Source organism: Streptomyces sp. NPDC050703, assembly GCF_040654435.1.
Classification (GTDB): Bacteria; Actinomycetota; Actinomycetes; order Streptomycetales; family Streptomycetaceae; genus Streptomyces.
Genome location: NZ_JBFAHX010000055.1, coordinates 1 through 41,955, shown reverse-complemented (window position 1 = coordinate 41,955; position 41,955 = coordinate 1). Strand labels below are relative to the sequence as shown.

Annotated in this window: 32 protein-coding genes; 23 read left to right on the top strand and 9 right to left on the bottom strand. The window is 72.2% G+C overall.

The genetic code is table 11. The annotated features are described in order from the left end of the window. The first annotated feature begins 143 nt into the window (after positions 1-143). From AB0I16_RS32115 to AB0I16_RS32070, 10 genes are all read left to right on the top strand, one after another. Positions 144-989 carry an RNA polymerase sigma factor SigF gene (locus AB0I16_RS32115; protein WP_363253175.1) on the top strand — a complete coding sequence of 282 codons (846 nt, stop codon included), beginning with the start codon at positions 144-146 and terminating at the stop codon, positions 987-989. Between the two features lie 377 nt (positions 990-1,366). Beyond that, positions 1,367-1,807, top strand: a complete 441-nt coding sequence (locus tag AB0I16_RS32110) for an OsmC family protein (protein WP_363253174.1) — start codon at positions 1,367-1,369, stop codon at positions 1,805-1,807. 297 nt (positions 1,808-2,104) lie between these two features. Further along, on the top strand, positions 2,105-2,344 hold the full coding sequence (locus AB0I16_RS32105; RefSeq protein ID WP_363253173.1) for a phosphopantetheine-binding protein: 240 nt from the start codon (positions 2,105-2,107) through the stop codon (positions 2,342-2,344). After that, positions 2,341-3,189, top strand: coding sequence for a siderophore-interacting protein (locus AB0I16_RS32100; RefSeq protein ID WP_363253172.1), 849 nt, complete (start codon positions 2,341-2,343; stop codon positions 3,187-3,189). Before AB0I16_RS32105 ends, AB0I16_RS32100 begins: the two co-directional genes overlap by 4 nt. A gap of 151 nt (positions 3,190-3,340) precedes the next feature. Next, the gene (locus AB0I16_RS32095) at positions 3,341-4,360 is read left to right on the top strand and encodes an ABC transporter substrate-binding protein (protein ID WP_363253171.1); all 1,020 of its coding nucleotides are present in this window, start codon (positions 3,341-3,343) and stop codon (positions 4,358-4,360) included. Further along, complete coding sequence (locus AB0I16_RS32090) at positions 4,357-5,379, top strand: iron chelate uptake ABC transporter family permease subunit (protein ID WP_363253170.1); 1,023 nt, start codon at positions 4,357-4,359, stop codon at positions 5,377-5,379. The genes AB0I16_RS32095 and AB0I16_RS32090 overlap by 4 nt, the downstream gene beginning before the upstream one ends. A gap of 80 nt (positions 5,380-5,459) precedes the next feature. Beyond that, positions 5,460-6,389: an iron chelate uptake ABC transporter family permease subunit gene (locus AB0I16_RS32085; protein ID WP_363253179.1), complete on the top strand. Its 930-nt coding sequence runs from the start codon at positions 5,460-5,462 to the stop codon at positions 6,387-6,389. Beyond that, a complete protein-coding gene (locus AB0I16_RS32080; protein WP_363253169.1) occupies positions 6,386-7,171 on the top strand; it encodes an ABC transporter ATP-binding protein in 786 nt (261 codons plus the stop codon). Before AB0I16_RS32085 ends, AB0I16_RS32080 begins: the two co-directional genes overlap by 4 nt. A gap of 1 nt (position 7,172) precedes the next feature. After that, positions 7,173-17,219: an amino acid adenylation domain-containing protein gene (locus tag AB0I16_RS32075; protein ID WP_363253168.1), complete on the top strand. Its 10,047-nt coding sequence runs from the start codon at positions 7,173-7,175 to the stop codon at positions 17,217-17,219. Further along, on the top strand, positions 17,216-18,634 hold the full coding sequence (locus AB0I16_RS32070) for an MDR family MFS transporter (RefSeq protein WP_363253167.1): 1,419 nt from the start codon (positions 17,216-17,218) through the stop codon (positions 18,632-18,634). Before AB0I16_RS32075 ends, AB0I16_RS32070 begins: the two co-directional genes overlap by 4 nt. 144 nt (positions 18,635-18,778) lie before the next feature. On the opposite strand, the gene AB0I16_RS32065 is transcribed toward AB0I16_RS32070, so the two are convergent. After that, a complete protein-coding gene (locus AB0I16_RS32065; RefSeq protein WP_363253166.1) occupies positions 18,779-19,657 on the bottom strand; it encodes a hypothetical protein in 879 nt (292 codons plus the stop codon). A gap of 90 nt (positions 19,658-19,747) precedes the next feature. Then, complete coding sequence (locus AB0I16_RS32060) at positions 19,748-20,242, bottom strand: hypothetical protein (RefSeq protein WP_363253165.1); 495 nt, start codon at positions 20,240-20,242, stop codon at positions 19,748-19,750. Between the two features lie 282 nt (positions 20,243-20,524). Between AB0I16_RS32060 and AB0I16_RS32055 the strand changes: the two genes are divergently transcribed. After that, complete coding sequence (locus tag AB0I16_RS32055) at positions 20,525-21,619, top strand: hypothetical protein (protein ID WP_363253178.1); 1,095 nt, start codon at positions 20,525-20,527, stop codon at positions 21,617-21,619. Positions 21,620-21,725: 106 nt separating this feature from the next. Here AB0I16_RS32055 and AB0I16_RS32050 read toward each other — a convergent pair whose 3' ends face one another. Continuing rightward, positions 21,726-22,190, bottom strand: a complete 465-nt coding sequence (locus AB0I16_RS32050) for an ATP-binding protein (RefSeq protein ID WP_363253164.1) — start codon at positions 22,188-22,190, stop codon at positions 21,726-21,728. A 102-nt stretch (positions 22,191-22,292) separates the two neighbouring features. Here AB0I16_RS32050 and AB0I16_RS32045 point away from each other — a divergent pair, with 102 nt between their 5' ends. Then, the gene (locus AB0I16_RS32045) at positions 22,293-22,961 is read left to right on the top strand and encodes a maleylpyruvate isomerase N-terminal domain-containing protein (RefSeq protein ID WP_363253163.1); all 669 of its coding nucleotides are present in this window, start codon (positions 22,293-22,295) and stop codon (positions 22,959-22,961) included. A 23-nt stretch (positions 22,962-22,984) separates the two neighbouring features. Here AB0I16_RS32045 and AB0I16_RS32040 read toward each other — a convergent pair whose 3' ends face one another. Then, on the bottom strand, positions 22,985-23,647 hold the full coding sequence (locus tag AB0I16_RS32040; RefSeq protein ID WP_363253162.1) for a TetR/AcrR family transcriptional regulator: 663 nt from the start codon (positions 23,645-23,647) through the stop codon (positions 22,985-22,987). Positions 23,648-23,944: 297 nt separating this feature from the next. Here AB0I16_RS32040 and AB0I16_RS32035 point away from each other — a divergent pair, with 297 nt between their 5' ends. Next, a complete protein-coding gene (locus AB0I16_RS32035; protein WP_363253177.1) occupies positions 23,945-25,009 on the top strand; it encodes a serine hydrolase domain-containing protein in 1,065 nt (354 codons plus the stop codon). Here the strand turns inward: AB0I16_RS32035 and AB0I16_RS32030 are convergent. The 4 genes from AB0I16_RS32030 to AB0I16_RS32015 form a co-directional block, all read right to left on the bottom strand. Next, positions 25,006-25,401 (bottom strand): response regulator transcription factor, encoded by a 396-nt coding sequence (locus AB0I16_RS32030; protein ID WP_363253161.1) that lies wholly within the window; start codon positions 25,399-25,401, stop codon positions 25,006-25,008. The two genes, AB0I16_RS32035 and AB0I16_RS32030, sit on opposite strands and share 4 nt — an antisense overlap. Then, positions 25,398-26,546, bottom strand: a complete 1,149-nt coding sequence (locus AB0I16_RS32025) for a PAS domain-containing protein (RefSeq protein WP_363253160.1) — start codon at positions 26,544-26,546, stop codon at positions 25,398-25,400. Before AB0I16_RS32025 ends, AB0I16_RS32030 begins: the two co-directional genes overlap by 4 nt. A gap of 47 nt (positions 26,547-26,593) precedes the next feature. After that, positions 26,594-27,205, bottom strand: coding sequence for a response regulator transcription factor (locus AB0I16_RS32020; protein WP_363253159.1), 612 nt, complete (start codon positions 27,203-27,205; stop codon positions 26,594-26,596). Between the two features lie 77 nt (positions 27,206-27,282). Further along, positions 27,283-27,732 (bottom strand): STAS domain-containing protein, encoded by a 450-nt coding sequence (locus AB0I16_RS32015; RefSeq protein WP_363253158.1) that lies wholly within the window; start codon positions 27,730-27,732, stop codon positions 27,283-27,285. A gap of 454 nt (positions 27,733-28,186) precedes the next feature. Between AB0I16_RS32015 and AB0I16_RS32010 the strand changes: the two genes are divergently transcribed. The 10 genes from AB0I16_RS32010 to AB0I16_RS31965 all read left to right on the top strand — a co-directional run bounded on the left by AB0I16_RS32010 (position 28,187) and on the right by AB0I16_RS31965 (position 40,086). Then, positions 28,187-29,062 (top strand): MEDS domain-containing protein, encoded by an 876-nt coding sequence (locus AB0I16_RS32010; RefSeq protein ID WP_363253176.1) that lies wholly within the window; start codon positions 28,187-28,189, stop codon positions 29,060-29,062. Beyond that, positions 29,059-30,015, top strand: coding sequence for an anti-sigma factor RsbA family regulatory protein (locus AB0I16_RS32005; protein ID WP_363253157.1), 957 nt, complete (start codon positions 29,059-29,061; stop codon positions 30,013-30,015). The genes AB0I16_RS32010 and AB0I16_RS32005 overlap by 4 nt, the downstream gene beginning before the upstream one ends. 861 nt (positions 30,016-30,876) lie before the next feature. After that, positions 30,877-32,460 carry an MBL fold metallo-hydrolase gene (locus AB0I16_RS32000; RefSeq protein WP_363253156.1) on the top strand — a complete coding sequence of 528 codons (1,584 nt, stop codon included), beginning with the start codon at positions 30,877-30,879 and terminating at the stop codon, positions 32,458-32,460. Then, a complete protein-coding gene (locus tag AB0I16_RS31995) occupies positions 32,448-33,770 on the top strand; it encodes a PLP-dependent aminotransferase family protein (protein ID WP_363253155.1) in 1,323 nt (440 codons plus the stop codon). Before AB0I16_RS32000 ends, AB0I16_RS31995 begins: the two co-directional genes overlap by 13 nt. A gap of 238 nt (positions 33,771-34,008) precedes the next feature. Further along, entirely contained in the window at positions 34,009-35,073 is a 1,065-nt protein-coding gene (dpgA, locus tag AB0I16_RS31990; protein ID WP_363253154.1) for a 3,5-dihydroxyphenylacetyl-CoA synthase DpgA, read from the top strand. A 23-nt stretch (positions 35,074-35,096) separates the two neighbouring features. Then, positions 35,097-35,795: an enoyl-CoA-hydratase DpgB gene (gene dpgB / locus AB0I16_RS31985; protein WP_363253153.1), complete on the top strand. Its 699-nt coding sequence runs from the start codon at positions 35,097-35,099 to the stop codon at positions 35,793-35,795. Beyond that, a complete protein-coding gene (gene dpgC, locus AB0I16_RS31980; RefSeq protein WP_363253152.1) occupies positions 35,792-37,159 on the top strand; it encodes a (3,5-dihydroxyphenyl)acetyl-CoA 1,2-dioxygenase DpgC in 1,368 nt (455 codons plus the stop codon). The genes dpgB and dpgC overlap by 4 nt, the downstream gene beginning before the upstream one ends. A 226-nt stretch (positions 37,160-37,385) precedes the next feature. After that, positions 37,386-38,186: an alpha/beta fold hydrolase gene (locus AB0I16_RS31975; RefSeq protein ID WP_363253151.1), complete on the top strand. Its 801-nt coding sequence runs from the start codon at positions 37,386-37,388 to the stop codon at positions 38,184-38,186. A gap of 105 nt (positions 38,187-38,291) precedes the next feature. Then, the gene (locus AB0I16_RS31970) at positions 38,292-39,185 is read left to right on the top strand and encodes a hypothetical protein (protein WP_363253150.1); all 894 of its coding nucleotides are present in this window, start codon (positions 38,292-38,294) and stop codon (positions 39,183-39,185) included. A gap of 526 nt (positions 39,186-39,711) precedes the next feature. Then, on the top strand, positions 39,712-40,086 hold the full coding sequence (locus AB0I16_RS31965) for a hypothetical protein (RefSeq protein WP_363253149.1): 375 nt from the start codon (positions 39,712-39,714) through the stop codon (positions 40,084-40,086). A gap of 23 nt (positions 40,087-40,109) precedes the next feature. Here AB0I16_RS31965 and AB0I16_RS31960 read toward each other — a convergent pair whose 3' ends face one another. After that, positions 40,110-40,937 (bottom strand): transcriptional regulator, encoded by an 828-nt coding sequence (locus AB0I16_RS31960; protein ID WP_363253148.1) that lies wholly within the window; start codon positions 40,935-40,937, stop codon positions 40,110-40,112. Between the last annotated feature and the right edge of the window lie 1,018 nt (positions 40,938-41,955).

Genomic DNA, 41,955 nt, shown 5'->3' with positions numbered 1-41,955 from the left:
ACTTCGATCCTCTTCTTGTAGGGGTCCGGGCGTTCGGAGCGCCCGGCTGCCGCGCGGGCGAAATGCCCGTTCTATCCTGGGAGTGGTTTTCGGCCGCCGCGCCGGCGTGGGGCGGGGCCGCCGCGTCCGCCGGGAGCGCGGCCGTGGAGCCGACGCGGGGCGGGCCCGGTGAGCTGCCCCGGATCGACGCGGCGGGCCAGGTCGCCCCGAAGGACGCGCGGGAGCTGTCGAAGCTGTTCTTCGAACGGCTCGGGGACCTGCCGGAGGGCTCGCCGGAGTACCGGTACGCGCGCGACACGCTGATCGAGATGAACCTCTCGCTCGTGCACTACGTCGCCGGCCGGTTCCGCAACCGCGGCAACGGTCACCTGGAGGACATCGTGCAGGTCGGCACGGTCGGGCTGATCAAGGCCATCGACCGGTACGACGTGGACCGCGGCTCCGAGTTCGTCTCGTTCGCCGTCCCCTGCATCCTCGGGGAGATCAAGCGCTACTTCCGGGACACCAGCTGGGCCGTGCACGTACCGCGCAGGCTGCAGGAGCTCCGCTCCGAGCTGGCCGCGGCCCAGGAGCGGCTCTCCTCCACCCTCGGCCGCGAGCCCACAGTCAGGGAGCTGGCCGCCGAGCTGGCGGTGACCGAGGAGCAGGCGCTTGAGGGCATCATGGCCGCCAACGGCTACGCCGCCGGGTCCCTGGACGCCCCCCAGGGCCTGACCGAGGAGGGCGAGACGTACCGGGGCGGGCGCTCGCTCGCCGACGTCGTGGGCGACACCGACCCCGCCATCGACGTCTTCGAGCACCTGCACGCCCTGGCACCGCTCCTGGCCGGCCTGGGGGAGCGGGAGCGCCGCATCATCGAGATGCGCTTCGGCCAGGAGATGACCCAGTCGGAGATAGGCGACGCGCTCGGCATCTCGCAGATGCACGTCTCGCGGCTGCTCTCGCGCACGCTGGCCCGGCTGCGCGAGGGCCTGCTGGCCCGCGACTGACGCCGGACCGGCCCGTGGGCGGCCCCGGGCCGCCCAGTTCCGGTCTGGCTGGGAGCGGGGTGTTCACGCCACCCGGCGGTATTTGTATGGGCCGGACGCGCGCCCCGCGGGCCGCCCCAACGCGTCCGGGGCACCCCTTCCGTCACTTCTCGCCACTGCTTGAACACGCAAGGTTACCGAAAGTCGCGGGTGCGGGATGAGATCCGTGCGTGTTCTCGGCAGAATCGACCCCGCGGCCGCCGCTCGCTCCCGGTGACGGCCGCTGGGGGAAGGGGCGCACAACGGGGAGTCCGCGTGTGTGGGGCACGCGGGCTCCCCGGCCGCCCGCTCGGACCGGCCTGCGCGATGCGGGGCCCCGTCGTGGTTACGGTTCCGGCATGGCCGACTACCGCATCGAAACCGTACGCAACGCCGAGCGTGACTGGACCGCCCGCAACGACCGCGGCGCCGAGGTCCGCGTCGCCGCCGCCGACGATCCCGGGGCCCAGCCCTCCTTCACCCCCGTCGAACTGCTCCTCGCCGCGCTCGGCGGCTGCGGCGGGCTCGTCGTGGACCGCACCGCCCGCGCCGTCGACCACGACGGTCTGCGCATCGTCGTCGAGTCGGTGTCCCGGCCGGAGGACGACGGGCGGGTGGGCGCGGTCCGCGTCTCCTACGAACTCGACCTGCCCGAGGGGGACACGGCTGCCGCCGAAGCGCTCGAACGTGCCATCCGGCTGACCCACGAGAAGTACTGCACGGTCAGCCGCACCGTCGAACACGGCGCCCGCGTCGAGGCCGTTGGGCCCGACGGAACCATGTTGTTCATGGGCGGATGACTCACAGGGAGAAAGGGTGACGCGGAGGGCGCCGCGTGATCGGTTGCGTGCGCTCCGCGTATTTAGTTAGGTTAGCCTTGCCTAGCTAAAGGGGAGCGGACGCGGCCCGTGATGCGGGAAATGCGCTGTTCGTCGCCGCGTGCGACGAGGGCACCCGCACGTCGCACGCGTCCGAACTCCCCGCGCGACGCCATGAGCAGACGTGCGAGCCCGTCGCACCGCGCCGTGGCGCCGCGACCACCACCCCTCGCCGCCGGGTCACTCCGCCGGCGGCGCCGAACCCCCGCAGGAGCACCGATGAACCAGACCCTGTCGCCCGAGCGGATACGCGCCGACGTCGCGGGGCTCCTCGACTGCGACCCCGCCGAACTCGGGCCCGACGACAACCTGCTCGACCACGGTCTGGACTCGGTGCGCATCATGATGCTGATCGAGCGCTGGCGCGCGGCGGGCGCGGCCGCCGTGGAGTTCCCCGACCTCGCCGAACGCCCCGAACTGGCCCACTGGACCGCGCTCCTGACGGGCCGTGAGGCATGACGCGCGAGGACCACAGGCACCGCCACCTGGAGCGGATCGCCGAGGTCCGCGCGGGCCGGCACGCCGAGAAGGTGGGCTACCCGATCCACGTACGCGAGACCGAGGTCGTGCGCACCGCCATGGTCGGCTCCGGCCTGCTGCGCGTGACCCTCGGCGGCCCCGGCGCCGAGGGCTTCGAGGCCCACGCCCCCGACGAGCACGTCAAACTGATCTTCCCCGAGCCCGACGGCTCCCTGCGCCTGCCCGAGCGGATCGGGACGATGCTGCGCTGGCCGCGGCCCTCGCCCGCCTCGCGGGAGTACACCGTCCGCCGCTACGACCCGGCCGCCGCGGAGATCGACATCGACATCGCCCCGCACGACGGCGGCCTCGCCTCCGACTGGGCGTCCGCGGCCCGGCCCGGCGACGTCATCCACCTCGCCGGTCCGCCCGGCGGCCTCATCGTCCCGCACACCTACGACCGCTACCTGCTCGCGGGCGACATCACGGCCCTGCCCGCCATCGCGCGATGGCTGGAGGAACTGCCCCGCACGGCCAAGGGCTGGGCGTTCGTCGAAGTCGCCGACGCCGCGCAGGAGATCGGACTCTCCGCACCCGACGGCTTCACGGTGCGCTGGCTGCACCGCGGCGAGGGAGCCCCCGGCACCGGCGACGCCCTCGCACGGGCCGTGACCGCGGTGAGCGTGCCCGAGGGCGAGCGGCTGTACGTCTGGGCCGCCGGGGAGGCCGGGCAGGTCAGGCCCCTGCGCCGCTGGGTCCGCGACGAACTGCGCCTGGACAGGGCGGACGTCGACATCACCGGCTACTGGAAGCGCGGCGTCGCCGACTTCGACGACGACCACTGACCCGCTTCCCCCTCCCGCCCTCCCGGACCGACGCCCGCTCACCGCTCTTCCCTGCCCGATCCCCCCCCGATCTCCCCCCCCGATCCGCCCGACCCACTGGACCCACAGGCCGGTCCGCCCGTCCGGCCCGCCCGAAATCAAGGAGTCACCCATGTCCCCACGCAGCATGCCCCTCCGCATCCGCAGATCCTCGGTCCTGGCGGGCGCCGTGACGCTCGCCCTGGTCGTCACCGGCTGCGGCTCGTCGTCCGACGGCGGCTCGGACAAGGCCGGGGACGCCGAGACCCGCACCTTCGCCGCCGACAACGGCAAGATCAAGATCCCGGCGAACCCCGAGCGCGTGGTCGCCACCGGCTACGCCGTGCCCGTCATGATCGAGGCGGGCGCGCCGCTCGTCGGCGTCTCCTCGTGGAAGCGCGGCGAGCCGATGATGAGCAAGAAGGACCTGGCCACCTACAAGAAGCTCGCCAAGGTGGCGGGCGAGCAGGCCGCCGAGACCAACTACGAGGCCATCGCCGAGGCCGAGCCCGACCTCATCGTCATCGGCGTGCCGGCCCCGGTCCTCGGCGACATCGACATGAAGCGGCTGAAGTCCATCGCGCCCGTCGTCGCCATCGGCCCGACCGTGCCGTCCGCCTGGCGCGAGCAGTCCCGCAAGCAGGCCGACGCCGCGGGCGCGCTCAAGAAGTTCGACGCCACGCAGAAGGCGTACGAGGACAAGGCCGCGGGCCTGGCGAAGAAGTACGGGAACGTGCTGCCCGACCTGAAGCTCGGTCACATCGGCGCGTACGGAGAGGTCGCCAAGGGCACCTTCCAGCGGGAGTTCGGCGGCTCGTGGGGCACCAACATCGCCGAGGACGTCGGCGCGAAGTACTACGGCAAGGTCAAGAAGCCGGGACCCGGTTCGCGCGCGGTCAGTGAGTACCCCTCCCTGGAGGAGCTGCCCGACGGGCTCGCCGAGGCCGACGCCATCACGTACTCGGTCGACGCCGACGGCAGCGTCCCCGAGTCGGTGAAGTACGTCATGGACTCCAAGCTGTGGAAGAACCTCCCGGCCGTCAAGGCCAAGAAGACCTTCCCGATCCGCTACACCGAGGCCGCGACCTACGGGCAGGCCATGCAGACCCTGGACGCGATCGACGAGTCGTTCGCGCCGCTGCTGAAGTCGTGACCACCGCGGGCCGCACGACGGGAGCGGCGAAGACACAGCGGGGCATGCCCCAGGCAGGGCTGCTCATCGGCGGACTCGTGCTGCTCGCGGCGGTCGCCGTGATCAGCATCGGCGTCGGCGCCCGCTCCATCCCGCCCGCCGACGTCGTGCGCGCCCTGCTGGACCACCGGGGCACCGACGACCACGTCATCGTGCGTGACGTCCGGGCGCCCCGCGCGCTGCTCGCCGTCGCCGTGGGCGCCGCCCTCGCGGTGGCGGGCGCGCTGATCCAGACGCTGGCCCGCAACCCGCTGGCCGAGCCCGGCATCCTCGGCGTCACCGCCGGCGCCGGGTTCGCCATCACCCTCGGCTCCGGGCTCGGCTTCGCGGCCGGGCAGGCGGGCCAGTTGGGCTGCGCGGTCATCGGCTCGGTCCTCGCGGCGGTGCTCGTCGCCGCCGTCGGGCGCCGCTCGCCGCTGCGCCTCGTCCTGACCGGCGTGGCCCTGACCGCCGTCCTCACCGGCGTCGCGCTGGGCATGCGGCTGATGCTCCCCGACGTCTTCGACGTCTACCGGTTCTGGTCGGTCGGCTCGCTCGCCGCCCGCGAACAGGCGCCTCTCGCCTGGCCGTTGACCGCCATCGCGGTGTGCCTGGCGGGCGCCCTCGCGCTGAGCAGGGCGCTCAACGCCCTGACCATGGGCGAGAGCGTGGCGCGCACCCTGGGCGCCGACGTGAACCGCGTACGCGCCCTCACTCTCGTCCTCATCACCGTGCTCAGCGGCGCGGCGACGGCGGTGGCGGGGCCCATCCTGTTCGTCGGCCTCATCGTGCCGCACCTCGTCCGCAGGATCGCCGCTGGCTCGGTGCCCCGGCTGGTCCTCCACTCGATGGTCCTCGGCCCGATCCTGCTGCTCGTCGCCGACATCGGCTCCCGGGTGCTGCTGCCCACCGGCGAGGTCCCGGTGGCCATCGTGACCGCGTTCCTCGGCGGACCCATGCTCATCTGGGCCGTCCGCCGCTTCGGGGAGGGATCTCTGTGACCGCGCTCGTACCGCTGGCGCGCGGCCGGATCAGGGTCGAACGCCGCACCGTCGTACTCGGCGCCGTGCTCGTCGCCCTGATGCTGGGCCTCGGCCTGCTCGGGCTCTGCTACGGCGCCTCCTGGTCGAGCCCCGGCGAGGTGTTCGCCGCGCTGAGCGGCGCCGACCCCTCCGTGGTCATCCGGGACTGGCGCCTCCCGCGCGTCCTCGCCGCGCTGGTCTTCGGCGCCGCGCTCGGCGTCGCGGGGGCCATCTTCCAGAACCTGACCCGCAACCCGATGGGCAGCCCCGACGTCATCGGCCTCGACGCGGGCGCCTACTCCGGCGCCCTGGTCGCCCTCACCGTCCTGTCGGGCACCTCCGCCCAACTGGCCGTCGGCTCGGTGGCGGGCGGTCTCGTCGTGGCCGCCACGATCTACCTGCTCTCGTTCGACAAGGGCTTCTCCGGGCTCCGCCTGGTGGTGATCGGCATCGCCGTCAACGCGATGGTGACCGCCGTCAACTCCTGGATCGTGCTCCGCGCCGAACTGGAGGTGGCGATCGCCGCCGTCGGCTGGAGCGCGGGCTCGCTCAACGGTGTCGGCTGGGACGACCTCGGCATCCCGTTCGCCGTGATCGGCGTGCTCCTCGTCGTGCTGGCCACCCGGGCGCACGCCATGCACCAGGCGTCGCTCGGTGACGCGGTCGCCTCGTCCACCGGGGTCCGCCTCGACCGGCTGCGGCTCCTCATGGTCCTCGTCGGCGTCGGCTGCACGGCCACGGTGACCGCCGTGACCGGACCCATCGTGTTCGTCGCCCTCGCCGCCCCGCAGATCGGCCGCAGGCTCGCGGGCGCCGCCGGCGTACCGCTGCTGCCCGCCGCGCTGACCGGCGCCGTGCTGCTCCAAGGAGCCGACCTGATCGCCCAGATGCTCCTCGCGCCCGTCGCCCTCCCCGTCGGCGTGGTGAGCACCGCGATCGGCGGCTGTTACCTGATCTGGCTGCTGACCAAGGAGGTGAGGCGCGCGTGAGCGCACGCCTGACCGCGCGGGACATCACCCTGCGCTACGGAGACCGGGTGGTCTCCACACGGCTGAGCCTGGATGTGCCCGACGGCGCGTTCACCGCCATCGTGGGGCCCAACGCGTGTGGCAAGTCCACCCTGTTGCGCGCGCTCGTGCGGCTGCTGCGCCCCACGTCGGGGCAGGTGCGGCTCGACGGCCGCGAGGTCGGCGGCTACCCCGCCAAGACCCTGGCCAAGCAGCTCGGTTTCCTGCCGCAGGACCCGCTGGCCCCCGACGACATCAAGGTCCGCCAACTGGTGGGCCGCGGACGCTTCCCCCACCAGTCGATGCTGGCCCTGTGGTCGCCGGCCGACGAGGACGCCGTCACCGGCGCTATGGCGGCCGCCGGCGTCGCCGACCTGGGCGACCGGCCCGTCCAGGAACTGTCCGGCGGTCAGCGCCAGCGGGTGTGGATGGCGATGGTCCTCGCCCAGGAGACCCCGTACCTGCTCCTGGACGAGCCGACGTCGTTCCTGGACATCACCCACCAGTACCAACTGCTCGGCCTGCTCGCCAAGTTGCGCGACGAGGGCCGCACGGTCATCGCCGTACTGCACGACATCAACCAGGCGTGCCGCTTCGCCGACCACCTGGTGGCCATGAAGGACGGCCGGATCGTCGCCGAGGGCGACCCCACCGCCGTGGTGGACGCCGCCCTGATCAAGGACGTGTTCGACCTGCCGAGCATCGTCGTCCCCGACCCGGTGACGGACACGCCGATGGTCGTCCCCACCCTGCAAGGAGAGTGACTTGAGCACCACAGGCGTGTCCTCGGACCGACTGCTCGCCCTGACCAGCGCCCAGCAGGGCATCTGGAACGCCCAACGCCTCGAACCGGACTCGCCGTACTACGTGGTCGGCGACGTCGTCGAGATATCCGGCGGCGAGAGCGGCACGGACGGCGGCGGCAGCGGAGACGGCGCGCCGGTCGACGTCGACGCGCTGGTGGAGGCCGTGCGGGCCACCACCGAAGAGGCCGAGACCCTGCGCCTGCGGGTGTACGACACGCCGGAAGGACCGCGACAGCGGGTCGCTGACGAGCCGGTCGAGCCGCCCCGGGTCGTCGACCTCAGCGGAGAGGCGGCCCCCCGCGCCGCCGCGCACGCGTTCGTCGCCGCCGAGCGGGCGCGGGCGGGCGAGGCGTGCCGGGGGATGGTGGACCGACCGCTGTACGCGCGGACCGTCGTCAAGCTCTCCGACCGCGAGGTCTGGTACACCCAGCTCGGCCACCACCTGGTCTTCGACGGCTACACCGCCGCGATGCTCGCCCGCCGCACCGCCGCCCGCTACACGGCCCTCGTACGCGGCACCGAGCCCCGGCCAGCGGCCTTCGGGGACTTCGCCGCCCTCGTCGCCGCCGACCAGGAGTACCGCGCGAGCGACCGCTTCGCCGAGGACCGCGCCTACTGGGTCGAGCGGTTCACCCCGCTCCCCGACGTCGGCGGCACCGACACGGCCGCGGGCCCGCCCGACCGCACCCTGACCGCCCACACCGTGCTGCCGCCCGAGGAGACGGCGCGGCTGCGCGCGTTCGCCGACCGCGCGGGCATCACCTGGGGCGAGGCGCTGATCGCCGGATACGCCGCGTTCCTGCACCGCGTGCTCGGCGGCACCGACGTCGTCTTCGCGCTGCCGCTGATGTGCCGTACGGGCTCCACCGAACTGCGCACCCCCGCCATGGCCGTCAACGTGCTGCCCCTGCGGGTGACCGTGAGCCCGGACGACGGCCTCGCCGAGGTGGGCCGGCGCGTCGCCGACGCCATGCGCGAGATGCGCGACCACCAGCGCTACCGGGGCGAGGACCTGCCGCGCGACCTCGGCGTGCCCGGCGCGGGCGCGCTGCTGCACGGCCGCGGCATCAACCTCAAGGCGTTCGACCTCACCCTCGACTTCGCGGGCGCCACCGGCGTCATGCGCAACGTCGCGGGCGGCCCGCCGGAGGACATGGGCCTGAGCGTCCTGCCGACCCGCGACGGCGGCCTCCTGTTCGGCTTCGAGGTCGACGCGCGCACCAGCGACCAGACCGCCGTCGACGCCAAGGCGGCCGGCCTGCGCGCCCTGCTCGCCGGGCTCACCGACGGCCTGCCGGTGGGGCGGATCGCCCTGACCGACGACGCGGACGGGCTCCTCGCCGACTGGACGCCACCCGCCCTGCCCGGCGCCCCGGTGCCCGTGCCGACCGCCCTCGACGCGATGGCCGCCGCGGACCCCGGCCACACCGCCCTCGTCTTCGGCGAGGAGCGGTACACCGCCGGGGAGCTGGCGAGCCGCGTACACCGCCTCGCCCGCGCACTGCGGGCCCGCGGAATCGGGCCCGACGACGTGGTGGCCCTCGCGCTGCCCCGCTCCGCCGACGCCGTCGTCGCCCTCCTCGCCGTCATGGACGCGGGCGCCGCGTTCCTGCCGCTGGACGCCGCCCACCCCGCCGCGCGGCTGCGCGAGCTGATCGCCGACACCCGCCCCGCGCTCGTCCTCACCGACGGCACGGACGACGGACTCCCGTGGGCCACCCTGTTCGACGAGGCCGCGGCGCTGTCCGGCGCGCCCCTCACGGCCGCCGACCTCGCCGCGCCCCGCCACCCCGACCACCTCGCCTACGTGATCCACACCTCCGGCTCGACCGGCCGCCCCAAGGGCGTGCTCGGCCGGGTCGGCGGCCTCGCCGCGCTCCTGCACCACCAGCGCTCCACGGTCGTCGCCGAGACCGAGCGGGCGGCGGGCAGGCGCCTGCGGGCCTCGCACACCTACTCCTTCGCCTTCGACTCCGCCTTCGAGCACCTCATCTGGCTGCTCTGCGGCCACGAACTCCACGTGTACGACGCCGAGACCACCCGCGACGCCGACGACCTGCTCGCCGCGTACGCCCGCGACGGCATCGACATCATCGACACCACCCCGTCGATGGCCGCCCCCCTGCTCGACAACGGCCTCCTCGACCTCGGGCCCCGGCTCCTCGTCCTCGGCGGCGAGGCCACCCCGCCCGCCCTGTGGCGCCGCATCACCGAGGCGGGCCTCCACGCACGCAACATGTACGGGCCCACCGAGGCCACCGTGACCAGCACCGTCGCGCGCGTCGACGGCGAGGAGCCGGCCATCGGCCACCCCCTCGCGGGCACCCGCGCCTACCTCCTGGACAACGCCCTCCAGCCGGTCCCGCACGGCACCGCGGGCGAGCTGTACCTCGCGGGACCGCACCTGGCCCGCGGCTACCTCGGCAGGCCGGGGGCGAGCGCCGAACGCTTCGTCGCCGACCCGTTCGGCGCGCCGGGCGCCCGCATGTACCGCACCGGTGACCTCGGCCGCTGGGTGCAGGGACGCGGCCTCCAGTACCTGGGCCGCGGCGACGGCCAGGTCAAGATCCGCGGCCACCGCGTGGAGACCGGCGAGGTCGAGGCCGCGCTCGGCGCGGTGCCCGGCGTCACGTCGGCGGCCGCGGCCGTGCGCGCCGACCGGCTCGTCGGCTACGTCGTCTCCGCCTCGGTCACCGCCGAAGCGGTGCGCGCCCGGCTCGCCGAACGGCTGCCGGAGCACATGGTCCCCGCGGCCGTGGTGGTCCTCGACGAACTCCCCGTCACGACCAACGGCAAGCTCGACCGCGCCGCCCTGCCCGCACCCGCGTCGTCCGGCGGCGGCCGCGAACCGGGCACCGACAACGAGCGGCTGCTCTGCGCGGTCCTCGCCGAGGTCTTCGAGACCGACCGGGTCGGCGTGGACGACGACTTCTTCGCCCTGGGCGGCGACAGCATCACCGCCATCACCATCAGCAGCCGGCTGCGGGCCAACGGCATCGAGCTGCGGCCGAGGGACCTCCTCGCCCGCCGCAGCTTCGCCGCCCTGGCCGCCTCCGCGAAGCCGGTGGAGGACGGCCCGCGGCAGGTGGACGACGCGACCGGGCCCGTGCCCGCCCCGCCGGTCGTGCGCGGCCTGCTCGACCCCCACCCGGACGTCGACACCGTCGCCGGATACGCCCAGTGGACCGCCCTGCGCGTCGACGGGCTCGCCGTGTCCGACCTCGCGGCGGGCGTGCGCACCGTGCTCGACCACCACGACGCCCTGCGCCTCCGTGTCGCCGACGGCCTTGAGGTGCTGCCGCGCGGCACCGTACCGGCCGACGTGCGCGAGGTCCGCGCCGCGGACGTGGCACCGCTCGCCCGCGGCCTCGCCGGTGAACTCGACCCGCGCACGGGCGACCTGCTGCGCGTGGCCCTGGTCCGCACCGGCGACGGCGGACCCGACCGCCTGGTCGTCGTCGTGCACCACCTCGCCATGGACGGCGTGTCCTGGCGCGTCCTCCTGCCCGACCTGCACACCGCCTGCACGGGCGGCACCCTCGACCCGGCCGGCGCCTCCTGGCGGCGCCACGCCGGGCTCCTCGACGAACAGGGCCGCACCGGCGCACGCCAGGGCGAACTCGACCACTGGCGCACCGCCCTCGCCTCGGCGACCCGTATCGGCGCGCGACGGCTCGACCCGCAGCGCGACACCGTCGCCACGGCCCACCGCTCGGTCACCGTCGCCTCGCCCGAGGCCACCGAAGCGGTGCTGACGACCCTGCCCGCCGCCTACCGCGCCGGCGTCGACGAAGTGCTCCTCGCCGCGCTCGTCCTGGCCCTGCGGGAACACGGCGCCGGCGGTGACGCGCTGACCGTCACCCTGGAGGGGCACGGCCGCGAACACCTCGACCTGGCCCGCACCGTCGGCTGGTTCACCAGCGAGTACCCGGTGCGCGTCCCCGCCACCGGCGACGTCGGCCGGGTGCTGCGCGCGGCCAAGGAGGCCCGGCGCGCCGTCCCCGACGGCGGCATCGGCTACGGAGTGCTGCGCTGCCTCGACCCGGCGGTCGACGAGGAGTTCAGGAACGTACCGGCGCCGGACGTGCTCCTGAACTACCTCGGCCGGTTCGCCCCGCTCGCCGCGGCCGGCTGGCGGCTGCCGGAGCGGGACGCCTTCGCGGTGACCGAACCGGACGCCAAGGCCCTGGAGCAGGTCCTCGCCCTCAACTGCTTCGTCCACGAGGAGGGCGCGCCCCGCCTCGCCGTCGAGTGGACGGCCGCGACCGAGGTCCTCGGCGCCGACGCCGTCGAGGCGTTGCAGGCCGCCTGGGCCGGGGCGTTGGAGGCGCTGGCCGAGCACGCGAGGCACACCGCGGGCGGGCTCACCCCGTCGGACCTGCCGCTGGTCGGCCTCGACCAGGCCGCCATCGACGTACTCGAACGCACCGAAGGCGCCGGCCGCGTCACCGACGTCCTGCCCGCCACACCCCTCCAGGTCGGGCTCTCCTTCCACACCCTGGTCCGCGACGACGCCGACACCGACGTCTACGTCGTCCAGGCCGTGACGACCCTCGTCGGCGAACTCGTGCCCGAGCGGATGGCCGAGGCCGCGCGGGAACTCCTGCGCCGCCACCCCGCGCTGCGCGTGTACCTGGCGCAGGCCGGGGACGACGTGGTGCAGGTGGTCCCCGCCGACGTCGCCCTGGACTTCCGGTGCGACGACCGCTTCGAGGACGCTGTCCGCGCCGAGCTGGCGCGCCCCTTCGACCCGGCACGGCCCCCGCTGATCCGCTTCCTCCTCTCCCGCGTCGGCCCCGCCGAGCACAAGCTGGTCATCACCAACCACCACGCCCTGCTCGACGGCTGGTCGATGCCGCTGGTCGGCCGCACCCTGCTCGCGATCTACGCCGAACTGAGCGGCGGCCCCGCGGCCCCCGTCGCCCCGCCGCTCTCCGAGTACTTCCGCTGGCTCGCGGGCCGCGACCGCGAGGCGTCGCTCGACGCGTGGCGGACCGCCCTGTCCGGCGTCGGCGAGGCGACGCGCCTCGCGCCCGCGAGCACGGGGACCGGCGTCGAGCGGCCGGGCCGCGTCGGCGTCGGGCTCGGGCGGGAGTTCAGCGACCGGCTGCGCTCGTTCGCCCGGGACCGGGGCGTCACCCTGACCACGGTGCTCCAGACGGCCTGGGGCCTGCTGCTCGGCAGGCTCACCGGCAGCCGTGACGTCGTGTTCGGCTGCCCCGTGTCCGGGCGGCCCGCCGAGGTCGACGGGGTCGAGTCGATGATCGGCCAGCTCGGCACCACCATCCCGGTGCGCGTGCGGCACACCCCGGACCGCACCGCCGCCGACCTCCTCGCCGACGTGCACGCCGAGAGCGTGGCGCTCGCCGACCACCACCACATCGGCCTGCCCGAGATCCAGCGGGCCACCGGCATCGGCGAACTCTTCGACACCATGCTGGTGATGGAGAACTTCCCGCTGTCCAGCAGGAAGCGCACCCCGCTCGCCCCCGGCCTCGACCTCGCGGGGATCGACATCACCGACGCCACGCACTACGCGCTGACCGTCATCGTCATCCCCGACGACGAGATCACCATCGGCCTCGGTTACCAGCCGCGCGCCTTCACCGGATCGACCGTCGAGGACTACGGCCGCTGGCTGGTCAACCTCCTCCGGGAGATCGTCGACGACCCGGCGCGGCCCGCGCTCCGGCTGCCCGTGCTCGACGCCGCCGAGCGGGAGCGGGCGCTGCGCACCGGCACCGAGAACGTCGCCGCCGAGGAACGCGGCCACTGGCTGGCGGAGTTCGCCGCCTGGGTGCGCCGCAAGCCCGACGCCGAGGCCCTGGTCTGCCGCGACCGCTCCCTCACCTACGCGGAACTCGACCGGGAGGCCAACCGGCTCGCCCACGCGCTGATCCGGCGAGGCGTACGGCCGCAGGACCCGGTCGCGGTGCTGCTCGGGCGCGACATCGAGATGACCGTGGCCCTGTTCGCCGTGGCCAAGGCGGGCGCGGTGTACGTGCCGATGGACGCGGGCTATCCGCGCGAACGCCTCGCGTACATGCTCGACGACATCGCCCCCGCCGCCGCCGTGACGACCGGCGCCGACGTCCCCTCCGCCCGCGGCATCCCCGTACTGCGGCTCGACGACCCGGCCACCCTGGCGTCCGTGCCCGACACCGACCCCGCGGAGGCGCGCGCCGGGCTCACCGACGACGCGCTCGCGTACGTCATCTACACCTCCGGCACCACCGGGCGCCCGAAGGGCGTCGGGGTGACCCACCGCGGTGTGCCGGACCTCATCGCGCTCCAGGAGGAGGTCGTCGGGGTCACCGAGCACGACCGGTACCTGCACTTCGCCTCGACCAGCTTCGACGTGGCGTTCTGGCAGACCATGGTGCCGCTCCTGTCCGGCGGCACCTCCGTGATCGCCCCCGAGGAAGTGCGCGTCCCCGGCGACGAGCTGCTCGACTACATCGTCGAACACCGCGTCACCGGCGTGAACCTGCTGCCGTCGTTCCTGGCCGCCATGCCCGACGACCGCACCGTCGACCCCGACGTGTTCTTCGTCGTCGGCGCCGAGCGGCTCGACCCCGAACTGGCGCGCCGCTGGGGAACCGGCCGCAAGGCGCTCTTCAACGCCTACGGACCCACCGAAGTCACCATCAACGCCGTGACCTGGCACTACGACCCGGAGGACCCCGGACCGCTGCCGATCGGCCGCCCCGACCCCAACGTCCGCGCCTACGTGCTCGACGGCGGCCTCCAGCCCGTCGGCACCGGCGTCACGGGCGAGCTGTACCTCGGCGGCCCCAGCGTGGCCCGCGGCTACCTCGGCCGCCCGGGACTGACCGCGTCGGCGTTCGTCGCCGACCCCTACGGCACACCGGGGGAGCGGATGTACCGCACCGGCGACCTCGTGCGCCGGCGCCCCGACGGACAGCTCGTCTTCCTCGGCCGCGTGGACCACCAGGTCAAGATCCGCGGCTTCCGCGTGGAGCTGGGCGAGATCGAGTCCACGCTGACCCGCCACCCCGGCGTCCGCGCCGGCGCGGTGATCGTCAGGGACGACCGGCTCATCGGGTACGTCATCCCGACCGACGGCGCCGACCTGGACACCGACCAGGTGCGCGGGTACCTGGCGGACGAGCTGCCGGACCACATGGTGCCGACCGTGCTCGTGCCCATCGACCGGCTGCCGCTGACCCCCGGCGGCAAGCTCGACCAGAGCGCGCTGCCCGCCCCGGAGACCGCCGCCACCGCGCGGCGCGAACCGGCCACCGAGCCCGAGGCCGTGCTGCTCGGCGTCTTCCGCGACGTCCTCGGCACCGATGACATCGGCCCCGACGACGCCTTCTTCGCCATCGGCGGCGACAGCATCGTGTCGCTGCAAGTGGTCTCGCGGGCCCGCCGCCAGGGGCTCGGCCTGACCGCGCGGGACGTCTTCGAGGGCGAGACGGTCGCGGGCATCGCCGCCCGCGCCCGCACCCTGGACGGCGGCGCGGCACCCGCGACCGGCGACGCGCCGCTCACCCCGGTCATGCGCGACCTGCTCCACCGCGCGGGCACCGCCGCCGACGGCTTCTGCCAGTGGGTGGAGGTCTGCGTCCCCGCCGGCGGCGACGAGGCGTCCTGGCGGGCCGTGCTCGACGCGGTCCTCGCCCGGCACGACGTGCTGCGGGCCCACCTGGCGGGCGACGCGCTGCGCGTACCGCCGGTCGGCGCCGTGACCGCCGCCGACGTCCTGACCCGCGTACCGGCCACGGACGACCCGCGCCCCCAGATCGACGCCCAGGTGGCCGCCTTCCAGGCGGAGCTGGACCCGCGCACCGGGCCTCTCGTGCGCGCCCTGTGGGTGGACGCGGGACCGGAACGGCTCGGCAGGCTCGTCCTGATCGCCCACCACCTGGTGGTCGACGGCGTCTCCTGGCGCGTCCTGCTCGACGACGTGCGGCACGCGCACTCCGGCGGCACGCTGACCCGGCACGGCCAGTCGTTCGTCGGCTGGGCGCGCTCCCTGCGCGACAGCGACCGGAGAGCCGAACTGCCGCATTGGCGGCGGATGACCGCCACCTCCGCGCTCACCGAGGCCCTCGACCCGGCACGCGACACCGTGGCCACCGCCGCCCACCACGAGGTCTGGTTCGACGCCGAAGCGACCCGCGCGCTGATCACGACCCTGCCCGCCGCCCACCGCACCACCCCGGACGCCGTGCTGCTCACCGCCCTCGCCCGCGCGGTACGCGACTGGCGCGGCACCCCGGAGCTCCTGGTCGCCCTGGAGAGCCACGGCAGGCCGCCGCAGGTCGACCTCTCCCAGACGGTCGGCTGGTTCACCGCGGTCCACCCCGTACGGCTCGACGCGGGCGACGGCATCCAGGCGGTCAGGGAGCGGCTGCGGGCCCAGGGCGACGGACTCGGCCACGGCATCCTCGCCTCGGCGGGCCTGCTCGGCGCCGACCGCCCCGAGGTCGCCTGGAACTACCTCGGGCAGTTCCCCGGCGCCCCCGCGCACGAGACGGCGTGGCAGGCACCGCCGGACGCCGACCAGCTCGGCTCCGGCGGCACCGACGCGCTGCCGCTGCCGCACGCCCTGATGGTCAACGCCCTGGTGCGCGACGACGCGCTCGGCATCCGGATCACCTGGCCGTCCGCGCTGTTCACCACCGCCGAGATCGAGGACCTGGCGGAGCATCTGCGCGCCGCCGCCCGGGATGTCGCCGCCGCCCCGGAGATCAAGGGGCTCGGCGGGCGCCGCGCGGTCGCCGAGGTCCAGCCGCTCACCCCGCTCCAGGAAGTGATGCTGCGGCACTCGCGCGCCGAGCGACCCGACCCGTACACCGTCCAGTCGGCGTTCACCCTGGAGGGAGACCTCGACGTCGACGCCCTGCACGCCGCGGGCGCCGACCTCCTGGCCAGGCACCCGAACCTGGGCGCCGTCTTCCCCGCGGACCTCGCGGTGATCCCGGAATCCCCGCGTCCCGACTGCCGGGTCTCCGACGGGCCCGCGGACGAGGCACTGGCCGCCGATCTCGCCGAGCCGTTCGACCTCGCCGAGGGGCCGCTCGTCCGCCTGACCGTCATCCGGCGCGGACCCGGCCTCGCCGACCTCGTCCTGACCACCCATCACGTCCTGTCCGACGGCTGGTCGGCCCCGCGCATCCTCACCGAACTGTTCGCGCTCTACACCGCGCGCGTCCGGGGCGAGGAGCCGGCCCTGCCCGCACCCGTGCCCTTCGCCGACTACCTGCGGCGGCGGTCCGAGCACGCACCGGACCCCGACGTGTGGGTCGCCGAACTCGACGGCCTGCCCGAGGGCGACTACCTCACCCGCGGCCAGGACGCCGCCGACCTCGGACCCGCCTGGCAGGAACCCACCCTCATCGCGTTCGACGCGGCCCTGGTGAAGGAGCTCTCCGACCTCGCGGCGCACCACGGCCTGACCAGGAACACGCTGGTCCAGGGCGCCTGGTCGCTGCTCCTCGCGCGGCGCTCCGGCCGGAGGGACGTCTGCTTCGGCGCCATGGTCGCCTGCCGGCCCGCGGAGGTGGCGGGCGTCGAGGAGATCATCGGTCTGCTGGCCAACACCGTGCCCGTACGAGCACGGCTCGGCGGCACGCTCGCGGAGACGCTCGCCGACCTCCAGGCCCGCGGGCAGGCACTGGTCGAGCACCACCACGTCGCCCTGACCGACCTGGAGCGGCTGACCGGCCGCCGCACGCTCTTCGACAGCCTCGTGGTCTTCGAGAACTACCCCGTCGACCCCGACAAGCTCCGCGAACCCGCCCCCGGGCTCACGGTCGTCGGCACCCGCTTCCGCGAATCCACCCACCACCCCGTGACCCTGACGGTCATGCCGGAGGGCGACGGCTGGACGGGCGTGCTCGCCCACCGCGCGGGAGTGGACGCCGACGGACTGGCCGACGAACTGCTCGGGCTGCTCCGCGGTCTGGCCGGCCACATGGACGCGGACGTGTCCGAGCTTCTGGACGCGGACGTGTCCGACCTTGTGGAGTACTCGTGAGCGACAAGACCGCCCACGACAGGGCGGAGGCGCCGCCCGCGCGGGTCGACGCCGGGCTGCTGCGGATCGCGTTCATCCTGGTGCTCGGCACCTTCATGGCCACGATCGACGCCACGATCGTCAGCGTCGGCATCGACACCCTGGCCACGGAGTTCGACGCCTCGCTCACCGAGATCCAGTGGGTGTCCACCGCCTACCTGCTGGCCGTCGTGGGCGCCGTGCCCGCGTCCGGCTGGCTGGCCGGGCGGTTCGGCGGCCGGCGGACCTGGCTCGCCGCCATCGGTGTGTTCCTGCTGGGCTCGTTGCTGTGTGCGCTGGCCTGGTCGGCGCCGAGCCTGATCGTGTTCCGGGTGGTCCAGGGCCTCGGCGGCGGACTGCTCCCCGCGACCGGGCAGGCGCTGCTCGCCCGGGTCGCGGGGCCCGGCCGCACCGGCAGGGTGATCAGTGTCGTGGCGGTCGTCCCGCTCCTGTCACCGGTACTCGGCCCCCTGGCCGGCGGTTCACTCCTCGGCGTGGCGCCCTGGCCCTGGCTGTTCCTGGTCAACCTGCCGGTCGGCGCGGCCGCGATCCTGCTGGCCCGCCGCCATGTGCCGGACGTACCGCCGGCCGCCGAGCGCACCGCGTTCGACCTGCGCGGGGCGGCGCTGCTCTCGCCCGGCCTCGCCGTCCTGGTCTACGGGCTCACCGAGGTCTCCCACGGCGGCGCGCCGCCGGCCGCGGCGGGCATCGCGGCGGGCGTGGCGATGCTGGCCGGGTTCACCGTCCACGGGCTGCGTACACGCGGCACCCCGCTGGTCGACCCCCGGCTCTTCGCCCGGCCGCCCTTCGGCGCCGCCGCGCTCGCGCTGCTCGTCCTCGGCGCGTCGGTGTTCGGCACGATGTTCCTGCTCCCGCTGTACTTCCAGACGGGCCGCGGCCTTTCGCCCTTCGAGGCCGGGCTGCTCCTGGCCCCGCAGGGGCTGGGCGCGGCGGCCGGTTCGGTCCTGGTGAACCGTACGATCGACAAGGTCGCCCCGCGCACCCTGGTCCTCACGGGCATCGGCCTGATCCTCCTGGGCACGCTGCCGTTCACCCAGCTCGGCCACGAGCCCCCGGACACGGTGGTCGCGGTGGCGCTCGCGGTACGCGGCGTCGGCATGGCCATGATCGGCGCGCCGGTGATGAACATCGTCTACAGCCGCATCGAGCCCGCCCGACTCCCGCGCGCCGCCGGCGCGCTCAACCTCCTCAACACGGTGGGCGGTTCGCTCGGCACGGCGCTGCTGGCCGTGGTCCTGCAGAGCCGCCTCACCGCCCACGGCCAGGACCTCCCGCAGGCGTTCGCCGACACCTTCTGGTGGGTGCTCGGCCTCTGCCTGCTCGCGGCGGCGGGCGCGACGCGACTGCCGCGGACGAGCGCGAAGGGGGCACCCTGAGGGCAGCACGCCCGCCACCGGGGCCCTGCTGGTGGGGCCTCCGCCCCGACACGCGGTCGGCCCTCGGGGCACGGCCCCACCCGCACGCGCGACCGGCGCACCGACGTGCCAGGAGGGAAGCCGCGAGCGCGCGCGGCAGCCGGATCAGCGGGCCCGGGACGGCCCTGGCGCCACCGAGGCGGTGACGACCACCGGAGCCGTGCGCCCCGTCTCGCGCAGGGCCTCGGCGGTCGACTCCACCAGCCACACCGCCACGTCCGGCGACCACTCCCGCGTGACGCAGCCGAACCGGATCACTTCGCGCATCCCCTCGGTGTGCACCGTCCGGCCCAGATCGAGGTCCAGCCCGGCGAGTCCGCCCTCCGCGGTCGGCGCGGAGACGTCCACCACCCCGGCGGCCCTCTCCCGCACCGCCGCGCACACGGCCGCCGCGTCCCGCTCGCCCACTCCGCCTTCCCCGGGCCGGCAGGAGACGGTCACCACCACCTCGTACCGGGCATCCGGATCGGCCAGGCCGAACCACGGCGCCAACTCGATCTGGTGGAAGGCCGTGTCCCGCTCGGTCGCGTGCAACGGCAGCAGGGCGTGCAGCCCCGTGAACGTCACCGTCCCCACACGGGCCAGCGTCTCGGACAGGACCAGGGCGATCGGCCGTACGGGAATCCCCGGGCGCGGCGGGTCGGTGCGCACGCCCGCCCCCAGCCACGCCAACTGGCGCACCTCGCCGTCCTGCGTCCAGTCACCGCCGACCTCTTCGTGGGCCCATGCCGTGGGCTCGTGTCCGGCCGTGACCTCGCCGTCCTCGTGCAGCAGGCCGCTGACGGTGCGCCAGCCGTAGGAACCGGCCCGGTCGACGGCGAGAAAGAGGAGGTCTTCCTCGACCGAGCCCTCGCCGTCACCGGAGTTCAGGACGGAATCCCCGGCGGGGCCCTCGGTGTCGTCCTCCCGCGTCACCACCCGGTCGAACCACGGCGACAACTGGAGGGTTCCATGCAGGCCGACGACGACGGTGGGGGGAAACACGGAAAGGCACTCCCGGGAAGAAAAGCAGGCGGTGCCGGAAGAGTACTCGTCCGGCACCGCCTCAGCCGTCGGGCGCGGCCACGCGATCGGTCAGAGACCGCAGCCCAGCCTCTGCGTCGCGGTGATCTTCTTCGAGCTGTCGTCCGGGTAGCCGATCAGGTCGACGTCGATGACGCTGCGGAAATCGTGCTGGCCCACGTTGTACGTGCACTTGTACGCCGCCGCCGTGCGCTTGCCGCTGCCGCCACCCTGGTAGACGTTCTTCGCCGCCTTGGTCAGGGTCTTCCACTCACCCCCGCGCTTGACCTGGAGCCACACGGTGACCTTGGCCTTGACGCCCCGGGCCGGGCCGCTCAGGTTCTTCCACCAGCCGTGGGCGTTGATGTGTCCCCGCACCGTGTGCGAGAAGTGCACGTTGTCGCCCATGGTCCGGAACGCCCCGATGCCGGACGAGCGGCCGGCCTGCTCGGCGGCGACACTTCGGCTCTGCGACGTGTCGGAGTCGGCGGCCTGCGCCGGTGCGGCGACACCGGCGGCGAGCAGAGTGGCCAGGGCGGCGGAAGCCGCCCCCATACGCATACGCACGTGAAATTCCCCCAAGAATCGGTCGGTCGCGGCACGTTGGCCGCGACGGTCGTACGTGCCGCAGTCTAAACACCTGGTCCGATGCCCTTCGCGGCGGTGCCCCGACCTGTTCATGCGATTATGCGGGCGGCTCCCGATCGCCCGACGCACGGTCGACCGACCGAACGACCGACTGACCTGCCCACCGGACGAACGGCCGAGCCGTCGGGCCATCGGTGATCGGGCAACGGGCGAGAACGGGAGTGCGGTGTGAGCGGAGCCGGAGGGCAGGACGGGTCGTCCGTGTCCGACGAGGAGTGGGAGCGGTTCCTCCGTGAGTCGATGGCGGGCGCGGACGGGGCCCCCGAAGAGCCCTCGGCGCGCGCCCGCGAGGTCCAGCGGCGGCTGCGGAACAGCCAGGAACGGCCCGAGGGCCGGCGCACGTACGCACCGGCCCGGCCCCGGCGCAGGACGGGCCGGTACGTGGCCGGCCTGGTGGTGGCCGTGGCCCTGCTGGTCGTGGGGATCTTCCCGCAGCAGGTCCTCGGCCTGTTCGGCGGCGAGGACAGCGGGCAGGACGGGGCGCCGCCGCCGGCCGCCGAGTCCGAGCGCCCGCGGGAAGCGCCCGGCTCCGAGCCGGGGCTGCGCCCCACCCTCGCGGAACCCTTCCGGGGTTCGCCCGCCGCACGCTGGGCCGACGGAGCGGCGGGCATCACCGTGCCCCCGGCCAAGGCGACGGGGTGGATGGACGCCGCCCAGGTCAAGAGGGCCTTGCGGCAGAGCCGGGACTTCATGGCGGACGCGGGGCTCGATCCCCGCGTGCTGCGCGGCGAGCGGCCCACGGAGGCGATCGCACTGCTGAACCCGCACCAGAAGGACGTCCAGAGGTATCTCCGCACCGCGCTGTCCTCGAAGGCGCCCACACCCGGGACCGACCCGCTGCTGTTGTTCAGCCGCTTCCGGCCGGAGCAGGCGCGGTTGGCCGGTGACGTGGTCAGGACGCGCGGCCGTCTCACGTACCGGGAGGGGAGGCGCGGGGCGTTGGAGGTGACCGCGGACGTCACCTTCGTGTACCCGGTCACGGCGCCTGGCGACAGCGGCCGGGACGCCGAGGTCGTCCGTACGATCGTGCGGCGCGAGGTGGTGATGAGCTGGGACGACCCGGACAAGGTCATCACCGAACCCGGCACCATGTCCCTCGTCTCGTACACGCTCGACATGACCAACGGCGGCTGCTCCGGCCCGACCGGCTACTTCGTGCCGCCCTTCGACCGGGCCGACGAGCGGCCCACCGACGAGGCGCGCACGCTCGACCCGTACGACCGCAGCAAGCCGATCGACACGGACGACGGCACGACGGCCGCGGGCGAGGACTGCGCGACGGCCACCCGTTCGTGACCCTTGCGGCCGGAGCGCCGCCGACGCGCCCCGACGCGCCGCCGACGAGCCCGCGACGCGCCGCCGGCGAAATGCGGCAGTGCGCACACGACCGCCCAGGGACCGCCTAGGGGCAGAACCTCTGGGCGGGAATGCCGTTCAGGGCGAGCCGGGCGGTGATGCGCTTGCCGACCAGCTCGCGCCGGACGGTGAAATGCCGGGCGATCCGCGTGACGATCTCCAGGCCGTGCTGTCCGACGCGCCCGGGATCGCTGTGGTGGGCCGTGGGGAGGGTGGGGTCGCTGTCCCATACGGAGATCTCCACCATGTGCCGGGTGATGCAGAGGTTCATCAGCATCGGCCCGGGAGCGTACTTGTACGCGTTGGTGACCAGTTCACTGACGACCAGCAGCGTGAGGTCCTTCACCTGGGCCGAGACGATGACGTCGTAGGTGCCGCGAGCCGCGTCGAGGAAGGCGGCCGCGAGGCGGCGGGCCTCGGCGATACAGCCCGCGCTGCCGTGCAGGGCATGACTGGCCCGCGCCAGAACCGTGTGGTCGGCGGCACCGTCGCCCTCGCTCCCCACTCCCATACGCACCCCTCGCCTTCCCCGTGCCGGTGGGATGTGCGTGTACCCGGCAACCTCCCATGCATGTGCGGCGAGGCCGCCGACCCGGCTTTGTAAGCTCCTGGCATGCCTCAGTCCACAGAACCGCGGATGCCGGTGTCGGGTGAACACGTACGCCGGGCCGTCGCCCACTGCCTCGATGCCCTCCGGGACATCCCCGCCGCTCAATGGGACGGCCGGGCCGCGGATTTGGAGTGGACGCGCTGGGAGACCCTCGACCACCTCGCGGACGATCTGCTCACCTACGCGCTGCGGTTCGGGCTCGCGCACCCCATGGGTGCGCCCCGCGTCCCGCTGCGTGTGTCCCGCGATCGGCCCGACGGCCCGGCCAACGTCGTCTTCGGAGACCGTGCGGCAGGACCTGAGGGGCTGCTGACCGTCGTGGAGGCCTGCGGCGGACTGCTCGCGACCGCCGTCGACACCGCGGACCCGGACACCCTGGCCCCGCACGTCTTCGGAGCCTCCGACCCGGAGGGCTTCGCGGCCATGGGCGTGGTCGAGACGCTGGTCCATACCCACGACATCGCCCAGGGCGCGACCCCGCAGGGCGCGGACCGTGCCCCGGAGCCGCCGCGGGACCTGTGCGAGCGGGCCCTCGCGCGCTTGTTCCCCGACGTGACCGTCATCGGCACCCCGTGGTCGACGCTGCTGTGGGCCACCGGACGCATCGGGACGCCCGATCGCCCACGCCGGACCGACTGGCGCTGGCAGGGCGCGCCGCAGAGCCGTGGCTGACCCCGGGACCCCATGACGGGGCGTCACCTGCCGGGACGGGCCGCGGCCTCGACGTAGGCGAGCTGGGCGGCGAGGATCTCCTCGAACGCGGCCTCGCGGTCCACCCCTAGGGGGCGTACGTCGCGGGCGAAGTGGGCCAGGGCGGGGAAGCGCTCGGGGTCGGCCCCCAGCACCGCCACGCGGAACAGCTCCATGCCCTGTTCGTGCTCCGCGGGGGAGGCGCCGCTCGCCCCGGCCTCGGCGGAGATCAACGCGGCGATGAGGACCGCGAGCCGGTGGTAGCACGCGGGGATCTCCTCGTCGGGCAGCCCCGACGCCCGCAGGGCCTGCAACACCTCCTCCATGACCAGCCGGGAGCCGGTGCCGCTCGACGCGTAGCGTCCCCAGACCGCGGCCAGCTGCGGCTGTCGCCCGAAGGCCGCCCTCGCGTGCCGGGCCAGGGACGCGAGGCGCTGCTTCCAGTCGCCCTCGGGGCGGTAGTCCTCCATCGCGGCCAGGAGAATCCGGTCGGCCACCGCGCGGAGCAGTTCGGTCTTGCTGCGGAAGTGACGGTAGAGGCTGGAGGAATCGGTTCCGAGGGTCGCGGCCAGCTTGCGCACGCTGAACGAATCCGCGTCGCTCGTGCGCAGCAGCTCCGCCGCCGCATCCAGGATCTCTTCGGTCGTCCAGCGCCTTCGGCCTGCCATTTCGCTCCTCTCGGCTACTGCCATCCTAGCTGTGCACTCGGTGTTGCACGCACCGCGTGCATAATGGGGGCAGTACAGCTCGTTCTGGAAGCAAGCGAGAGGACGCATGACGTGACGACGGGGAAGATCGAGAAGCACGACAAGCACCACCCGAAAGCAGAGAAGAACGAGGAGCGCGCGGGGAACGCGAGCAGAGAGGAGCCCGGCAAGGCCCAGGCCCCGGTCTCATCGGGCGGGTCGGGGCCCGGCCTCGGGCAGGAACTGGACGCCGCCATCGAACGCGTCCACCGCGCGGGGATGCCCGGCCTGTTCGCCGAGGTGCGGGACGGCGACCGGGTCTGGCGCGGCGCCGCCGGATGCGCCGACGTCGACACCGGACGCCCCGTCACCGCCGACATGCGGCACCGCGTCGGCTCCCTCACCAAGACCTTCACCGCCGCGGCGGTCCTGCGGCAGGTCGAGAGCGGTCAGATCGGTCTGGACGCCCCGGTCGGCCGGTACCTTCCGAAGCTCGTCCCCGGGGAACGCGGTGACGCGATCACGGTCCGGATGCTGCTCAACCACACCAGCGGCCTCGCCGAGTACCTCCCTTACGCCTACCCCTCCCTCAAGGCGTTCCCCGTCCTCGCCGACACCGGGCCCCAGAGCTTCGACGACCACCGGCACACGCGGTTCGACCCCGTGGAGCTGATCGAGATGGGCGTCACCGCGCCGGCCGTCGGAGCCCCGGGCGGCACTCCGGGGGTGTACTCCAACACCAACTACCTGCTCCTCGTCCAACTCCTGGAGCAGGTGACCGGCACCACGGCCGAGGACCGCATCACCCGCGACGTCATCGAGCGCGCCGGGCTGCGCGACACCGAACTGCCCACGGGCTCGCACGTGGACGGACCGCACTCGCGGCTCTACGAGTCCTGGTTCGGCATGATCGACCCGCCGCGCGACTACAGCGTCTACGACATGTCATGGGTGGGACCGTCGGCCTCGCTGATATCGACCGTCGCGGACCTCAACCGCTTCTACCGCCTGCTGCTGGCCGGAGAGATCGTCAGCCCGTCATCGCTGGCGCAGATGCAACGCACCGTCCCCGTCGTCTCCCAGGAGGGAAGGCTCATCGAGTACGGCCTCGGCCTGCACCCGATGGAGGGCTCCGACCATCCGGGGCAGGGCACCTTCTGGGGTCACGGTGGCACGGTCTGGGGAGGCGGAGCCCTGGCCATGACCCGCGCCGACGGCAAGCGGCAGATGTCCCTCGCGGTGAACATGCAGAGGTGGAACAGGCTCGACCCCTCCGGCAGACCGCAGCCCCACCCCATCGACGAGGCACTCGCGACGCTGTGCCGCGTGGCGATGTACGGCTAGACCGCCCCTCGGCGCAGCGCCGCGAGGAGCTCCCGGTTGCTCGTGCCCTTCAGCACGTACTCGGCGGCGCCGGCACTCTTCATCTGCTCGACGGAGGCCTTGTCGTCGTACGCGGAGAACGCCACGATCCGGGTGGCCGGCGAGCGCCGTGCGATGCCCCTGGCGACGACGTGGCCGCCGCCGGGGAAGCGGACATCCAGTACCGCGACGTCCGGTCGGTGACGCCGTGCGAGTTCGCACGCCTGCTCGCCGTCGCACGCGGTGCCGACCAGCTCCAGGTCGGGCTGCGCCCGTACGACGTCGCTCAGGCTTTCCAGGAGCATCGCGTTGTCGTCGCAGAGGAGCACGCTGAGCCGGGGGACGGGGGAGCCGTCCGCGGATGCCGCGGTCACAGCACACCGCCCCTCGGCCCCGGCTCCGCCCCGGGCTCCTGTGCCGGTTCCTGTTCCTGTTCCTGTTCCTGTTCCAGCTCAGGTTCCTGTCCCGGCTTCGGCTCCTGAACCGAGGGCGGGAGCGGCAGCGGATTCGGCACCCAGAACTCGACCGTCGTGCCCGTCCCTGGCCGACTGTGCACGGACCACCATCCTCCCGCCGTCTCCGCTCGCTCCCGCATCTCGACGATCCCGAAATGCTCGCGCGCCCCGTCGTGGGACGCCGGCGCACCGGTCCCGTCGTCGATGACACGCGTCACGATGCCGTCGTCGGCCGACGAGACCCGGACGTCGACCCTGCTCGCCCGCGCGTGCTTGTGCACGTTCAGCAGTGCTTCCTGGACGATGCGGAAGATGGTGATGGCCGTCTCCGGCGTGGGCTCGCGGTCCAGCCGGTGCTCGAACGAGTAGGGCATCCCCCACGAGGAGCCCACGACGTCGTGCAAGTGACGGGAGAGCCCTTCGACCAGACCGTGCCTGTCGATACCGGGCGGATGCAGCCGGAAGGTCAGACTGCGCAGACGGCTGATCGCCTCGCGCACCGACGTGTCGAGCCGCCGCAGCTCCGCGGAGCATGACTCGGGCACCCGGTCCGCCAGCAGTTCCAGCCGCATCCCTACGGCGACCATGGCCTGGATGGAGTCGTCGTGGACGTCCCACGCGATGCGACGGCGTTCCGTCTCCTGCGCCTGGACCAGGTGGTCGAACAGCCGCCGCCGCTCGTGGAGGGCGTGCTGCGCCGCCCGCCGCTCGGACATGTCGCGGGTGACCTTGCCGAACCCCTGCAGCACGCCGTCCTCGTCCCACAAGGCGGTGATGACCACGTTCGCCCAGAACCGGGAACCGTCCTTGCGGACCCGCCAGCCCTCGTCCTCCAGCCGGCCGTCGGCCACGGCGGTCTCCAGCTCCCACTGGGGCTTGCCCGAGACCTGGTCCTCGGGCGGGTAGAAGACCGAGAAGTGCTGGCCGAGGATGTCCGAGGCCCGGTAGCCCTTGATCCGCTCGGCGCCCGCGTTCCAGCTGATGATGTAGCCCTGCGGGTCGAGCATGAAGATGCCGTAGTCCAGCACCCCCTGGACCAGCAGCGTGAAGGCGGCTTCCGACATCGGGGCGGCCTGCCTCCGCGTCCGCTCCTGCCGTCGCGGTTCCGACGTCACCTGAGGAGCCCTTCGCGCCGCGCGATCGTCACCGCTTCGAGTTGGGAACGCGCCCCGAGCTTCTCCAGCACCCGCTGGACGTGGTTGCGGCCCGTGTTGAGGGCGACCCCCAGCTCCTTGCTGAGTTCCGCGGTGGTGTGCCCCTCACCCAGGAGCTGAAGGGCCTGGCGCTCGCGCGGAGTCAGGTTCGCCCCGAGATGCGGCTCCCTGCCGGACAGCCGTCCCAGCACGTCGCCCAGCAGATCCTGGCCGAACACGACCTCGCCCGCCGCGACCCGGCGTACGGCGTCCTCCAGCTCACTCAGGCCGCGGGCCTTCAGGATCAGCCCGGCGCCGCCCGTCTCCGCGACGCGCGCCGCCACCCCCGCGCTGCCCTCGCCCGCGAGGACCAGGACGCGCACGTCGGGCAGGAGCGCCAGCAGGGGCGCGATCGCGCTGACCCCGTCACCGTCCGGCAAACGCCGGTCCATCAGTACGACATTCGGCTCCCACCGCTCCACGCCGGCCAGCGCGGACGTCACCGAGGCCGCGCGGCCCACGATCCGCAGATCGGGAGAGCGCTCCAGGGCGAGGCAGATCGCCTCGGCCACCATGTCGTGGTCCTCCACCAACAGGACTCTGACCGGTCGACCGTGCGGGGGAGGTGCAGGCATTGACGCATCCTTGCGGGTGGCGGACCGCACGATCATGCCAGAAGGTCCCGGAGCCGGGACTCGACGGAGGCGGCGGCGTCGCAGCCGCGTGTGAGCGTCTCCGCGGCGCGGTGAGCGGGTTCGGCGCCGGCGCGGTGGACCGTCCCCGGGCTCGTGGATGTGGTGTTCGTCTCGGTGAGGAGGCCGTCGGCGCCTATCAGCGACAGCAGCCGCGACAGCTGCGTCCCGACTCCTGCGACGTGGAACTCCACGCCTGCCCGAAGGACCGCGTTCCGTACCGTGAACAAGGCGGTCAGGCCGGAGCAGTCGCAGAAGTGGACGCCGGTCAGATCGAGGCGGAGACTCCTCGGCCGCTTCACCAGACAGGCCGCGACCACCTCGTGGACGGAGGGAGCGGTGTCCCAGTCGAGTTCGCCGACGAGCGTCACTCGCGCGACTCCCGCGTCGACGACGGCATGCGACGTGAACGAGTTGTCGGTCACAGTGTCCCGCACCTCTCCGTGCTCACGTGCGACGTTATCGGCGCGGCACGCTCCTCCGGGCCTCCCCTGCCGGGAGATCCCCTGTCGTCAGCTGCGGCATCGCTACCCCATAGTGCGAGAGCATCAGTCCCGCTCTAGTGAATCTGCACTAGACACGGAAGTCAACACGCCCCCTTGCGGAGACAGCCCGGCGGCGGACCTCCGGGCCGACCTTCCGGCGGAGCGACGGCGGAGGTATGTTCCCGTATACGAGTACGAGTACGAGTGCGGCTACGAAGGCGAGTACGAGTACGAGACACGAGTACGGGACAACGAGCTGTGACCCCGATGAGAGGCACCGCGCAAGAGCCCGCGAGAGGCCCCGCCTGACCAAGCCCACGAGAGCCCCCGCTTCCGTGTGCTTCCATGTGGAGGAAAGCTGCATCGGACGGGACGAGGGGTGTGCAGCGTGGCGATGGTGCGAAGGGTGGCGGCGCCCCCCGAGCGGAAGCCGCTGGAGGGATGCCACTCCAGCGTGGTCTTCTCCGACGACCGGCAGTGGGCCGAACAGCTCGGTGCCTTCGTCCGCGACGGGCTGGAGAGCGGCGAGCAGGTGAAGTACCTCGCGGACACCACCACCCCCGAACGCGTACTGCGCGCGCTCGCCGACGCGGGAATCGACGCGGCGGGTGCCGTGGCCCGCGGGCAGCTGTCCGTCTCGGCCGCCGCGTGGACGCACCTCACCGATGCCGATTCCCGTTTCGACCCGGACACCATGATCGGGTCGTGGCACGACGCCGCGGAAGGAGCCCGCGCCTCCGGATACCGGGGACTGCGGGCGATCGGCGAGATGTCCTGGGGGGCGAGGGACAGCGTCGGCGCCGACCGTCTCCTGGAGTACGAGCTGCGCCTGCACCACGAACTTTTCCCACGGTTGCCGCTGACGGTACGGTGCTTCTACGACCGCCGCCTGCTGTCCGACGCGTACGTCAGTGTTCTCGCGAGTGCGCACCTGACGCACCTGGGGGAACCCCACCCCGCACCGGCTCTGCGAGTGGCCCCGCTGGAGGACCGGCCGGGACTGCTGCTCTCGGGGTCGGCCGGGTACGACACACGGGACGCGGTCGCCGCCGCGGCCGCCGTCGTCTCGGGCGTGGCGGCTCCCCGGGTGGAGCTGGACCTCTCGTCCCTGCGCCACCTGGACGCGGCTTCGCTCGCCGTGCTCGCCGACGCCGCGGCGGTGCGGCCGGGCGGCACGCCGCTCGTAGTACGGAAGGCACCCTCGCCCCTGCGGCGACTACTGCAACTGTTCCCGGAGCTCGACTCCGTGGTGGAGGTCGTGGACCGATGACAACCCACGAACTGGCCTCGGCCGACCCCGGCCACGCCGCCTTCTACCACCCCGCGCTGTTCTACGGCACCGAGAACGAGTACCTCGACGGCGTCGGCACGTTCGTGCGGGACGCCGTGGAGCGCGAGCACTCCGTCCTGGTGGCCGTGCCCGGCCCGCGCCTGCCGCTGCTCCAGGACCTCGTCGCGGACAACCGCGAGCACGTCAGGTGGGTGAACATGCAGGAGGCCGGGCGCAACCCCGGCCGCATCCTGTCGATGCTCCAGGAGTTCGCCGACCGTGCCGGGGACGCACCGACAGGAGTGTCGATCGTGGGAGAGCCGATCTGGGTCGGGCGTACGCCGGCGGAAGCGGCGGAGGCGACCCGGCACGAGGCACTGATCAACCTCGCTTTCACCGGGCGCCCCGTCAGCATCCTCTGCCCCTACGACACGGCACTGCCCGAGGACGTCCTCGACCAGGCCTACCGCACCCACCCGGTGGTCGGCGACTCCCGCGCCTACCGCGCCAGCTCCCGCTACGCCGACCCCCACGAGGTCTGCTCCGACTGCGACACCCCGCTGCCCGAGCCGCGGGATGCCGTAGCCGTTTCCTTCGGTGAGCAAGAACTGACCTTCGTGCGCGACGAGGCCGACCGCTGCGCGGCCGCGGCCGGCCTGGCACCGGCCCGCCGCACGGACTGGCTCCTGGCGGTCGGTGAGGCGACCAGCAACTCGGTCCGCCACGGCGGCGGCCAAGGAACTCTGCGCATGTGGCGCACCGACGGCGAGCTCATCGCGGAGATCCGCGACCAGGGCCTGCTGGCCGACCCCCTCAAGGGCCGCCGCCGCCCCGACCCCCGGGCGGCGAACGGCGGCAGGGGCCTGTGGATCATGCACCAACTGTGCGACCTGGTGGAGATCAGAGCAACGCCCCAGGGACTCGCCCTGCGCCTCCACATGGCCCTGGACTGACCCGGGGGCGAGGCAGAGGGGGGCAGGAAGAGGCAGCGCGGGTAGAGGGAGGCAGAACAGGTAGGGGAAGGCGCAGACGCCGTTTCCCTCGCGCCTGCTCCCGCCCCTCTGCTCGCCTCCGGCCGACGGCATGGCCCGGGGCGCCGAGCCGGGTGGAAGATCCGCGCGTACGCCTCGAACCTCGGTGACGCTCGCGACGCGGTCCGGGAACGACGGAAGGTCCCGGTCTCCATGACGGAGGCCGGGACCTTCTCTCGCGAGCGCTGGGCAGGCCTTGCACCTGCATCTCCCCACAGGAAGTGGGGCGCCTTTCCTTGGACCACCAACGCCGGGCCCGGCACCGTCGTTCCGGCGGCGAGCTCATGATCGACTCTACCCCACGGGCCGGGCACAGGAGAAATCGCGTCGGCCACCGCTGTCCTGCAACCACGCCCATGGAGTGGTCGGCCGGGAGACGGTCGACGCCGGCAAGCACTCCGATCGTCCGCGGAAGTTCGCGAACTTCCAGGTCCGCGCCACGACGGGCTCCGACTCACCGGGACAGACATCGCCGACTGGCGGCACAAAAGCCCCGCCCGGCCGGATGCCACGTAATCGGTCCTTTCCGGGATACGAAGAATCCGAAAACCGTAGCAGCATTTCGGAAGGCCGCCGTTCAACTGCCGCGACGGCACGGTTAAACAGTCAAACGGCTGTTTCTGTACGGTAATAACTGAAGTGGAACTTCCCGGCTGTCCAACTGCGGCGAGGACGCAGTTGCACACAACGCCCCGGCGGCCGTTGGGCATTGATCCATCGGACCTGCCGCGCATAGCTTCAGGGCGAGTCCTTCTCGTGCTCGTTCCAATAGATGGGAAATCCGTGGCTGACCAGCAGCTGTTCCTGCGCTCGAAAGTAATTGTCGAGCCGCTGATGGACAGATTCTTCGCGTGGCCTTACACGACGGCACCGGTGCAGTCGGCGATGAATCTCGCGTTTCTTCAGGTACCGCTACTCGAGTCCTACCTGCAGTCGCCGCAGGTACACGTGGCGGCCAGCAACAACCCCGAACTCCGGGGCGGCTACTTCATCAACATCGCCGAGGAGCGCGCCGACGAGGTCCGCGACCTGCTCGTCGCCATCAAGCGCGACCGCGCGCACATCCTCCGCTTCGCCGACGCGATCGTGGCGGGCCAGGAACTGCTGCGCGCCAACGCCACCGGCTTCGATCTCACCCCGCTCTACCCGAAGCTGCCGCCGGAGCTCGGTGGCCTGGTGGAACTCGCCTACGACCTCGACAACCAGGCTCAGCTGCGGTTCATGGAGCCGATCGTCTACAAGAGCGACATCTACCAGGAGTCGCGGCAGTCGGTGCAGCTCTCCTTCGAGACCGGCATCGAACGCCCCTTCGTCCTGAGCACGCCGCGGCTGCCCTCCCCGGACGTCCTGGAGATCGACGTCCCCTTCCGTCACGAGGGTCTGGCGGAGCTCTTCAAGACCCGGGTGCGGCCCACCACGCTCAGCCACCTCCGGGAGGCCCTCGGCCTCGACGACGCCCAGGCCGGACAGCTGTCCCACATGCTCAGCGAGCAGCCGTCCCTCGCCGAGGACCGCCACATCGAGTCCGGCGGCCGCATCCGCTACTTCGGCCACGCCTGCCTGGTGCTGCAGACCCCGCAGGCCGCCATCGTGACGGACCCCTTCATCAGCGCCGACAGCACCGCGGGCGACCGGTACACCCTCGACGACCTCCCCGACTACATCGACCTCGTACTGATCACCCACGGGCACCAGGACCACATCGTCCTGGAAACCCTGCTGCAGCTCCGCGGCCGCGTCGGCGCGATCGTGGTGCCGCGCTCCTCGCGCGGCAACCTGGCCGACCCGAACATGGCGCTGATGCTCAAGAACCAGGGCTTCCTTGTGATCGAGGTCGACGACTTCGACGAGGTCGAGTTCCCCGGCGGCAAGATCACCGCCACACCGTTCCTCGGCGAACACTGCGACCTCGACATCCGCGCCAAGTCGACGTACTGGGCACGCCTCGCCGACAAGAACGTCTTCATCGGCGCGGACTCCTCCGGCATCGACCCGACCCTGTACCGCTACATCAAGCAGGAACTGGGCACCGCCGACTACGCCTTCCTCGGCATGGAGTGCGACGGAGCCCCCCTCACCTGGCTCTACCAGGCGCTGCTCACCATCCCGGTCACCAAGAAGATGAGCAACTCCCGCAAGCTGTCCGGCTCCAACGCCGAGCAGGCCGGCGCGATCATGACCGAACTCGGCGCCAAGGAGGCGTACGTCTACGCCATGGGCGAGGAGCCCTGGCTCGGCCACGTCATGGCGACGACCTACACGCCCGACACCTACCAGATCCAGCAGATCGAAGAGTTCCTGACCTGGTGCAAGGAGCGCGACATCAAGGCCGGTCACCTCTACGGCCAGCAGGAATGGCGCTGGTAGACGTGGCCCCCGCCACTCTGCGCAGAGCGGAGCTGCACGCCAGCGTCGCCGACCCGGTGCTCGACACCATGAACTTCCTGAACGAGATCACCCACCGCTATCCCCAGGCGGTCTCGTTCGCACCGGGTCGGCCGTACGACGGCTTCTTCGACGTCGAGGAGATCTTCCGGCACATCCGCCGCTACCTGGACCATCTGGTGGAGGGCGGGGCCACCGCGGGAGAGGTCCGCGACGCGCTGTTCCAGTACGGACCCACCGGTGGACAGATCCGTGAGCTCGTCGCGGACTCGCTGCGCGAGGACGAGAACATCGACGTGCGGCCCGAGGCCGTCGTGGTGACCGTGGGCTGCCAGGAGGCACTCTTCCTCACGCTGCGCGCTCTCCTTGCGCGGCCGGAGGACTCCCTGCTCGTCTCCAGCCCCTGCTACGTGGGGGTGACCGGCGCCGCCCGACTGCTCGGCGTCGAGCCGACCTCGGTGGAGGAGAGCAGGGACGGCTTCCGCTGCGCCGATCTGGACGCCGCGCTCGTCGCCGAGCGGCAGCGCGGCCGTCGCCCCCGCGCCTTCTACGTGGTCCCCGACCACTCCAACCCGTCCGGCTCCACGATGTCCGTCGAGGAACGGCACGCGCTCCTCGACCTGGCGGCACGTGAGGACTTCCTGATCCTTGAGGACAGCCCCTATCGGCTGGTGAGCCCCGGCCGGCAGCTGCCGACCCTGAAAGCCCTCGACCGGAACCGGCGGGTCGTCCACCTCGGCTCGTACGCCAAGACGCTCTTTCCCGGCGCCCGCGTCGGATTCGCCATCGCCGACCAGGTCGTCGTGGATGAAGACGGCGGGCAGAGCTTGCTCGCCGACGAACTCACCAAAATCAAAAGCATGGTCACGGTGAACACCTCGCCCCTGAGCCAGGCCGCGGTGGCCGGCATGCTGCTCGCCGCCGACGGGCGCGTCTCGCAGTTGAACACCCGGACCGCCGCTTACTACGGCGATGCGATGCGTGCCATTCTCCAACGGCTCGACGAATGCTTCCCCGAGCCCGAACGCAGCGCTCTCGGCGTCCGCTGGAACGAACCGGCCGGAGGTTTCTTCCTCACCCTGGACGTCCCCTTCGCCGCCGACAACGCCGCCCTGGTGCGTTCGGCGGAGAACAACGGCGTGATCTGGACACCGATGTCCTACTTCTATCCGCAGGGTGGTGGCGAGCGGAGTCTGCGCCTGTCCGTCAGCTACCTGACCCAAGCGGACATCGCCGAAGGAATCGCGAGGCTCGCCCGGTTCATCACGTCGGAGGCGGCCAGGGCCCGCTGAACCACCGGCACGGGCTCCCCCGTGCCCGTACCGCCCCTCGCCTCACTCACCTCACTCACAGAAAGCGATGTGCCGTGTCGACAGCACGACGTCTCATTCGCAGCAAGCCGCGTATGTGGGGATGGACCTTTCGATGATCACTGACGCGCAGCCGACCGCAGACGCGCACCTGCACGCCACCGCGTTCCTGGAATCGCCCGCAGCCGCACCGGCGAAGGGCCTCGGAGTCCCACGCATCATGAGTGTCGGTACCGCCGTCACCGATACGTCGTACTCCCAGCAGGAGATCCTCGACCTCTTCGACATCACCGACCCCAAGGTGCGCTCGGTCTTCCTCAACAGCGCCATCGAACACCGCCACCTGACCGTCCCGCCCAGGGACGCCGACGGATCCGTGCTGCCCGAGACCCAGGGCGAGCTCCTCGCCAAGCACAAGCGGACCGCCCTCGACATGGGCGCCAGAGCCGTACGCGCCTGCCTGGAGAACGCCGGCCTCGACCTCGCCGACATCGACTACCTCTGCTGCACCACCACCACCGGATTCCTCAGCCCCGGTCTCAGCGCCCACCTCATCAAGGAGATGGGCATCCTGCCCCGCACCAGCCGCGTCGACGTCGTCGGCATGGGCTGCAACGCGGGGCTCAACGCGCTCAACGCCACCGCCAGCTGGGTCACGGCCAACCCCGGCAAAGTCGCCGTCATGCTGTGCACGGAAGCCTGCTCCGCCGCCTACGTCATCGACGGCAGCATGCGCACCGCCGTGGTCAACAGCCTGTTCGGGGACGGCGCCGCGGCCGTCGCGCTGACCGCCGACCCACCCGACTCCGCCTACGGCCCCGAGGGCACCCCACCGGCACAGGACGGACCCCGCATCCTCGCCTTCGCCAGCCACCTGATCACGGACGCCATCGACGCGATGCGCTACGACTGGGACGAGGACCAGGACAAGTTCAGCTTCTACCTCGACCCCCTTGTCCCCTACGTCGTCGGCGCCAACGCCGAACAGGTCGTCGACCGGCTGCTCACGGGCGCGGGGCTGCGACGCAGCGACATCGACCACTGGCTCGTGCATTCGGGCGGCAAGAAAGTGATCGACGCCGTACGCGTCAACCTCGGACTCACCCGCCACGACGTACGGCACACCACCGGTGTCCTGCGCCACTACGGCAACCTGTCCAGCGGCTCCTTCCTGTTCTCCTACGAGCGACTGCTCCGGGAGGAAGCCACCCGGACCGGCGACTACGGCGTCCTGATGACGATGGGCCCCGGCTCGACCATTGAGACCGCACTGGTGCAGTGGTGACCACAGAACAGGTGAGAGAAGCGATGAAGCGCACACCGGCGGCCACGGCGCAGACCGCGACCGAGGAGATCACCCTGCGGATCGACGGACGAGAACCCCTGACGGCCGACACGGTGGCGGCCGTCAGCTCGGTCTGCGACACCGCCGAGGACCTCAAGGGGCGGGTCACGGTCGTCGTCAGGGTCTCGGGGGCACCCGGCGGACCGCGGCCGGACGGCCTCACCGTGTCCCTGGTCAGTAAGTGGGAGCGCGCCCTGCGCCGACTGGAACGGCTGCCCGCGGGCACGGTCGCCGTCGCCGACGGCGACTGCGGAGGAACCGCCCTGGAGGTCCTTCTCGCCACGGACTACCGCATCGCCACCGGCTCGGTGCGCCTGACGGTCCCGATCGAGGGCGGCGGAACCTGGCCGGGCATGGCGCTCTACCGGCTGGCGGGACACGGAGCGAACGCCGCACCCATCCGTCGCGCCGTGCTCTACGGCACACCGCTCGACGCGGCCGAAGCCCTGACCCTGCAACTCGTCGACGAGGTGACCGACGACGTACCGAAAGCACTGCGTATCGCCACCGAACGAGCCGGCGCCGTCGTCGGCACCGAACTCGCCATCCGGCGCCAGCTGCTGCACGACGCGGCGGGCACCAGCTTCGAGGAGGCGCTCGGCGTGCACCTGGCCGCATGCGACCGCGCCCTGCGCCGATCCGCGGCAGGAGCGAACGCATGAGCGTGAACGACGTGCGCGCCCGACTGCGCACCCACCTGGACGGCGCACGCGCCCAACTGCCGACAGCCAGACAGACGTTGGAAGAGGCGACGCGGCACAGCCGGGCCCTGCTGGACACGCTGCCCCGGCCCGTGGACCGCTCCGCGGAGCAACAGGCCTTCGCCGAGGCCGCCGTCGACGCCGACAGGACACTTCGCGCCGCGTTCATGGACACGCACGCCGAGGAGGTCTACGACGAACTCACCGACCGGCGCACCCGCCACCTGCGGCTGGACGAACTCGCGACGGCCGCCGCGAAGGCCTTCCCCGGCCTGGTGCCCACCACCGAGCAGCTCGCCACGGAACGTGCCGGGCCGCAGGCCCGCAAGCAGGGACACGAAATCGACCAGGGCATCTTCTTCAGCCGCATACTGCGCTCACCCCGTGCCGGTACGCACCTGCTCGACGCGATGCTCAGGCCGACCCCCCGCGCCACCGCCCTGCTGCCGGAGTTCACCGGAACCGGCCGCGTCGAGCTGGGATCCGTCCTACTGGAGCGCACAGGCGCCGTGGCCCGCCTGACCATGTGCCGCGACGACGCCCTGAACGCCGAGGACGAAGCCCAGGTCGACGACATGGAGACCGCCGTCGACCTCGCCCTCCTCGACCCGGCAGTCGAGGTCGGACTCCTGCGCGGCGGCGAGATGACCCACCCCCGCTACCGGGGACGGCGCGTGTTCAGCGCCGGCATCAACCTCAAGGCACTGCACAGCGGCGACATCTCCCTGACCGGCTTCCTCCTCCGCCGCGAACTCGGCTACATCCACAAGCTGATCCGCGGAGTCCGCACCGACGACGAACCGGACTGGCGGCCGCGCACCACCGACAAACCCTGGGTCGCCGTCGTCGACTCCTTCGCGATCGGCGGGGGCGCCCAACTGCTGCTCGTCTTCGACCACGTCATCGCGGCCGCGGACGCCTACATCAGTCTGCCCGCCGCACAGGAGGGCATCGTCCCGGGAGCCGCCAACTTCCGACTGACACGCTCCGCCGGGCCGCGCCTGTCGCGGCAGGTGATCCTCGAAGGCAAGCGGATCTTCGCGACCGAGCCGGAGGCCCGGCTGCTGGTCGACGAGGTGCACGACCGGGTCGACCTCGACCTCGCCGTGGAACGCGGCGTGGAGCGCCTGCGTGGCAGCGCCGTACTCGCCAACCGGCGCATGCTGAACCTCGCGGAGGAGTCACCGGACGACTTCCGTCGCTACATGGGAGAGTTCGCGCTGCAACAGGCCATCCGTATCCACAGCTCCGACGTGCTCGACAAGGTCGGCCGCTTCAGCGCGGCCTCGGCCCCGACGGTTAAAGGAGCGGCACCGCGGCCCTGACACGGCCCCCGGGTCCGCGTCCGACCGACCCACGCACCTGGTCACACTTGATCGACGTCCAAGTGCGGTGCCATCGTGATCCGTGGTGGGGCCCCGCGCCCCACCGGGTCAACACCCGGCTGACCGGCCGGGCCCATGAAGGGCCCGCCGGTCGAGCCCTCACGCGGAACTCTCCCGCCCGACGATGCGGAGAGTGCGTCATGTCGCCTACGAGAACAGGCTCGTCATGCCATTCGTGAACACCAACGGCGTCAGACTCTCCTACCAGAGGTCGGGCAGCGGCACGCCCGTCCTGCTGATCATGGGCTCGTCGGCGTCGGGCCGGGTGTGGACGATGCACCAGACACCGGCACTCAACCGGGCCGGATACGAGACGGTGACCTTCGACAACCGCGGCATCGCGCCGTCGGACGTCCCCGCGGGCGACTACACCCTCAGCGACCTCGTGGCAGACACCCGCGGGCTCATCGAGCGCCTGGGACTCGGACCGTGCCACTTGGTGGGAACCTCGCTGGGGGCCATGATCGCCCAGGAACTCGCCCTGTCCGCACCGGAGTTGGTGCGCTCCGCGGTCCTCATCGCGTCCAAAGCCCGCTCCGACGCCTTCCGGCGCGCCCAGAGCGCAGCCGATCGCGCGCTGCGCGAGAACGGCATCCAGCTGCCCGCCAACTACGAAGCGGTGAAGACGGTCACCGAGATGTTCTCTCCCGCGACCCTCAACGACGAGGCGGCCGTCACCAGCATGCTGGAGCTGTTCGAGCTGACCGGCGGCAGCACCTCCGTCGGCCAGGTCGCGGCCGTCGAGAGCCTCGGGGACCGGCGGGAGGCGCTGCGCGGCATCACCGTGCCGTGCCGGGTCATCGCCTTCAGCGACGACCTGATCTGCCCGCCCCACCTGGTCGCCGAGGTGGCCGACGCCATCCCCGGCTGCGACCTGGTGGAGATTCCCGACTGCGGCCACCTCGGCTACCTGGAACGCCCCGACGAGGTCAACACGGCCCTGGTCGAGTTCCTCGGCAAGTACTGACCGACCACCCGCGGTCGCGGCCCCGTGCCCCCGTTCGACCGCCGCGCGGCCGGCGTCGCACACCACGCGGAGACCGCCGCACCACCTTGCGTAGGAAGGACACCCATGGCAGGGCACGACATCGCGTACGTCGAGTTGTACGCCAAGGACAAACAGCGGGCCGCCCAGCACCTCGTCACCACCCTGGGCTTCGCCTGCGTGGCGGACTCCGTCGCGCCTGACCGGAGTTCCCTGCTGCTGCAGCAGGGGGCCGTCCGCCTGGTCGTCACCTCGGGCCCCGCCACCTGGAAGTTCCTGGACGAACACGGCGCGGGCATCGCCGACATCGCCCTGTCCTGCACGGACGTCACGGCGACGGCGGAGCGGGCGCTGCGGGCGGGCGCCCGCGGAGCCGGTCGCGTACGGGGCAACCCGATCCTGTCCGGCGCGGGCGGTGTGACCCACACCCTCCTCCCCGCCGCGCGCACCCCGAGAGGATGGCCGGGCGGCCACAGATGGGTGGGGCTGCCCCTGTGCCCAGGCTGCGACGAGAACGTCCGACAGCTGAACGGAGTGGCGATCGGCCTGGGCGGAGTACGTCTGGAGGACTGCGTCCGCCTCTATCAGGAAGGCTTCGGGCTCCTCCCGCGCCGGACGGAACGCGCCGGCGAGCCGGGCAGTCCGCACGTCCGCACGGAACTGAGCGGCCTCCAAGGAGGAACGACACTCTCCCTGGTGGCCGACGGACACGGCGCGACACAGCAACTCTCGCTCATGGTCCGCGACATCACACACGCGGCGCGTGAACTCCGTGCCGAGGGCGTCGAGCTCGCGGGCCGGACACCGGACGACGTTCGAGGCGGACAGCAGGGTCGACTGCGACTCGACGGCCGCTCGCCCCACCTGGGCGACAGGCTCTCCATCGAACTCGTCCAGCGCAGCGGCCCCGGCGGCCTCGGGCCCGGCGACCTCCAGGCACTGCACGCGACGGCGGACCAGCACCGCCTCGCCACCGGCTGAATCCCGGCTGCGACCGCGCACCGGGTGACGAACGTCCAGAGACAACACTCCCCGAGGCGTACGCCTCGGGGAGGACACAGCCAGAGAAGGTGTCTTCTGAGAGGACCCCGGGTACGCACGGCGGTGGACGCGGCGCGACGGATGCGGGCCCTAGCCTCGTACCGTCAACAGGCCGTCCCCCCGACATCGGCGGCGGCGCAGCGGTACGACCCGGAAGGACTGATGCGCAGTGGCAGGGGACGGACTACCGGGGAGCGGGGGCGCCGACGAGTTAACGGACGGGGCCCCCGAACAGGCCACGCGTCGCCCGAACGGCCCGGTGGTGCTCCCAGGACCCACCGGGCGCTCCCAGGAGCAGACGTTCACCGCCCCGCCGACGCAGGGCCCGCCGCACAGACCGACGCCCCACCCGGAGGCCGCCGGACTGAAACAACTGGTGTCCCCAGGCGCCGTCTGTCTGACCGTCGGGGCGGACTGCTCGCGGTGCACCGCGGCACTGACGGTGCTGGCCGGCCCGGAAGGGCGGGTGCACCGCCTCATGGCCCCGGGAAGTACGGGCCGTGCGGCCACGGTGGACGAATTCTGCCGGCAGGCGGACCTGACCCGGGTCGACCTCATCAGTATCCAGTTCGACGAGGACGAACTCGGCCTGGTGCTGGGCGCGTTCGGGACATTGCTGCGGGACCGGCCCACTCTGCTGCTGCGGTGGGGACGCCGATGTCCGGACAGGCAGCGAACCGCCGAAGTGGTCCGCGGCCTCACCGTGTCCCTGGCGTACACGATGCACGGTTGGCAGGAGGGGGACTGGCGGCCGGTGACGGGCGCAGTCCAGGGGTGGGGCGGTTTCCTGTTCCGGCCGAGTCCGGTCCCGCGCCGGCCGAACGAAGAAGAGAGCTCCTGACGGGCCGGCTCAGGCGCTGGTACTCATCCGCTGGCGAGGAAGCCGGACTGGAGCCGCTCGTCCAGCTCCTGTGCGAAGCCCAGCCACGCCTTCGCGTACTCCCGGGCCAGGCTCGCCACCATCTCCCGGGAATGCGGTGAGACCGCAGTACCCAGTTCGGGCCACTCCTGCATGGCTATCGCGTGCTGCTGAAGCTGACGCAGCAGCTGACGGCCCTCTTCTCTGTGCCGCAGGGAAGGATCGCGCAACAACTTGTCGACCACTGTGGTGGGATCCTGCGACACCAGACGAATCCCGCGGTGCGGTCTCCGGCCGACCGGCTGAGGACGGACCGCAGGGGCCTCGGACGCCGGCTTCTCGGCGTCGGTACGCCCCGGGGCGGGCGGCTCGCCGGAGGCGAGTCGTCTTCGCACATCACTGACGGTGGCCGGTGAGGTGCACGCCAGGCGTGCCAGCTCGCGCAAGGAGGCGTCGGGACGCTCGGCCAACAGGTCGGCGACACGGTGCCGCGCCTCCGCGCTGTTGAGTGGACGGACCTTGCCGTCCTGGCCGACGCGGGCCTTCAACTGAGGGGTCTCGCCCATCCGACGGCGAATGGTGGCCACGGCCTTGGCGCCGAGCCCCGCGGCCTTGGCTATCGCGCGGTCGGACATGTGGGGGAGCGACGCGATGATCCTCGCGGCCGCGGCTTTGCGCTCGGCGGGTGTGAGCGGAAGCCCGTGGGCCGAATTCGCTTCGACGGCACGGAGGTAGGCCTCTTCGGGGGTTCCGTCGAAGAACTCGACGTCGATCATCCGCTGCCCGTTCGACAGTGCGGCAAGGTAACGGTGCATACCGTCGATGACTCGCATCGTTCCTCGGTGCACGAGGACGGCGGGGAGGGGGCCCTCGGTCTCCGCGAGCCGGGTGATGTGCTGGGCGTCGACTCCCCCGGAGCGAGGCGAGTCGCCTGGCGTCAAGGAAGCTACGGGGACGGTCGTGATCTGGCTGCTGGAAGTCTCGGTGCGGTGTTCCGGCGAAGGCATAGCCATTTCACTTCCTGATCGCATCAAGAGCAACCCCTAAGTGGATACCTGTCTCGGATCTGTTTGCGGTTGTGCCATGCATGAAGCCAGATCGTGACGTACAGAGCCACTCTACATTCACTGCGGCACGGGCAAGTGTGAATTTTTCCGGAGTGAGTTATTCCGTATTGAAGGATTCGCGTACCGTGAATTCGCGGGCATACGGCGTGAAACTGTCCAAAGAATGAGTGGTACGTGCAGTTGAGCAGCTGGACAAACCAGAGGAGTTATGCGCCGGAGGGGTCGGCGTCAAGTGCGGCGGGGTGGATCACGCCGTCCTGCCGCGGTGCCTGTTCAAGTGCCGCCTGGGCGCAGTTGGACGGTCACGGACGATGATCGTCAGGATTGATCGGGCCTGCGACCTGGCCCATAGTGAACTGGATCAGTTCGAGGACGCCCCTTCACCGATCGTGCGAGGGATGCCCGCACGGCCGATCCACGCAATGATCCAGATGCCTTGTATCCGGTCCGGCCAACGACGAGAATCATGATCCCGATCGTGTGCCGGTAGGCCGTCACTTGTGCACAGCTCGGCTTGGCATGCCCGCTGATTTCCGTGCTGGAAATGACAATTACATATCCAGCCGTACTCGACTGCGGAATCCATGGCATCTCGCCCGCCGGTGGATCCCACCCATTCGAATCGGCGGCATGTTCCCCACCGCGGTTATGCGTAAACAGGAGGAATCCCGATGATCCCGTTGTCGTATGCGCAGCGCCGGCTGTGGTTCCTGACGCAGTTGGAGGGGCCGAGCGCGACGTACAACATCCCGATGGCTCTGCGCTTGTCGGGCGGGTTGGACCG

Coding starts and splice junctions, on each gene's coding strand:
- AB0I16_RS32050 (WP_363253164.1), bottom strand. CDS start 22,190: ATGGGAGTGGGGAGCGAGGGCGACGGTGCCGCCGACCACACGGTTCTG.
- AB0I16_RS32110 (WP_363253174.1), top strand. CDS start 1,367: ATGGCCGACTACCGCATCGAAACCGTACGCAACGCCGAGCGTGACTGG.
- AB0I16_RS31995 (WP_363253155.1), top strand. CDS start 32,448: ATGGCGCTGGTAGACGTGGCCCCCGCCACTCTGCGCAGAGCGGAGCTG.
- AB0I16_RS32105 (WP_363253173.1), top strand. CDS start 2,105: ATGAACCAGACCCTGTCGCCCGAGCGGATACGCGCCGACGTCGCGGGG.
- dpgC (WP_363253152.1), top strand. CDS start 35,792: ATGAGCGTGAACGACGTGCGCGCCCGACTGCGCACCCACCTGGACGGC.
- AB0I16_RS32040 (WP_363253162.1), bottom strand. CDS start 23,647: ATGGCAGGCCGAAGGCGCTGGACGACCGAAGAGATCCTGGATGCGGCG.
- AB0I16_RS32025 (WP_363253160.1), bottom strand. CDS start 26,546: ATGTCGGAAGCCGCCTTCACGCTGCTGGTCCAGGGGGTGCTGGACTAC.
- AB0I16_RS32035 (WP_363253177.1), top strand. CDS start 23,945: ATGCCCGGCCTGTTCGCCGAGGTGCGGGACGGCGACCGGGTCTGGCGC.
- dpgA (WP_363253154.1), top strand. CDS start 34,009: ATGAGTGTCGGTACCGCCGTCACCGATACGTCGTACTCCCAGCAGGAG.
- AB0I16_RS31960 (WP_363253148.1), bottom strand. CDS start 40,937: ATGCGAGTCATCGACGGTATGCACCGTTACCTTGCCGCACTGTCGAAC.
- dpgB (WP_363253153.1), top strand. CDS start 35,097: ATGAAGCGCACACCGGCGGCCACGGCGCAGACCGCGACCGAGGAGATC.
- AB0I16_RS32045 (WP_363253163.1), top strand. CDS start 22,293: ATGCCTCAGTCCACAGAACCGCGGATGCCGGTGTCGGGTGAACACGTA.
- AB0I16_RS32100 (WP_363253172.1), top strand. CDS start 2,341: ATGACGCGCGAGGACCACAGGCACCGCCACCTGGAGCGGATCGCCGAG.
- AB0I16_RS32005 (WP_363253157.1), top strand. CDS start 29,059: ATGACAACCCACGAACTGGCCTCGGCCGACCCCGGCCACGCCGCCTTC.
- AB0I16_RS31975 (WP_363253151.1), top strand. CDS start 37,386: ATGCCATTCGTGAACACCAACGGCGTCAGACTCTCCTACCAGAGGTCG.
- AB0I16_RS32010 (WP_363253176.1), top strand. CDS start 28,187: ATGGTGCGAAGGGTGGCGGCGCCCCCCGAGCGGAAGCCGCTGGAGGGA.
- AB0I16_RS32095 (WP_363253171.1), top strand. CDS start 3,341: ATGTCCCCACGCAGCATGCCCCTCCGCATCCGCAGATCCTCGGTCCTG.
- AB0I16_RS31970 (WP_363253150.1), top strand. CDS start 38,292: ATGGCAGGGCACGACATCGCGTACGTCGAGTTGTACGCCAAGGACAAA.
- AB0I16_RS32085 (WP_363253179.1), top strand. CDS start 5,460: ATGCTGGGCCTCGGCCTGCTCGGGCTCTGCTACGGCGCCTCCTGGTCG.